We start from the raw sequence: 56,174 nt of genomic DNA, 5'->3' as shown, positions 1-56,174 counted from the left end.
GCGAGCGGTGACGATCGAGCCCGGGCCTGAGGCCTGGGTCGCGGGCGAGCGTCCCCTGCCGGTCGCGCACGCGGACGGCGAGCGGCTCGGGGCGCTGCCGCTGCGCGTCGAGGTGCGGGCCCGCGCCCTGCAGGTGCTGGTCGAACCACGCTGAGGGGGCGCGCCACGAATCGCCCCGGGGTGCCGCACGGACCCCGGGTCGACGACGCCTAGGCTGATGACATGACCCCTCGTTCCCGTCCCGGCTCCGGCTCGCGCGCCGGCACGCCCGACGGCACCGGCACCCTCACCCCCGCGGAGCGGTACGCCGCGTCGCGGGAGCGCAGCGCGCGCGACAAGGCCGACGCCGAGGGCGAGCTGCGGCTGTTCCGCCAGGAGGTCGGGTTCGAGCTCGACCCGTTCCAGGTGGACGCGTGCGTCGCGCTCGAGGAGGGCCGCGGGGTGCTGGTCGCCGCACCCACCGGCGCCGGCAAGACGGTGGTCGGGGAGTTCGCCGTCCACCTCGCCCTCGCGCGCGGCGGCAAGGCGTTCTACACGACGCCGATCAAGGCGCTGAGCAACCAGAAGTACACCGACCTCGTCGCCCGGCACGGCGCCGCGAACGTGGGACTGCTCACCGGGGACACGTCCATCAACGCGGGCGCGCCCGTGGTCGTCATGACCACCGAGGTGCTGCGCAACATGCTCTACGCGGGGTCGTCCGCCCTCGACGGGCTGGCGTACGTCGTCATGGACGAGGTGCACTACCTCGCCGACCGGTTCCGCGGCCCGGTGTGGGAGGAGGTCATCATCCACCTGCCCGACCACGTGCAGCTCGTGTCCCTGTCCGCGACGGTGTCGAACGCGGAGGAGTTCGGCGACTGGCTCGCCACCGTGCGCGGCGACACGGCCGTGGTCGTCAGCGAGCGCCGGCCCGTGCCGCTGTGGCAGCACGTGGTCGTCTCGGCGCCGGAGCCGCGCGGCGTGCCGCGCCTCATGGACCTGTACGCGGGGCACGTGGACCCGACCGATCCCGGCACGAACCCGCCGATCAACCCGGACCTGCAGGCGATGTTCCGCGTGTCGGCGCGGGCGGAGTCGGGCCACGGCCGGCACGGGCACCGGGGGCGCGGCGACCGCGGGTACCGGGGCCGGGGCGGAAACCGGCCGGGCGCCGGCGGGCCCGTGGCGCACCGTCGCACGCCGCCGCGGTTCGCCGTCGTGGACTCCCTCGACGCGGACGCGCTGCTGCCCGCCATCTACTTCATCTTCTCCCGCGCGGGCTGCGACGGGGCGGTGCAGCAGTGCCTGCGCGCGGGCCTGCGGCTGACGAACGCGGAGGAGGAGGCGCGGATCCGGCGGGTGGTGGAGGAGCGCACCGCCACGATCCCGACCGAGGACCTCGACGTGCTCGGGTACTGGTCGTGGGCCGAGTCCCTGTCGCGCGGCATCGCCGCGCACCACGCGGGCATGCTGCCGGTGTTCAAGGAGACCGTGGAGGAGCTGTTCTCCCGCGGCCTGGTGAAGGTCGTGTTCGCCACCGAGACGCTGGCGCTGGGCATCAACATGCCCGCCCGGTCGGTGGTGCTGGAGAAGCTGGTGAAGTGGGACGGCACCGCGCACCAGCCGGTGACGCCAGGGGAGTACACGCAGCTCACCGGCCGGGCGGGGCGGCGCGGGATCGACGTCGAGGGGCACGCCGTCGTCGTCGACCACACGGGCCTCGACCCGGTGGCGCTGGCGGGGCTCGCGTCCAAGCGGCTGTACCCGCTGCGGTCCAGCTTCCGGCCCACGTACAACATGGCGGTCAACCTGGTGGGCCAGGTGGGCCGTGAGCGGGCGCGCGACGTGCTGGAGACGAGCTTCGCGCAGTTCCAGGCCGACCGGGGCGTGGTCGGCCTGGCGAAGCAGGCGCAGGCGCACGCGGAGGCCATGGAGGGGTACGCCGAGGCGATGGCGTGCGACCGGGGCGACTTCGCGGAGTACATGGGGCTGCGGCGCGCCATCAAAGACCGCGAGAAGGAGCTGTCGCGCGCCGCGTCGGGGGCCCGGCGCGCCGACGCGGTCGCGTCGTTCGAGAAGCTGCGTCGGGGCGACGTGGTCGAGGTGCCGTCCGGGCGGCGGCGCGGGTACGTCGTCATCCTGGACGCGGGCCGCGACGACCGGGGCTTCGACGGACCGCGGCCCACCGTGCTCACCCAGGAGAAGCAGGTCAAGAAGCTCACCCTCGCGGACGCGCCGGGCGGCGTGGAGGTGGTCGGCGTGGTGCGCATCCCGAAGGGGTTCAACCCGCGCCGCCCCGACCAGCGACGCGACCTGGCCTCGAGCATGCGCAACGCGCTCGGCGCGTTCTCGGGCGACGGCGGCTCCGGCCGGCACCCCGGGCGACGCGACGGTGGGCAGGCCGGACGGCGCGGTGACGCGGCGTCCGACGCCGAGCTGCAGCGCCTGCGCGCGGCGCTGCGCGCCCACCCGTGCCACGGCTGCCCGGACCGCGACGACCACGCCCGCTGGGCGGAGCGGTGGGAGCGGCTGCGCGCCGAGCACGAGCAGCTGGTGCGCCGCGTCGAGGGTCGCACCGGGTCGATCGCCCGCACGTTCGACCGCACCTGCGACGTGCTGACGCGGCTGGGCTACCTGGCCCGCACCGGCGAGGACGCCTCCTCGCCGGACCGCGACGGCGGAGAGCCGGGGACGCTGGCGGTCACGGACGACGGGCGGTGGCTGGGCCGCCTGTACGCGGAGGACGACCTGCTCCTCGCGGAGTGCCTGCGCCGCGGCATCTGGGACGAGCTGGACGCGCCCGGGCTGGCGGCCGCGGTGTCGACGGTCGTGTACTCGGGGCGCCGCGAGGAGGCGTCCGAGCCGTTCGTGCCGGGCGGGCCGCACGGGCGGCTCGCCCTCGCGCTGGACGCCACCACCCGGGCCTGGTCCGAGGTGACCGACCTCGAGGCGGCGCACCGCCTGGAGGCGACGGGCCCCCTGGACCTGGGCCTGGTCGCCCCGGTGCACCGGTGGGCGTCCGGGAAGAACCTCGACGCGGTGCTGCGCGGCACGGACGTGGCGGCGGGGGACTTCGTGCGCTGGTGCAAGCAGGTGCTCGACGTGCTGGACCAGCTGGCGAAGGCCGCCCCGCGTCCCGCGCTGCGGGCCACGGCGCGCAAGGCGCAGACCGCCGTGCTGCGCGGCGTCGTCGCCTACTCCAGCGTGTGACGGCAGCGGGCCGGCGGCGGCGACCCGCTGCCGGCTTGTGCGGATGTGAGGAATCCGTGCGGCCGGTGTGGGGGTGCGGTGGGCGCCCGCCCGGGGCGGTGCCATAGAGTGCAGGCCGTGACGTCCACCCTGTACCGCAACGGAGTCGTCCACTCGCCCGCCGACCCGTTCGCCGAGGCCCTGCTCGTCGACGACGGCGTCGTGACCTGGCTCGGCGCCGAGGACACCGCCGCCGGCCTCGCGGCCCGCGCGGACCGCGTGATCGACCTGGACGGCGCGCTCGTGGCCCCCGGGTTCGTCGACGCGCACGTCCACCTGCTGGAGACCGGCCTGGCGGCCGGGTCCGTCGACCTCACCGCCGCCGGCGGGGTGACGTCGCTCGCCGCGGCGCTCGACGCCCTCGCCCGGGGCGCGCGCGAGCTGGACGCCGCCGACCCGGGCGGCGAGGAGGTGCTCCTCGCGTTCGGGTGGGACGAGCAGACCTGGCCCGAGCGGCGCGCCCCCACGGCCGACGAGGTCGACGCCGCCTGCGGCGGGCGGCGCGTGTACGCGGCACGGGTCGACGGCCACTCTGCCGTCGTGTCCGGGTCGTTCGCCCGCGCGGCGGGCCTCGACCGGACCCTCGGCTGGGAGGCGTCCGGGATGGTCACCTCCGACGCCCACCACGCCGCGGCCGCCGCCGTGCGGCAGGTCTCGCCCGCGCGCCGCACCCGCGCGTACCGGCGCGCCCTCGCGGACGCCGCCGCCCGCGGCATCGTCGGCGTGCACGAGATGAGCGAGCCCACCATGGACACCCGCGAGGGGCTCGCGGAGCTCGTGGCGCTCACCGCGGACCCGGCGGGCGGGCTGCCGCACGTCGTCGCGTACCGGGGCGAGCTGTGCGCGACGGCCGACGACGCGCGCCAGATGCTCGCCGAGCTGCCGTTCCTCACCGGCATCGCCGGTGACCTGTGCGCGGACGGGTCGATCGGCTCGCGCACCGCGGCGCTGCGCCACCCGTACAGCGACCTGCTCGCCGCGCCGGGCGCCGCCGAGCCCACGGGCCGCCTCTTCCTCACGGGCGAGGACATCGCCGCGCACCTGGCCGCCTGCTCGACCGCGGGCACGCAGGGCGGGTTCCACGTCATCGGCGACCGTGCCATGGACGAGGTGGTGCGCGGGCTGGAGCTCGCCGCGACCGAGCACGGCGCGAGCCTGCTGCGCTCCGGCCACCACCGCCTCGAGCACGCCCTGTTCGTGGACGCGTCCGCCCTCGCCGCGCTGCTGCTGTACGGGGTGGCGCTGTCCGTGCAGCCCGCGTTCGACGCCGCCTGGGGCGGCAGCCTCGGCATGTACGCGACGCGGCTCGGTCCGGGGCGCGCGTCGACCCTGTCCCCGTTCGCGGACCTCGCCGGGGCGGGCGTGCCGCTCGCGTTCGGCTCCGACACCCCCGTCACTCCGCTCGACCCGTGGCAGGCGGTGCGCGCCACCCTCACCCACGAGGACACTATGCAGCGCATCTCCGCGCGGGCCGCGTTCCGCGCCCACACCCGCGGCGGGTGGCGGCTCGCCGGGCTGGACCACACCGGCGCGGGCGAGCTGCGCGTCGGCGCGCCCGCACACCTGGCGGTCTGGCGCGCGGACACCCTGTCCGTCCAGGCGCCCGGCGACCGCCTGTCGGCGTGGAACCCGGAGGCGCGCGCCGGTCAGCCGCTCCTGCCCGACCTGTCCGAGGGTGAGCCCGACCCCGTGTGCCTGCAGACCGTGCGCGACGGCGTCGTCCTGCACGACACCTTCGACTGACCCGGACCGGGAGATGCCTTCGAGCACGCGATCCGTCGCGACAACCGGCCGGTTCCCGAAACCGATCGCATGCTCGAAGGGCGCCGGGCGGCCTGACGACGGCCCGCGGTCACGTACCCTGCGGGGGTGTCGCACGTGAGCCCCAGCCCGGTCGAAGAGCCCTCCGACGGGGGAGCCGCCCCCGGCGTCGAGGACGGCCGTGACGAGAGCCGTGACGAGGGCGCCGTGCCACGCGCGACGACGCCGGCCGACCGGTGGGCGAGCCGCCCCGCGACCCTGCTGCTCGCGGTGGCGTCCGGAGCCGCGCTGTGGGCGTCGTTCCCGGACGTCGGGGCGTGGGCGCTCGCGTTCGTCGGCGTCGCGCTGCTGTTCGCCGCGCTGCGCCGTGAGGGCCGCCGGGCGGCCGGCTGGAACTTCCTCGTCGGCCTCGTCACCGGACTGACCTTCTGGCTCCCGCACATCTGGTGGGCGAACTTCGCCACGGACACGGTGCCCTGGGTGGCGCTGTCCGTGCTGGAGACCCTGTTCCTCGCCGCGTTCGGGGCGCTGTGGACGTGGGCGCGCCGGTGGCGCTGGGTGCGCCGGCACGCCGTCGCGCAGGCCGCCGTGTTCGCGGTCGTCTTCGTCGCGGTGGAGCAGTGGCGCTCCGAGATCCCGTTCGGCGGCTTCCCGTGGGGCCGCCTCGCGTGGGCGATGGCCGGCGCGCCGACGGGGCGCGCCGCCTGGCTGGGCGGCACCACCCTCGTGTCCCTGCTCGTCGCGGTGGCGGGCGTGCTGCTCGCGCTCGCGGTCGGGCGCCTGCTGCGCACGCCGTGGCGGGACGCCCGACGGCGGGCACGGTCGGCCGCGAGCGCCGGCGCGTTCGTCGTCGCCGCGGCCGCCCTCGTCGTCGTGCCGCTGCTGCTGCCGCTGGCGCACGACCCGGGCACGCGCGAGGTGACGGACGCCGACGACCCGGGCCGCGCGGGCACGGTCGTCGACGCGGGCACGGGCACGGCCGAGGCGGGCGTGCTGCGCGCCGGGGCGGTGCAGGGCAACGTGTCCGAGCCGGGGGAGGGGTCGTTCGCGAACCGCGCGGAGGTGCTGAACAACCACCTGGACGGCACGTACGCGATCGCGGACGAGCAGGCGGCGGGCGCGTTCGGCGACGAGCCGGGCGACGCCGTCGACGTGGTGCTGTGGCCGGAGAACGGCTCGGACCTGGACCCGCAGACGACGCCGGAGGTGGGCGCGGCGATCGACGACGCGGCGACGGCGGTGGGCGCGCCGATCCTCGTGGGCGCGCAGGAGTGGCCGGACACCGGCGGGCGGTACAACGTGGCGCTGCTGTGGGAGCCGGGCGAGGGGGTCACCCAGCGGTACGCGAAGCAGCACCCGGCGCCGTTCGGGGAGTACATCCCGATCCGCGGGTTCGTGCGCCTGTTCAGCTCGCAGGTGGACCGCGTGACGACGGACATGATCCCCGGCACGGAGCCTGCGGTGGTCGACCTGCCGGTCGACGGCGCGGCGATCGGGCACGGCACGGGGGAGTCGACGGTGCCGATGGCGACCGTGATCTGCTTCGAGGTGGCGTACGACGAGATCGTGCGGGACGCGGTGCAGCGGGGCGCGCAGGTGCTGGTGGTGCCGACGAACAACGCGTCGTTCGGCTACACGGCGGAGTCCACGCAGCAGCTCGCGATGACGCGGCTGCAGGCGATCACGACGGGCCGGGCGGCGGTGCAGGTCTCCACGGTGGGGGTGAGCGGCGTCGTCGCGCCGGACGGGACGCTCGTGGCGCGCACGCAGCTGTTCACGCCCGACCACTGGGTGGCGGACCTGCCGCTGCGCACGGAGCTGACGCCGGCGGTGCGGGCGGGATATTGGCCCGGCTGGGCCGTGGGTGCGGCGGCGGTCGTCCTCGTCGTCGGGGGGATCGTGTCCGCGGCCCGGGCGCGGCGCGGCTGACGGCGCGGCTGACGGCGGGGGACGACGAAGGGCGGGCACCCGGTGGGGTGCCCGCCCTTCGTGATCGTCCGCGTCAGGCGCTGCGGCGCAGCTTGCCGGCGCGCAGCAGCTCGAGGCGCTCGTCGAGGAGCTCCTCCAGCTCGGCGACGGTGCGGCGCTCGAGCAGCATGTCCCAGTGGGTGCGCTGCGGCTTGCCGGGCTTCACCTCGGGGCGCTCGGCGTCGCGCAGGAGCGCCTCCTCGCCGCACCGGCACTCCCACACCGGCGGCACCTCGGCCTCGGTGGAGAAGGGGAGGATGATGGTGTGACCGTTGGGGCAGTCGTAGTGGGCCTGGAACCGCGGGGCGAAGTCCACGCCCTCGTCGGACTCCATGCTCTTGCTGCCGATGCTCATGCCGCGCAGGGACCGGTCGGGCATGTCGTCCTCCTGGAGGTCGGTGGGAAGGGGCCTGAGGTTCCAACGCGGCCCTGCCGGGGGATGTTCCGGCGGGCCGTGAAGGTCCCGTGAAGCACGGTCCACACCCGGTGCCGCGGACCGGGAGAACGGTCGGACAGGATGGCGGTGGACGTGACGGTTGCACCCAGGCTGGCCAGTCGGCGCGCCGTGCGCAACTCGAGACCGCCCTGCGGGCACCCTTTGTGCGCGACGTCACGCGCCCCCCGGGGTCAGGGCCGGGAACAACCGGGCCAGGGCCGCGGTTCACCGGCATGTACATGCAAATGCATGGACCTGGACCTCGGTCCAGGCTCCACCGCAGAGTCCACGAGCAGGGAGCGCAGCCGTGCAGTTCGGAATCTTCTCCGTCAGCGACGTCACCACCGACCCCACGACGGGCCACACCCCGGACGACACCGAGCGGGTGCGCGACATGCTCACCATCGCGCGGCACGCCGACGAGGCGGGCCTGGACGTCTTCGCCACCGGCGAGCACCACAACCCGCCGTTCGTGGCGTCGTCGCCCACGACGATGCTCGGCTACCTGGCCGGCTTCACGAAGCACATCACCCTGTCGACGGCGACCACGCTGATCACGACGAACGACCCGGTGCGTCTCGCCGAGGAGTACGCGATGCTCCAGGTCATCTCCGACGGGCGCATGGACCTCATGATGGGCCGCGGCAACACCGGCCCCGTGTACCCGTGGTTCGGGCAGGACATCCGCCAGGGCATCCCGCTCGCGATCGAGAACTACGCGCTGCTGCGCCGCCTGTGGACCGAGGACGTCGTGGACTGGGAGGGCAAGTTCCGCACCCCGCTGCAGGGCTTCACCTCCACCCCGCGGCCGCTGGACGGCGTGCCGCCGTTCGTGTGGCACGGCTCGATCCGCAGCCCCGAGATCGCCGAGCAGGCCGCGTTCTACGGCGACGGGTTCCTGCACAACAACATCTTCTGGCCGATGCACCACACCCGGCAGATGGTGCGCTTCTACCGGCAGCGGTTCGAGCACTACGGGCACGGGCGTGCCGACCAGGCGATCGTCGGGCTCGGCGGGCAGGTGTTCATGCGCAAGCGGTCGCAGGACGCGTGGAACGAGTTCCGGCCCTACTTCGACGAGGCCCCCGTGTACGGGCACGGCCCGTCGATGGAGGACTTCACGCGCGAGACGCCGCTGACGGTCGGCTCGCCGCAGCAGGTCATCGACCGGTACGCGTCGTTCGTCGACGAGGTGGGCTACTACCAGCGCCAGCTGTTCCTCGTGGACCACGCGGGCCTGCCGCTGAAGACCGTGCTCGAGCAGATCGACCTGCTCGGCGAGGAGGTCGTGCCCGAGCTGCGCAAGATCGTCGAGGCCAAGCGCCCCGCCGACGACGTCCCGCTGAACCCGCCGACGCACGCCGAGCGCGTGGCCGCCGCCCGCGCGGCGGGCGAGGCCGGCGCCACCCACGTCGGCGACACCTCGGACCCGTACACCGGTACCGTTGCCGAGGGCACCCAGCCCGCCGGATCGCAGGAGGCACGCGCATGACCACCCCGTTCACCCCCGCCGGGTCGCTGCCCGGCACGGCCGGCGAGCGCACGCTCGCCGTCGTCTCGGCGGGCCTGTCCCAGCCGTCGTCGACGCGCCTGCTGGCCGACCGGCTCGCGGACGCCACCGTGCGGGAGCTGGAGGACGCCGGTCACACGGTCCGGGTGGAGACGATCGAGCTGCGCGACCTCGCGCACGCCGTCGTCGACGCGATGCTCACCCGGTTCCCGACCGGCGACCTGGCCCGGGCGCTGGAGACCGTGACCGGCGCGGACGGGCTCATCGCCGTCTCGCCCGTGTTCACCACGAGCTACTCGGGGCTGTTCAAGTCCTTCTGGGACGTCGTCGACCCCGACTCGGTGACCGGCATGCCGGTCCTGCTCGGCGCCACGGGCGGCACCGCCCGCCACTCCCTGGCGTTGGAGTACACGATGCGGCCGCTGTTCACCTACCTGCGCGCGGACGTCGTGCCGACCAGCGTGTTCGCCGCCACCGACGACTGGGCCGCGAGCGCCGACGACCCGGGCGCCGGCCTGCCGAAGCGGATCGCCCGCGCCGGGCGCGACCTGGCGCAGCGGGTGGCGCGCCGCGAGAACGACGGCCCGGTCGACCCGTTCGCCGCGACGCCGAGCTTCACGGAGCTGCTCGGCGGCAGCTGACCCGACCAGGCCGATCGGGAGCGCGCACGGGCCCGGCCCGGGGTGCGGACGCCCGTCCGACGACGGGGCCCGACGCCCTAGGCTGGGCCCATGCGCGTTCTCGTCTCCGGCGGCGCCGGGTACATCGGCTCCCACACCGTCCTGTCCCTCGTGGCCTCCGGGCACGACGTCGTCGTGGTGGACGACTTCTCCAACAGCAAGCCCACGGTGATGGGCCGCCTGGAGTCGCTGTCCGGGGCGCACGTGCCGGTGCACGCGATCGACCTCACGGACGCGGAGAAGACCGAGCTCCTGTTCGCGCACGAGAAGTTCGACGCCGTCGTGCACTTCGCCGGCTTCAAGGCGGTGGGCGAGTCCGTGGCCAAGCCGCTGGAGTACTACCGCAACAACCTCGACTCCACGCTCTCGCTGCTGGAGGCGATGCGCCGCCACGACGTCCCGCGCCTGGTGTTCTCCTCCTCGGCGACCGTGTACGGGGAGAAGGCGCCCGTGCCCTACCGCGAGGACTACGAGTACCTGTCGTCGTCGTCCCCGTACGGGCAGACGAAGGTGATGATCGAGCGCATCATGGCCGACGCCGCGGTCGCCGTCGGCGGGCTCAAGGTCGCGCTGCTGCGGTACTTCAACCCGGTGGGCGCGCACCCGTCGGGGCAGATCGGGGAGGACCCGCAGGGCATCCCGAACAACCTCATGCCGTTCCTCGCGCAGGTCGCCGTCGGCAAGCGCGACAAGCTCGTCGTGTTCGGCGACGACTACCCGACGGCCGACGGCACGTGCGAGCGCGACTACCTGCACGTCGAGGACCTCGCCGCGGGGCACGTGGCCGCGCTGGACCACCTGGACGCGATGGCCGAGCCCGTGCGTGCCTTCAACCTCGGCACCGGGACCGGCACGTCCGTGCTGCAGATGCTGCACGCGTTCGAGCGGGCCGTGGGCCGCGAGCTGCCCTACGAGGTCGGGCCGCGCCGTGCGGGCGACCTCGCCGCCTTCTGGGCCGACCCGACGCGGGCGCAGACCGAGCTCGGGTGGCGCGCGGTCAAGACGATCGACGACATGTGCGCCGACACCTGGCGCTGGCAGTCCGAGAACCCCCGCGGCTTCCCCGGCGCCTGACCCGGCCCAGCTCGCCCGTCGGCACCACCCCGGCGCACTCTTGCGGGTCCCCCGGGGGCGGGCGAGGATGACCCCATGCCCGACCACGCGAGCGAGCGGACCGACCTGCGGTGGGACCCGGGTGCCCGCTACCGGCCCTCCGTGCTCGCGGGCCTGCCGTCGCTGAAGCCCGCGCCCGCCGCGCCGGCGCCGAGCACCCCGTCGGCGCACCGGCTCGCGGGGCGGCTGCGCCGCGGCCCGGTGACTCGCACGGCGGTGTTCGACCGCGACCTGTGGCGGCCCGTGCAGCACGTGACCACGGGCCTGGTGCGCGTGGTCGGGCGCGCCCTGGGCCGCTGAGCGCCGGCGCGTCCCGACGTGTCACGACGTGAGCTGGTCGTGCTCGGCACGGCGAGCATGGTGCCCACCCGCACGCGCAACCACAACGGGTACGTCCTGTTCTTCGACGAGGCGGCGGTCCTGTTCGACCCGGGCGAGGGCACGCAGCGGCAGATGACGTTCGCGGGCGTGTCCGCCACCGACCTCACCCGCATCGCGATCACCCACCTGCACGGCGACCACTCCCTCGGCCTGGCCGGCGTCACGCAGCGCCTGTCGGGGGACCAGGTGCGCCACACCGTGCCGATCTCCTTCCCCGCCTCCGGCGAGCCGTGGGTGCGCCACCTGCTCGACGCGAGCGCCTACGACCACCACGAACGGGTCGCCCTGCAGCCCGTGGCCTTCCCCGCCACCTCCGGCGCCCGCCGGGGCGAGGACCAGGTCGTGACCCTGCCCCGCGTGGACGGCGAACGCGGCGCCGGTCCCGACGCCCCGACGCTCACCGCCCGCCCGCTGGACCACCGCGTCGACACCGTCGGCTACCGCCTGGACGAGCCGGACGGCGTCTCCCTGGACCCGGCGGCGCTCGCGGCCGCGGGCGTCCCGCCGGGCCCGGCGGTGGGGCGGCTGCTGCGCGACGGCGTCCTGGTCCTCGACGACGGCCGCACCGTGCGCCGCCAGGCGGTGTCCGCGCCGCGGCGCGGGCAGTCGGTCGCGTTCGTCATGGACACCCGGCTGTGCGACGCGGTGGGGGAGCTCGCCGACGGCGTGGACCTGCTGGTCGTCGAGTCGACGTTCCTGCACCGGGACGCCGACCTGGCCGCCCGCTGGGCGCACCTCACCTGCCGGCAGGCCGCGATCGTCGCCGCCCGAGCCGGCGTACGCCACCTCGTGCTCACGCACTTCTCCCAGCGCTACCGCGTGCCCGACGAGCTGCCCGCCGCGTTCGAGCGCGAGGCGCGCGAGGTGTTCGACGGCGGCCTCACCGTCGCGGCCGACCTCGACCGCGTCCCGCTCCCGCCGCGCCACCGCCCCTGACCTCGCCCTGACCCCGGCCTCGACCCCGGCCTCGCCCTGACGCTGCGCCCACCACGATCGGACCGGCGCGGGAGGCTCAGAGGACGGCGGCGACGTCCACGTGGTCGAGGGAGTGCGCCTCCGCGACCCCCGCGTTGGTGACGGCGCCGGCGTGCACGTTGAGGCCGTGCGCGAGCACCGGGTCGCGGCGCAGGGCCTCGCGCCAGCCGTGGTCCGCGAGCGCCACGGCGTACGGCAGCGTCACGTTCGTCAGCGCGTACGTGGAGGTGCGCGGCACGGCGCCGGGCATGTTCGCCACGCAGTAGAAGACCGTGTCGTGCACCCGGAACGTGGGGTCGGCGTGCGTCGTGGGGCGGGAGTCCTCGAAGCAGCCGCCCTGGTCGATCGCGATGTCCACGAGGACGGCGCCCGGCCGCATGCGTGCCACGACGTCGTTCGCCACCAGCACGGGCGCCTTCGCGCCGGGGACCAGGACGGCCCCGACCACCAAGTCCGCCTCGAGCACGGCCTCGGTGAGGGTGAGCTTGTTCGAGGCGAGGGTCTGCACGCGTCCGCCGAGCTCCCGGTCGGCGGCCTTGAGCGCGTCCGCGCTGGTGTCCAGGAGGGTGACGCGCGCGCCGAGCCCGACCGCGATCCGGGCGGCGTTCATGCCCGAGACGCCCGCGCCGATGACCACCACGTGCCCGGCGGGCACGCCGGGCACCCCGCCGAGCAGGACGCCGCGCCCGCCCGCGGCCCGCAGCAGGGTCGCGGCCCCGACCTGCGGGGCGAGCCGCCCCGCGACCTCCGACATGGGGGCCAGCAGCGGCAGCCGCCCGTCGGGGGTCTGCACCGTCTCGTACGCGACGGCCGTCACGTCGCGGGCCAGCAGCTCCTCGGTGAGCGCCTTGTCGGCCGCGAGGTGCAGGTAGGTGAACAGCACCAGCCCCGGCCGCAGCCGGTGGTACTCCTGCGCGACCGGTTCCTTGACCTTGAGCACCGTGTCGGCGCCGGCCCACACCTCGTCGGCGTCCGCGACGACGCCCGCACCGGCGGTGCGGTACTCGTCGTCGGTGATCGCGGACCCCGCCCCGGCGCCCGCCTCCACGACGACGTCGTGCCCGCGGGCGACGAGCTCGTGCACTCCGGCCGGCGTGATGGCCACCCGGTACTCGTGGTTCTTGACTTCCTTCGGGACGCCGATGCGCATGGGTGGGCCCGCCTTCGTGGCTCGGCACCGTTCCCCGGCTCGTGGCCGGGGGAACGGTGGGTGCGTGGCGCGGGACGTGTGACCCCGCTCACGTCCCAGTCTGACGGGACGATTCGGTCCCGCGCCACGAATCCGTACATCCTTCGGTAGATTGCCAGTATGCCGACACGACGCCCGGCTCGGCCCGGCGCACAGCAGCCTCGAGCGAAGGATGTTCGATCCGCGGACCGGCGCGGCCAGGACGGCCGCACGCAGGAGGTCCGGCCAGACCCGTCGTGGGGCCTGGAGCGGCGTGGCCCCGCGCCCGCGCGGCTGGACGACGTCGACCAGCGGCTCCTCGCGGCGCTCGCGGACGACGCGCGCCTGCCGAACAACGCGCTCGCGGCGCGGGCCGGGATCGCCCCCTCCACCTGCCTGACGCGGGTGCGGCAGCTGCGCGAGCGCGGCGTGATCCGCGGCTTCCACGCGGACGTCGACCCGGCGCGCACGGGGCACCCCCTGCAGGCGATGATCGCGGTGCAGATGCGCGGCGCGGCCCGCACCCGCCTCAGCGGCTACCTGCAGCGCCTCGCCGAGCTGCCCGGCGTGCTGAACGTCTTCCTGCTGGGCGGCGCGCACGACTTCTTCGTGCACGTCGCCGCGGCGGACTCCGACGCCCTGAACGAGTTCGTCATCGAGCACCTGTCCACCGACCCGGACGTCGCGCTCACCGAGACCAACCTCATCTTCCAGCACGCGCGGGCGAGCTGGTACTGACGGTCAGCCTGGTACGCACGGTCAGCGGTTCGCGGACAACCAGCGTTGCAGCTCGACGGCCAGCGCGACGGGAGCGTCGAGCTGCACCAGGTGCCCGGCGCCCGGGAGCAGCCGCGCGTCGGCGCCGGGGATCGCGTCCGCCAGCCGCCGCGCCCGGTCCGGCGGGATCCACGTGTCCTCCTCGCCCCACAGCACGCGCACCGGGACGTCGAGGCCGCCCAGCCGCGGCTCGAGCTCGGCGGTGTACCGCTCGTCGGCCTGGGCGATCTGCCGGTAGAACGCGGCCTGCCCGGCCTGGCCCGTCCACGGGCCGACGAGCGCGGCCAGGTGCTCCTCGCGCAGCGGCCGGTGCGCGGCCGTGCGCACGTACGCCTCCAGCGCGCCGCGGTGCACGGCGGCGGGGACGGCCGCGAAGACGTCGGCGTGCTCGCGCACCAGGGAGAAGTACGGCGAGCCCCACGGGCGCAGCGCCACCACGTCCACGAGGCACAGCGACGCGTACCGGGCGCCGTGCAGCAGCGCGGCACGCAGGCTCACCGCGCCGCCGTAGTCGTGCGCGACGACGTGCGGCAGCGGCACGCCCCCGCCGGCAGCGCTGGACCCGTCGGCACCGTCGGCACCGTCGGACCAGGCGGGCCGCCAGTGCTCCAGCAGGTCGGCGAACAGCTCGCCCTGCGTCCCGAGGTCGACGTCGTGCGCGGGGTCCTTGGACGACGCCCCGTAGCCCGGCATGTCCCACAGGTGCACGGTGAACTCGGCGGCCAGGGCGCGGGCGTACGGCTCCCACAGCCACGACGACCACGGCGTGCCGTGGCAGAGCACCAGCGGTGGGCCGGAGCCGAACGCCGTCCACGCGACCTCACGGCCCCGCCACGCGAACCGCCGGTCCAGCGGGGGTTCCGTGCCCGTCGCGTCGCGGGTCGGGGTGTCGGCCATCCCGCGAGGCTACGCGGCGGGGCCCACCCGCGCGTCCGTGACCTGGTCCGTGACCTGGTCCGTGAGCTGGTCCGTGAGCTGGTCCGTGCGCCCGCCGGTGAGGTCCAGGGTGCGGAACACGCTGCACGGGTCGGGGGAGTAGCCGCCGAACGGCCCGCAGGGCACGAAACCGTGCCGCGCGTACAGGCGCCGGGCGGGCGCGAAGTACTCCTGCGGCCCGGTCTCCAGGCTCACCGCCGCGTACCCGCGCTCGCGGGCGAGGGCCACCAGCCGGTCCAGGACGGCGCCCGCCACGCCACGCCCCCGCGCGGGACGGGCCGTGCGCATCGACTTCACCTCGCCCCGGCCGCCGGACGCCGCGGTGGTCGGCTCGAGCTCGCTCAACGCACCGCACCCCAGCAGCGTCCCGTCGTCCTCGCGCGCCGTCAGGAACGTCACCGACGGGGCGAGCAGCCCGCTCAGGTCGAGGGCGTGCACCGACTCGGCAGGGGAGGTGGCGTACATGTCGGCGAGGTGCTCCTCCAGCAGCGCGCGCACGTCGGCGGCGGCGGGGGACTCCGGGGCGATGATCACCCCCGCATCCTCGCGCCGGCGTGTGACGCGGACGTTTCACACCAGGCCAGGGCGTCAGCCCACGTGGCCGGCCAGCAGCGCGTCCCCCAACCGGGTGCGGGTGTGCAGCACCCGGTTGCCCTGCCGCTCCGAGAACACCAGGCCCGCCTCCCGCAGCACGGTCGCGTGCCGGCTCGCCGTCGCCGGCGTGAGGTCCAGCACCCGCGCCAGCTCCGTCGTCGTGCGGCTCGTGTCCAGCACCTCCAGGACCCGCGCCCGCGTGGGGCCGATGAGGTGCGCGATCTGCACCCCCTCGTCCGCCGCGTCGCCCCCGCGGGCCACCCACCCCGGCGCCGGGTCCACCGGGTACACCAGCACCGGGTCCAGCGTGTCGTCCTCGAGCACCACCGGCGCCAGCACGCAGAACACCGACGGCACCATCGTGAGCGGACGCCCCCGCAGCGGCAGCGTCCGCGTCACGGGGTACCAGGCGGTCCATCGGCCGCCCTCGCGGCGCAGCAGCGGGTCGAAGCTGCCCATCAGCCCCTGCATCCCGCCCCGCCGCAACGCCGCGTCCCGCGCCTCCTGGTCGGCCGCGAGCGCCGCGCGGGTCACCGGCGCGTACGGGGCGACGGCCAGCGCGTGATAGCGGCACAGCGCGCCCGCGAGCCAGCGCATCGCCTCCGCCTCGCCGGCCGCGATGCGCCGCACCCAGGGCGCCGCCCCCGAGCGGAACGTCATCGCCAGCTCGCGCGCGAGCCGGGGCCGCGGGGTGCTCGCCACCCGGTCCGCGGCCGCCTCGATGCCCGCGTCCCCGCGGCCGCCGTCGGGACGCGGCCCGTCCACCGGGGTCGGGGTGAGGAAGTCCGGGAAGTACGACGCGAACGGCGCCAGGCGCGCGAGCGCCGCGACCGTCGTCGTCAGGCCCGCCTCCACGATCCGGGCGCGCACCTGCCGCCGCCACGGGTCGAACGCCAGCGCCGCCTGCCGGTTCTGCAGCAGGTGCAGGCTCAGCACCGTGTCCCACAGCGGGTCCGGGCGCCCGGGAGCGCGCAGGCGCGTGAGGTCCTCCGCCGACAGGTCGATCGTGAGCACGGGCCACCACCTCGGGGGTCGACTCGGGGTCGTCCACCGCCCACGCTAGTCGCCCCCGGCACCCGCCACCCGGGTTCACCCCCTGTTTGCGTCCAGGCGCAATGTCCGCGCGCGCCGTCTCGCCGCCCCCGTCGCGCCCCTCTGCCTGCCCTGTACGGCGGCGCGACCCCCGGCATCGCCGGGACGCCCGAGCCGCCCCCACCCGAGGAGCAGCCATGGGCCTGCACGTCGACCCCACCGCCGCCTGCCTGCTGATCGCCGTCGCGTTCGCCGCGGGCTGGCTCGACGCCGTCGTCGGCGGTGGGGGACTGGTGCAGGTGCCCGCCCTCATGCTCGCGCTGCCGTCGCTGCCCGTCGCCACCGTGCTCGGCACGAACAAGCTCGTCGCGATCACCGGCACGTCGGGCGCCGCCGTCACCTACGTCCGCCGTGTCGGCCTCGACCGTCGCCGGGCGCTCGCGGCCGCCGCCCTCGGGCTGCCCACCGCGATGGTCGGCGCCGCCACCGCCTCCCACCTGCCGCGCGCGGCCATCACCCTCGTCGTGGCGGCCACCCTCGTCGGCGTGGGCGGGTGGGCCGCCGTCGCGCGCCCCGGCCGTTCCCCCGACGCCCCCGACGCCGCCGCCCCGGCCGGCCGCGGGCCGGTCTCGCGGCCCACGCTCGTGCTCGCCGTGGGGGCGAGCGGCGTCGGGTTCTACAGCGGCGTGGTCGGCTCCGGCACGGGCGTGCTGCTCGTGGCCCTGTGCGTCACCGCGCTCGGCACCGACTTCCTGCGCGGCTCCGCGATGGCCAAGGTGGTCAGCATCGGCAGCGACCTCGGCGCCCTCGCCCTGTTCGGCGCGCTCGGGCACGTGCTGTGGCTGCTCGGCGCCGGCATGGCCGTCGCCAACGTCGCGGGCGGCATCGTCGGGGCACGTACGGCCCTGTCCCGCGGCGCGGGGTTCGTGCGCGCCGTCCTGCTGCTCGTCGTCGTCGCCCTCGTCGCCAAGATCACCCACGACCAGTGGCTCGCCGCCTGACCCGCGACGCCCGGGCCGTCGACCGCAGGTCAGGGAGCGTGCACCGTGGGGTCGTCGCGCAGCACGTCGAGCAGCAGCGCCAGGATCGCGTCGGGCCGCTCCAGCACCGGCAGGTGCCCCGCCCACTCCAGCAGGGACAGCTCGGCCCCCGGCACCGACGCCGCCACGTGCTGCGCGCACGCTCGCAGCGCGTCCATGTCGTGCGCCCCCTCGACGACGAACGTGGGCACCCGGATCCCCGCGAGGTCCACGTCCACGCCGTCCGGGCCGGGCTCGGGCAGGCCGGCGGCGCTCGCGGCCGCGTCGGCGGCGAGCTGCACCTCGAACGCACGCCGCTGCATGACGGCGAGGGTCTCGGCGGCGGCGTCGTCGGCGTCCGGGCCGAGCCACGTCGTGACGTTCAGCCGCACCGCGCCCTCGACGTCCCCCGCGGTCAGGAGCCTGGCCTCCTCGGCGTCGAACGCGTCGGACGTGTCGGTGTCGGGCACGCCGGGGGCGGCGGGGCACAGCAGCACGAGCTCGCGCACCCGGCCGGGGTGCGCCGTCGTGAGCTCGAGCGCGACCTTCCCGCCGAAGGACGACCCGACGACGGCGGCGTCGGGGACGCCGAGCCGGTCCAGCAGGGCGGCGACGTCGCCCGCGTTCGTGTACGGGGCGCCGCCGGTGGGCAGCGGGGAGTCGCCGAAGCCCCGCAGGTCCGGTCGCACCACGCGGAACGTGTGCGCCAGGGCGGGCACGACGGCGTCCCACATGCGCCGGTCGGCCACCCCGGCGTGCAGGAGGACGACGGCGGGAGCTCCGGGGTCGCCGGCGACGTCGTGGGCCAGGGGCGGCAGCGGGCGCGGGGAGTCCCCGGCGGTGGCGTTCACCGGGACAGTCTCGCAGGCGGTCGCCCATGCACCTGCGCGTGGCGACCCGCGCGTCGCTACATTGAGGGGCGGGACGGGGTCGGCCCCGTCGAAGGAGCGGCATGCCGGTCGAGAGCGTCCACCGCGGTTCGGACTCGCGCTACGTCGCGCGCGTCTGGCGCGGCCGCGCGTCGGGCGACGGGACCATGACCTCGGTCGCGACGTCGCACTGGGAGCTGGTGTTCTGGCGCGACGGTCGCCGGACGCACGCCGCGGTCCGCGGCCCCGAGACCGTGGCCACGGCGGCCCGGATCGCGGGCGACTCGGACTCGTTCGGCATCACGTTCGCGCACGGCGCGACGATGCCGCACCTGCCGGCGTCGGCCCTCGTCGACGGCGAGCTGGAGAGCCCGCACGTCACGGCCGACGGCTTCGTCCTGCGCGGCGAGGAGTGGCCGATCCCGCGGCCGGACGACGCCGAGGCGTTCGTCGACCGGCTGGTGCGGGCCGGCGTGCTCGTGCGGGACCCGCTCGTCGACGACGTCGTGCGGGGCGGGGCCGCCCGCGTGGGCACGAGGTCCGTGCAGCGCCGCGTCGCCGCGACCACCGGGCTCACGCAGGGCGCCATCCGGCAGATCGACCGGGCCCGCACGGCCGCCGTGCTGCTCCGGGACGGCGCGGCGCCGCTCGACGTCGTGCACGCGCTCGGCTACTTCGACCAGCCCCACCTCGCCCGGTCGCTGCGGCGATTCATCGGCCGCACGGCGACGCAGCTGCGGGCGGCGCGCGCCGAGTCGCCGGCCGACACCATGTCGCTCCTGTACAAGCCGGAGCAGCCCGCGTCCTCCTAGCGTGGCCGTGTCGCGGATCCCGCCGCGAGCGACCGCCAGGGAGGCACCGCAGTGTCCACCGACAGGACCAGCAGGACGGCCACCAGCACGACCACGACCACCGTCAGGTCCGCCGACGGCACGCCGATCGCCTGCTCGACGTGGGGCTCCGGCGACCCGATCGTCATCATCGACGGCGCGACCGCCCATCGCGCCACCACCCCGGAGAACGCCGCGACGGCCGAGCTGCTGGCCGACGAGTACCTCGTGGTCAACTACGACCGCCGGGGCCGCGGGCAGAGCGGGGACACCGCGCCCTACGCCCCCGAGCGGGAGCTCGAGGACCTCGCGGCGGTGATCGACCAGGTCGCCGGTGGCAGCCCGGCGACCACCGTCTTCGCCTGGTCCTCCGGCGGCAACCTCGCGCTGAACGCCGCCCAGGCGGGCGTGCGGGTGGCGCGTCTCGCGCTGTTCGAGCCCAACGCGGTGGTCGACGACGACCGGCCGCCGCTGCCCGCGGACTACGTCGCGCGGCTGGACGACGCCGTCGCCGCCGGGCGGCCCGGGGACGCCGTCGCGCTGTTTCTCACCGCCGCCGTGGGCCTGCCGCCGGACATGGTGGCCGAGGTGCGGCAGGACCCGGAGACGTGGTCCGCGCTGGAGGCGGTCGCGCCCACCATCGCCTACGACGGCCGGCAGGTCGGCGACGCGATGTCGGGCCGGCCGCTGCGCCCGGACCTGTGGGACCGGGTCGACGTCCCCGTGCTGGTCATGCACGGCACCGGCACCTGGCCGTTCCTCGCGTCCGCGGCCCGCGCGATCAGCGCGCACCTGCCGACCGCCACCCTGCGGCCCGTGCCGGGGGAGGACCACACGACCACGCCCGAGGTGCTCGCCGCCGAGCTGCGCGCGTTCGCCGGCCAGCCCTCGCACCCGCAGACCCCGCACACGCAGCCCCGGCACGAGGAGCGCTGACATGGGATCGATCGTGGTCACCGAGTTCATCTCGCTGGACGGCGTCGTCGAGGCGCCCGGCGGCGAGGACTTCCGCTACCCGGACTGGAGCTTCGAGGTCGACCGCGGGCCCGAGGGCGAACGCTTCAAGGAGACCGAGGCGCTGGGGGCGTCCGCCCTCCTGCTGGGGCGCCGCACCTACGAGGGGTTCGCCGACGCGTGGCCGCAGTACGAGGGCGAGCTCGCCGACAAGTACAACGGCATGCCGAAGTACGTCGTCTCGGGCACGCTGACCGACCCTCGGTGGTCCGGGACCACCGTCCTGCCGGGCGACCTGGTCGACTCGGTCGCCCGGCTCCGGCGGGACGTCGACGGCGAGATCTCGGTGCCCGGCAGCATCAGCCTGGTGCAGGGCCTGCTCGCGCACGACCTCGTCGACGAGATCCACCTGATGACGTTCCCCCTCGTCCTCGGGCACGGTCGCACCCTGTGGCCCCCGACCCCGGACAAGACCGCGTGGCGCCTCGTGGAGGCCACGACCTACGGGGACGGCGTGCTCGTCACGGTCCACCGGCGGCCGCGCTGAGGACCGGACCGTGAGCACCCACGAGGGGACCGTGCCGGCGGTGCGCACGATCGAGCTGACCACCGCGACGATCGACTACACGGACACCGGGGGCAGCGGACCGGCCCTGCTGCTCCTGCACGGCCCGCTCCTCGACCACGCCGTGTGGGACGCCGTCGTCGCGCGCCTGCCGGGGCTGCGGTGCGTCGCGCCGACGCTGCCGCTGGGCGCCCACCGGCACCCGGCGCCGCGCGACGAGCTCACCAACGCCTCCCTCGCGCGGATGGTCGCCGAGCTGATGGCCGCCCTCGACCTGCGCGACGTCACGCTCGTCCTCAACGACTGGGGCGGCGCGCAGGTGCTCGTCGAGCTGGGGCTCGACTCCCGCGTCGCGCGGCTGGCGCTCGTGGCCTGCGAGGCGTTCGACAACGTCCCCGCCGGGCGGCCCGGACGGCTGCTCGCCCGGGCCGCCCGCGTCCCCGGGGCGCTCGCCCTCCAGGCGCAGCTGACGCGGCTGCCCGCGGTGCGTCGCCGCCTCGCCTCCGCGATGGCCGCCCGCCCCGTGCCCGACGCGCTCCTGCGGCGCTGGTTCGAGCCCTTCCGGGACCCGCTCGTGCGCGCCGACCTGCGCCGGTTCAGCGCGCGGTTCCCCGTCCCTGCCGACCGGGACTGGTCCGCCGGGCTCGGCGCCTTCACCGGGCCCGCGCTCGTCGCCTGGGCGGACGACGACCGGATGATGCCGGCCGAGCACGGCCCCCGCCTCGCCCGCCTGCTGCCCGACGCCGAGCTGGTCCACGTCCCGCACGCGGCGACCCTCGTGCCCCTCGACCGGCCCGACGTCCTCGCCGGGCACCTGCGCGCCCTCGTGCGGCGCGCGCCGACCGACCGCGGAGGAATGCCATGAACGCCGCCATGACCGCCGCCAGCACCGACGACACGACCGCCGTCCGTCCCGGATCCTGGCGGCGGGCCGTCGCCACACTCGTCGCCACACTCGTCGCGGTACTCGCCCTGCTCGCCGCCGCGGCACCCGGGGCCGGTGCCAGGCCCGCGACCGAACCCGCACCCGATCCGGCCGCAGCGGCGGCACGGTCTGACGGCGGCGCCGTCGTGCGCGTCGACTCCGGGTGGCTGCGCGGGCACGCCGACACCGGCCACGTCACCTACTCCGGCGTCCCGTACGCGGCCCCGCCCGTCGGCGAGCGCCGCTGGCGACCACCGGCACCCCCGCGCGACTGGGCCGGCATCCGGGACGCGACCGCACCGAGCCCGCTGTGCCCGCAGGGAGAGCCGGAGAACGTCCTCGGGCAGGAGGACTGCCTGACGCTCGACGTCGTCGCGCCCGCCCACGCCCGCCGCGGCGACCGCCTGCCCGTGCTCGTGTGGCTGCACGGCGGCGGCCTCGACTCCGGCGGTGCGGCCCGCTTCGACGGCGCCCGCCTCGCGACCCGGGGCGGCCTGGTCGTGGTCACCGCGAACTACCGCCTCGGTGCGCTCGGCTTCCTGTCGACGCCGGCGCTCGGCCCCCACCGCGGCAATTACGGGCTCATGGACCAGGCCGCCGCGCTGCGATGGGTGCAGCACAACGCCGCGAGCTTCGGCGGCGACCCCCGCAACGTCACCCTCGCGGGACAGTCGGGCGGGGCGCGGTCCGTCTGCGCGCAGCTCGCCGCACCCACGTCGAGGATGCTGTTCGACCGGGCGATCGTGCAGAGCGGCGCCTGCGCCAACCCCGTCCCCGACCGCGCCCAGGGGCAGGCGTTCGGCGACCGCGCCGTCGAGCACCTCGGGTGCGCCGACGCGGGCGACGGCCCGGCGGGCGTCGCCACCTGCCTGCGCCGCGCCGGGCTGCCCGACCTCGTCGGCACGCACTCGGGCGTCGGGTTCGGCCTCACGGAGCGCTCCGGCGACCGTCCGTGGAACCCCGTCGCCGGCACGCCGTTCCTCCCGCGACAGCCGATCGACGCCCTGCGCCGGGGCAGCGCCGCACGGGTACCGCTGCTGGTGGGCGGCACGCGCGACGAGATGCGCAGCTTCGTCCGCTGGCAGGCTCCCGGCGTCACCGCCGAGGGCTACCGCACGACGCTGACGGAGGCCTTCGGCTCCGACGCCGGGACCGTCCTGGACGCCTACCCGCTCAGCGACCACGACAGCCCGGCCCTGGCGCTCGCGGCCGTCCTCGGCGACTGGGGCGCCCAGATCGGTGCGTGCCCCGTGCTGCGCACCGCGCAAGCCGCCGCACCGCACCAGCCCGTGCACGTGTACGAGTTCGCCGAGGACGCCGGGCCCGACCCCGACGACGGGTTCCCCCAAGGCGCCTACCACGGCCTCGAGCTCGGATACCTGTGGACCCTCGTCGGGGGCCACCAGCCCCCGCCGCTCGACCCGGCCCAGGAGCGGCTGTCCGCGACGATGATCGACTACTGGGCGGCGTTCGCGCGCACCGGCGACGTCAACGGCCCCGGGCGCCCGCACTGGCCCCGGTTCGGCCCCGGGCAGACGGTCGTCGAGCTCTCCACCCGCGGGATCGGCGCGACTCCCTTCGCGGCCGACCACCGGTGCGACCTGTGGGCCGACGTCGGCGCCGCGACGGGCGGGCCCGCGACCCGTGGGCTTGACTGAGGGCGTGAAGCACCTCGGATTCCTGTCCTTCGGCCACTGGACGCCGCACCCGCAGTCCGCCACCCGCTCGGCCTCCGACGCGCTGCTGCAGTCGATCGACCTCGCCGTCGCGGCGGAGGAGCTCGGCGCCGACGGGGCGTACTTCCGCGTGCACCACTTCGCGCGCCAGCTCGCGTCCCCGTTCCCGCTGCTCGCCGCCGTCGGCGCCCGCACGAGCCGCATCGAGATCGGCACCGCCGTCATCGACATGCGCTACGAGAACCCCCTGTACCTGGCGGAGGACGCCGGCGCGGCCGACCTCATCGCCGGCGGGCGGCTGCAGCTCGGCATCAGCCGCGGATCGCCCGAGCAGGTGATCGACGGGTTCCGCCACTTCGGGCACGAGCCCCAGGCGGGGGAGTCCGACGCCGACATGGCCCGCCGCCACACCGCCCGGTTCCTCGAGGTGCTCGACGGCGAGGGCTTCGCCGAGCCGAACCCGCGCCCCATGTTCCCCAACCCGCCCGGCCTGCTGCGCGTCGAGCCCTACTCCGAGGGCCTGCGCCGGCGGATCTGGTGGGGAGCCGGCACCCGCGCCACCGCCGAGTGGACCGCCGCCCAGGGGATGAACCTCATGAGCTCCACCCTGCTGTCCGAGGACACGGGCGTCCCGTTCCACCGCCTGCAGGCCGAGCAGATCCAACGCTTCCGCGACGCGTGGGCCGCCGCCGGCCACGGGTGGGAGCCCCGCGTGTCCGTGTCGCGCAGCATCTTCCCGATCACCGACGACCGCGACCGCGCCTACTTCGGCCTCGAGACGGCCAGCACCGACCAGGTCGGCGTCCTCGAGGGCGTCCGCGCCCGCTTCGGCAAGACCTACGCCGGAGAGGTCGACGACGTCGTCGCGGACCTCGCCGAGGACGAGGCCGTCGCTGCCGCCGACACCCTCCTGCTCACCGTGCCCAACCAGCTCGGTGTCGAGTACAACGCCCACGTCATCGAGAACGTCGTCCAGCACGTGGCACCCGCCCTCGGCTGGCGTTGAGGCTCAGCCCGCCCCGCCCACCAGGTCCTCCACCACCGGGGGAGAGGAGCGGTAGTCGCCCCAGCGCGCCCACCGCACCACGACCCGCACCACCACGATCCCCGGGTCGTCCAACGACGCCGCGAACTGTGGGAACGCCGCCCGGTACGCGTCCGCGCACCGGGCGGCGTCGTCCCCCGACGGGACGTCCGCCACGCCCTGCACCTGCAGCGTCGTCCCGCCAGGGCCGCCCACCACCACCGCCACCCGCGGGTCCCGCCGCAGGTTCGCCACCTTGCGCGAGCCCACCCGCGCGTCGAAGACCAGCTCGCCCGACGCCGTCACCGCCAACGTCAGGTACGCCGCCTGCGGAGCACCGTCCGGGCCCACCGTCGACACCACCCCGTCGCCCACCGCACGCACGTGCCCGACCAGCCGCTCCAGCGCACCACCTGACAGACCCGACGACGTCACGAGCGCGACCCTAGCGGGCACCACGCACCCGGACCGGCACCGCCGCGTCCACCACCCCCACCAGCAGCCCCACGACCTGCCGCCGGCCCACCACGTGCACCTGCGACCAGCCACCCGCCGCACCGCCCGACGTCGCGACCAGCCCCGCACGCTGCGCCGCCCACCGCCGCCAGTGCCGCGCGAACGCCCGCGCCCGCACCCTCCGACCCCGCACCTCCTGCCCCGACAACGCCTCGCCGCGCTCCACGTCGACCATCACCAGCACCGGACTCCACCCCGCCCGCCGCGCCAGGCACGCCCACCACCACCGCCGCACCCGCGACGTCGCCGGGTCGTGCACCACGAGCAGCTCCGTGCCGTCCCGCGGGCCACCCAGCACCGCCCGCACCACCCCCGCCAGGTGCCGCACGTGCACCACCGGCCGGTACACCGCGTACGGGACCCCGCGCGGCACCCGCCCCCGCAGGTCACGACGCGCCGTCTCGCTGTCCAGCACCCGCACCCCGGGTCGCAACCCCGCCACCCGCGCGAGCGCCGTGCTCTTGCCCGCACCCGGCACACCACCCACCAGCACGAACGTCCCAGTCCCGGCGCCCCGCACCGTCGCACGCTCCCGCACCGCCACCGTCATCCCGCGCACCCACCCCTCTCCGCACCGATCCCCGTACCGAGCTCCACACCGATGTCCGCACCGATGTCCGCACCGATGTCCGCACCGCCGACCGGCGGGGCGCCCAGCGTGCCAGGCCCGCATGAGCGCCAGATGAGACCGTCCTGCAGACCCCGCGCACGGTCCAGCCCGGTGGCACGATGCGAGACATGGCCCGCACCACCCTCCTCGGCACCGACCTGCCCCTCGTCGCCGCGCCCATGGCCGGAGGCGCCACCACGCTCGACCTCGTCGCCGCCACGACCGGCGCCGGCGCGTTCGCCTTCCTCGCCGGCGGCTACCAGGCCCCCGACACCCTCGCCGACCAGATCCACCGCGCCCACCAGCAGGCGCACCCCTTCGGCGTCAACCTCTTCGTCCCCGCCACCGCGCCCGGCCCCGACCCCGCGGCGCTCGCGGCCTACGCGCGGCGGATCGCGCCGGACGCCGCGGCGCACGACGTCGACCTCGACGCCGTGCTCACGGCGGTCCCTGCGACCGACGACGACCACTGGGCGGCGAAGGTCGACCTGCTGCGCCGCGACCCCGTGCCCGTCGTGTCATTCACGTTCGGGCCCCCGCCCGCGGCGGACGTCGCGGCCCTGCGCGCGGCGGGCTCCGTCGTCCTCGTCACCGTCACGACCCCGCAGGAGGCTCTCGCCGCCGAGGAGCTCGGTGCCGACGGCCTCGTCGTGCAGGGTCCGCGCGCGGGCGGGCACAGCGGAACGTGGGACCCGCGCCGGCCGGTCGCCGACGCAGAGACGGCCGACGCGGTCGCCGCCGTCGTCGCACGGACGCGGCTCCCGGTGGTCGCCGCCGGGGGAGTGGACGGCGCGACCGCCGTCGCCCGGCTGCTGCGGGCCGGGGCGCAGGCCGTCGCCGTCGGCACGCTGCTGCTGCGCACCGACGAGGCCGGCACCTCCCGCACCCACCGCGACGCCCTCACCGACCCCCGGTACCCGACGACGGCGGTCACCCGCGCCTTCACGGGCCGCCCCGCCCGCACGCTCGTCAACGGCTTCCTGACCCGGCACGACCCGTACGCCCCGGTCGCCTACCCGCAGGTGCACCACCTCACCCGTGAGCTGCGCCGGCGCGCGGCTGCCGCCGGGGACGCCGAGCGGCTGCACCTGTGGGCCGGGACCGGACACCGCAGCGCCGCCACCGGGCCCGCGGCCGACGTCGTCCGCGCCCTCGCCGCCGACCTGTGACGCCCGCGCGCGGCACCGCCGCGACCGCTCGCCGGTTCGCTACGTTGCCGTCATGAGCGCCGCCTGGGACCCGCCGACCGTGCTGCGCGCCGCCACCGAGTGGTCGTGGGTGCCGCCCGACGCGGAGTGCGTCGTCACCGACGTCACCCTCACCCGGTGGCCCGCGTGGGCGCACGGGCGCGTCGTGCTCACGGGGCTCGCGTCGGCCCGCGCGCCCCAGGACGTCCTGCGGGACGCCGTCGAGCAGGCGCGGGCCTGGGGCAGCGACACCCTCGGCGTCTGGGTCTCGGCCAGCAGCACCCCCGACCTCACCGACCTGCTGCTCGGCCGCGGCGCCCGGCTCGAGGACACCGTGGACGTCCTCGCCCGCGGCCTCGGGCCAGGCCTCCCGCAGACGCCGGAGCGCGACGGGCGCCTCGTCGTGCGGCGGGTGACCGACGTGGACGGGCTGCGCGACGCCGACCGCGTCGACACCGAGGTGTGGGACCAGCAGCCCTTGGACGACGACCGGCTCGCCGACGCCGCGCGCACGCTGCTCGCGGACGACAGCCGCGAGATCCGTGTCGTGGCGTACCAGGACGGCGAGCCCGTGGCGTCCGCCGGCGTCACGCTCGCGGCGGCACCACGACCCGAGCTGGGCACCGTCGCCCGGCTGTGGGGCGCCGGCACCGTGCCCGACCGCCGCGGTCGCGGCGCCTACCGCGCGGTGCTGGAGGAACGCCTGCGCCTGTCGGTCGCCGCGGGCGCGTCGCTCGCCCTCGTCAAGGGCCGGGTCAGCACCTCCGCCCGCCTCCTGCGCCGGGCGGGGTTCGAGCGGTACGGCGAGGAGCGCTACTACCGGCTCACGCTCTGACACGTGCACCGACGCGTGCTGACGGCAGCATCGACGATCAACGCTCGACGAGGAGGACGGACGTGACAGGACCTTCGACAGGACGCTTCGACGGCCGCGTGGCGCTGGTCACGGGCGGCGCGCACGGGATCGGTGCGGCCGCGGTGCGACGCCTGCACGCGGAGGGCGCCACCGTCGTGGTCGCCGACCTCGACGAGGACGCGGCGCGGCGCACCGTCGACGACCTGCCCGACGGCGCGGCGTCCGCCTCGGCCGTCGCGTGCGACATCACGGACACGGCGTCGGTGGACGCCGCCGTGGCGGCGAGCCTGGAGCGGCACGGCCGGCTCGACGTGCTCGTCGGCGTGGCGGGCGGCACCGGCGTGCACCCGGGACTCCTGGACGGCATGGACGACGCCACCTGGGCGGCCGGTGTCGACCTCAACCTGGCCGGGCCGGCCCGCTGCGTCCGGGCCGCGGCCCCGCACCTGGAGCGCGGGGGATCGATCGTGCTGGTCGGCTCCGTGAACGGCCTGCAGGCCTTCGGGGACGAGGACTACTCGGCCGCGAAGGCCGGGCTCGTGTCGCTCGCGCAGAACCTCGCGGTGCGCCTCGGCAGCAGGGGAGTGCGGATCAACGTCGTCGCGCCCGGCACCGTCCGCACCCGCTCGTGGGACCAGAGGTCCGACCCCGACCGGCTCGCGGCCCTGTACCCGCTCGGCCGCATCGGGGAGCCCGAGGACGTCGCCGCCGCGATCGCGTTCCTCGCCTCCGACGACGCCGCCTGGATCACCGGTGTCACGCTGCCCGTCGACGGCGGCATCCTGGTCGGCCCGCTCGCGCGGTTCGAGAGCCTCGGGGGCGGGGGAGACCGCCACCCTGATGTCACCGATCGGTGACATCACCCGAGATGTTGCTCAGCGTTCACATCGCGCCGGATGTCGGCGTCCGTCGACATCTCGTCACTGACGGCGCGCCGGCGGGGGAGGGGAGCCCGTGATCCTCGCCAGCCGTCCCGTCGCTGGGCACTGGCGGGCGCGCCCGGGGCAACAGAGCCAGGAAATCCGCTGCAGGCAGGCGGGGTCATCCGAGACAATCCACCATGCTCACCCTGGAAGAGATCTTTCCGCCGTTCGCCCTGCGGATCGCCTGCGGGCCGGTGGAGCTTCGCGTCCTACGCGACGACGACCTGCCCGAGCTCGTCGAGCTGGTCCGCGGTGGCATCGAGGACCCCGACCTGCCCATGCCGTTCCTCCTGGACTGGCACGCACAGCCGTTCTCCCTCGGCGCGCCGCACGGGTTCCCGACCACGTCGCTGGCGTGGTGGTGGACCCAACGAGCGACGTTCGCGCCCGGCGAGTGGCGCCTCGCCCTGGCGGTCCGTCGCGACGGAGCGCTCGTCGGCATGCAGGACCTGCACGCCAGGGGACTCGCGGAGACCGGGGTCGTCGCCACCGGCTCGTGGCTGGGGCGAGCGCACCAGGGGATCGGCACCGGCACGCTGATGCGCCAGCTCGCCGTCGGGTTCGCGTTCGACGAGCTCGGGGCGAGCAGGTGCGAGTCGGGGTACGTCGTGGGGAATCACGCCTCGGCGGCCGTCAGTCGCAAGGTCGGGTACTCGGACAACGGCCTGCACCGGATCGTGCAGCGCACCCGGCAGGGTGTCGCCGGGGTCGACGAGCATCGCGTCGTCGTGACGCCGGCGACGTTCGTCCGTCCGAGCGACGACATCGCGGTCGAGGGCGCCGACGCGCTGCGCCGTTTCCTGGGCATCGATCGGGGTCTCGAGGGCGTCTCACCCATCAACCGATAATGCACATTATGTCATTACGCGATCAGAGAGCGCCTGGGAGCCCCTCCCTCGACGCGGTACCGCAAGGTCTCGAGACGGGCGTCGTCGCGCGGTCGCGCACTGTCGCCTGGCGCCCCCGCGCTGCATTCCTGCAGGGACGCGCGTCGTCAGCCGTGCTGGCTCGACGATGCCGTCGCACAGGTCGACATCCGACAGGACGCCGCCGCACGAATGTCGCCTCACGAATCTGGTGACGACGACCGTCCGTGCCGCCTGACGCCGATGTCGCAGCGACGTGTCGCGCGACGTGTCACCACGTGGCCGCCGTCGGCGTGCGCAGAAACCCGCGCACGCCTGATCTCGCCGCGCCCGGGCCCCGTCTGAGCCTCGTACGACCCGGGTCGGCCCCGCGGCCTTCGCCCGGTCCCCCGTGGGCAGTCGCCCACCGAGGTCGCGAGGCCGCCCGTCCGGCACGACTCGACGGACCGGACGGCGGGCGGCGAGCTCCGGACGACGCCTCGCCATCCGCGCCGGCTCGCGATAGGCTGATTCGGACATACGTGACAAACCATTGTGTATGACACAACACAGTGGTCTCGGACGAACGGCCGCGAGCTCGCTCGCTCCTGGCGTCATGACCTCGGTTACCGGGTCTTCGCGCACGAGTCCGCGCCCCCGGGGCGCTGTCGGACCGCGTGACTACCGTGGACGACATGGCCACTCCCCCCGGCGGGCTCGCCTTCTGCGTCTTCCCCACCACGATCGGGCACTGCGCCCTCGTGTGGCGGGAGCCGGGCGTCGTCGTGGGCTCCGCACTCCCCCACGGCTCGCCGCAGCGCACCCGCGACGCCGTCACGACGTGGTACCCGGCCGCGCGCGAGGCCGCCCCGGGCGCCGCCGTCGCCGCCGCCGTGGCGGGCGTGGCCGCCCTCCTCGAGACCGGCGCCGGCGACCTGTCCGGGATCGATCTCGACCTCGCCGCCGTCCCGGAGTTCGACCGTCGCGTGTACGAGGTCGTGCGCACCGTCCCGGCCGGCGACACCCTCACCTACGGCGAGGTGGCGGCACGGCTCGGAGCACCCGGCGCGGCGCAGGCGGTGGGCCAGGCCCTCGGTCGCAACCCGTTCCCGCCGATCGTGCCGTGCCACCGGGTGCTCGCCGCGGGCCGTCAGGTCGGCGGGTTCTCCGCGCGCGGCGGACGGCGGACCAAGCTGCGCATGCTGGAGGTCGAGGGCGTGCACCTCGAGCACCCGACCCTCTTCGAGCTCTGAGCCCTTCCCTCCCCCGCGACGGTCAGGAGAGCCTCCCCATCCGGCTGGTGGGGACGCCGGGCTCCACGTCCTCCCCGAACGCCTCGTCGCAGAACGCGGCCAGCTCGCGGAGCTTGGCGGTGGGCCGCCCGCCCTTGGGCGTCACGAGCACCAGCGCGTTCGCGGGCAGGTCGTCGGCGATCGGCCGGTAGACCACGGGCATCCCCTCGTACGTCAGGTCCCCGTACGGCCGCCCCATGATGATCGTGTAGCCGAGGCCGCGCGCGACCAGCGAGCGGATCGTCTCGACGTTGGTGCTGCGCCAGCGGACGCGCGGCGTCATGCCTGCGACGCGCAGGATCTCCTCGACGTGGTCGCTCGCCGGGCGCATCGCCAGGAGCACCGCGTCCTCGTCGCGGAGGGCCGCGAGCGGCACGGCGTCGTACGCCGCGAGCGGGTGCGCGGCCGCGAGCGCCAGCTGCAGCCGTACGGCGGCGAGGCGGCGCGTCTCCAGGGGTGTGCTCACGTGGTTCTCGTACAGGAGGGCGGCGTCGAGCCGTCCTTCTGCGAGCTGGTCCTGGAGCTCGGCCGAGCCGCCCTCGACGAGCTGGAGGTCGACGTCGGGGAAGGACCGGTCGAAGTGCTCGGCGAGGGGCGGGAAGAGCCAGGGGGACAGCGTGGTGAACAGGCCGAGGCGCAGCGCTCCGGTGAGGCCGCCCCGCGTGGCGGCCGCGACCTTCCGGATCTCCTGCAGGCTCTCGGCGATCTCCCGCGCGTGCTCGTACACGTCCCTGCCCGCGGCGGTGACCTGGACCCCTCGCCCTCGGGTGCGGATCGCCACCTGGACGCCGAGCGAGGCCTCGAGCTGGCTGATGGCGAGCGAGACGGCGCCGGGCGACACGATGAGTGCCCTGGCGGCCTCGGTGATCGAGCCGTGGTCCACCACGGCGCTGAACATCTCGAGCTGACGGACGGACATCTCGACACCCATGTGAGCAAGGCTAAACAACAACGTCAATTACTTGTCATTGCTTTGACAGCGGGCCGGAGGGCAGGCTCGTCCGCGTCCGCCACCGCCGGCGGGCACGGATCGCGAGGACCGCGCTCCGACAGTCCGCCCAGGGAGTTCAAGGATGAGCGCCACCACCTCTCGACAGCCCACCGGGACCGGCCCGAGCGAATCGCTCCGGACCCCGCAGATGCGGCGCATCCTCGCGTCGAGCTTCCTCGGGAGCGCGATCGAGTTCTACGATTTCATGCTGTACGCGAGCGCCTCGGCGATCGTCTTCGGCCAGGTGTTCTTCGCCGGCCTGGACCCGGCGCTGGCGACCGTCGCGTCGTTCGGGACGCTCGCCGCGGGGTATGTCGCCCGGCCTCTCGGCGGGATCGTCTTCGGCCACTTCGGCGACCGTCTCGGCCGCAAGGGCGTGCTGGTCACGACGATGCTCCTGATGGGCACCGCGACCGCTCTCATCGGGGTGCTCCCCGGGTACGCGCAGATCGGCGTCGCCGCACCGTTCCTGCTCGTGGCGCTGCGCCTGGTCCAGGGTTTCGCGGTGGGCGGCGAGTGGGGCGGGGCGATGCTCATCGCCCTCGAGCACGCGCCCGGCGGCAAGCGGGGCTTCGCGGCCTCGTTCGCGAACCTCGGCGCGCCCGCGGGGTCGGTCCTCTCGGCGGGGATGCTCGGCCTGTTCACCCTCCTGCCGGAGGACCAGTTCCTCGCCTGGGGCTGGCGGGTGCCCTTCCTGCTGAGCGTCGTCCTCGTGCTCATCGGCCTGTTCGTGCGCCTCAAGGTGGTGGAGAGCCCGCTGTTCCTCCGCTTCGACCAGGAGGCGGAGGACCGCCGGGTGCCGCTGGTGCAGGTGCTGACGAGGTCGCCGTGGGTGCTGGTGCTGGGCCTGCTGGTCGCCATGTCGCAGCTGACGATCTCCGGGATGGCCAGCGTCTGGGGTCTGAGCTACGCGACGGCGCACGGCGCGGACCCGACGTTCGCGCTCAACGCCAAGGTGCTCTCGGCGGTGGCGCTCTTCGTCTGCACGATCCTGTCGGCGCGGCTCAGCGACCGGTTCGGCCGGCGCCCGGTGATCGCGGTCGGCATCGTCGCCGCGGCCCTGTTCGCCTACCCGCTCGTGATGCTCGTGGCGACGGGGGACAACGTCAGCTTCGCGGTCGCCGTGGTGGGCGGCCAGGCGATCCAGGGCGTCATCCTCGGCCCGCTGGCGGCGTTCCTGGCCGAGCTGTTCCCGACGTCGGTGCGCTTCACCGGCTCGTCGCTCGCGTTCCAGGGCGCGTCGGCGATCGGCGCCGGCTTCACCCCGATCATCGCGGGGGCGCTCGCCTCGTCCGCCGGCGGGCTCCCCCTGCTGGCCGGCGTCTGGATCGCCGTGCTGGCCGTGTGCGCGGGCGCCCTGCTGCTCGCCCCTGAAGGAAGCAAGCGCGACCTGTCGGCCATCGACGCGGCCGCCGGAAAGTGAGGACGAGAATGACCCGCTCCCCCGAGCTCCCCGAGCCCTACGACGTGGACGTCGTCATCGTCGGCGGCGGGCCCGTCGGCCTGCTGGTGGCGGCCGACCTGGACTCCCGCGGCGTCTCGACGGTCGTCGTCGAGGACCGCCCCTTCCTGGAGCCGCCGAACGTCAAGTGCAACCACGTCTCCGCCCGCACGATGGAGGCGTTCCGCCGCCTGGGGCTCGCCGACGCCGTCCGCTCCGCGGGCCTGCCCGCCGACCACCCGCAGGACGTGGCGTTCCGCACCAGCGCGACCGGGATCGAGTTCGGGCGGATCGAGATCCCGTCGGCGGCCGCCCGGCGCCGGGGCGACGGAGCCGGCCCCGACACGACGTGGGAGACGGCCGAGCCCCCGCACCGGGTCAACCAGCGCTACCTGGAACCGATCCTCGAGCGTCACGTCGCCGCGCTCCCCCACGTGGACCTGCGCAACGACACGCGCTGCACGGGCGTGGCCCAGGACGACGACGGCGTGACGGCGACGCTCCGGGGCCCGAACGGCGGGACGGAGGTCACCGTGCGCGCGCGCTACCTCGTCGGGGCCGACGGCGGCCGCTCCCTCGTGCGCAAGTCCATCGGGGCGCGCCTGCACGGCGACCCGGTGCTCCAGCACGTCCAGTCGACGTGCGTCCGCGTCCCCGGGCTGGCGGACCAGGTCGACGCCGACCCGGCGTGGGGGGTGTACGTCTTCAACCCTCGCCGGCAGGGGCACGTCTACGCGATCGACGGTCGGGACGTCTTCCTCGTGCACACCTACCTGACCCCCGAGGAGGCAGCAGACGACTCCGTCGACCGCGACCGCGCCGTCCGCGACATCCTCGGGCTGGGCGACGACGTCGCGTACGAGGTCCTCTCGAAGGAGGACTGGGTCGCCCGCCGCCTCGTCGCGGACACCTTCCGCGACCGTCGCGTCTTCCTCGCCGGGGACGCCGCACACCTGTGGGTGCCGTACGGCGGGTACGGCATGAACGCCGGGATCGCCGACGGCCTCAACCTGGCGTGGCTCCTCGGCGCCGTCGTGACCGGGTGGGCCGACGACGCGGTCCTCGACGCCTACGCCGCCGAGCGGCAGCCGATCACCGACCAGGTGTCGCGCCTCGCCATGGGGCACCTGCGCAAGATCGGCGCCACCGACCTCCCGGCCCACCTCGAGTCCGACGACGCCGCGGGCGAGGCCGCGCGCCGCGAGCTCGGCGAGCTGGCGTACCGCCTGAACGTCCAGCAGTTCGCCGCCGCAGGGCTCAACTTCGGGTACTCCTACACCGGGTCCCCGATCATCGTCCCCGACGGTGACGCGCCCGACTACACGATGGGCAGCTACACCCCCTCGACCGTCCCCGGCTGCCGCCTGCCGCACGTCTGGCTGGGCGACGGCGTCTCCCTCTACGACCGGCTCGGCCCCTGGTACACGCTCGTCGTGGCAGGGCGCACCGGCGCGCCCGACGCCGGGTGGGACCACTGGGTGGCCGCCGCCCGGTCCGCCGGCCTGCCGATCGAGCTGGCGGTCGTGCCCGACGACCTCGTGCCCGCGTCGTACGTCACGCGCTACGCCATCGCACGCCAGGACCAGCACGTCGCCTGGCGCGGCGACGTGCTGCCCGACGACCCCTCGGCGCTCGCGGCCCTGCTCGGCGCCGTGCGGGCACGCGCGGCGGTCGCCGCCTGACGGTCGTGTCGGTGCGCCCGCCTAGCCTGTCCCCGTGGTCACCCCTCCCCGCCTGAACCGCCTCACCGTGGCCGCGGCCGCCGACCGCTACCTCGCATCGGTGCAGGTGGAGAGCGTGCGCGGAGTCCTGTCCCCTGCCACGGCGCGCAGCTACGAGCGGGACGTCCGGGAGTTCGCGGCCCTGGTCGGCGACGACCGCGTGCTCGACGACGTGACCGGCGAGGACGTCGACGACGCGCTCGTGCGCTACCAGGCGAGCCCCGACGGGCGGTACAGCGACCCGGGTCGCAAGGGTGCACCCGGGCGGTCGGTCGCCACGGTCAACCGGTTCCGGCAGTCGGTGAGCCGGTTCTTCGCGCATGCGGCCCGGCAGTGCTGGGTCCAGGCGGACCCGATGCAGTGGGCGGCGCCCCCCGCCCGTTCGCGGGACCGCCTGCGGGTGGAGCGCACGGCGTTGTCGGCGTCGGCGGCGGGCGCGCTGCTGCAGGCGTCCGCGGTGGCCCACGCCCCCGCGGCCACCGCGGGGGCCGGGACACGCGCCGCACGGTCGGACCAGGCGCTGGCACTGCGCGACCGCCTGGTCGTCGCGCTGCTCCTGGTCCTCGGTCCGCGCGTCTCGGAGCTGGCCCGCGCCGACGTCGCGGACTTCACGCGCGAGCCCGAGGAGACGCGGTGGCGGATCGTCGGCAAGGGCGGGTCGATCCGCACGGTCGCGCTCTCCGCACCCCTGGCGGCGGCGCTCGAGGAGTACCTGACCGAGCTGCGGCCCCGGCTCGCCGCCCGGCGGCCCGACGACCCGGACGCGCAGCGTGCCCTGCTGCTCACCTGGCGCGGCCGCCGCGTCGACACGCAGGCGGTGCGCGCCCTGCTCGCGCGTGCCGTCGAGCGGATGCCCGCCCCCTACCGTCGGCCGGCGACCCCCCACGCGCTCCGGCACACCACCGCCACGCTCCTGGTGGCCGAGGGCTGGGACGTCAAGGTCGTCGCGGAGCTGCTCGGGCACCGGTCCATCGCCACCACCGGCGTGTACCTCGACCGGATCGAGGGCGAGCTCGCGGCGGCCATCCGGTCGCACCCGTTGTCCGCGGGCCTCGCCGGGCCCGCGACGACCGCGGCCGAGGCGCCGGCCGCCCCGGCGGGTGACATCACCGACGTACCCGACAGTTCGGCGCGCGGTGGTGACGGGGCGTGGCTACCGTGAGCCTCGTGCCGCCTCGCTTCCCCCGTCTCCGCAAGCCCGTCCGTGTCCAGATCGACTGGCCCGCCCTGCGCCGGTACACGACCCGGGGCGCGGTGCTCGCCGCGGCGGTCCCGGTGGCTGCTGCCGCCACGGTGATGGGGCTCGAGCGCTTCCGTCGGCACCAGTACCCGCTCGACGAGCCGTTCCCCACGGCCCCGCCGTCGTCCACCGAGATCGAGGACACGACCGCGACGCTCTACACGTACGGCGCGGACCTCTACGACGCGATGCTCGAGGCGATCCGCGGTGCGCAGCGGGAGATCTTCCTGGAGACGTACATCTGGAAGGACGACGAGGTCGGCCGCCGGTTCAAGCAGGCCCTCGTGGAGGCGGCCGCCCGCGGCGTCGCGGTCTACGTCGTCTACGACGGCTTCGCGAACCTGGTGATCTCCCGGCGCTTCTACGACCTGCCGGGCGTGCACGTGCTGCGCTTCCCCGCGATGCGTCCGGGGCTGCTGATGCTCGACGTCCGACGCTCGGGCCGCGACCACCGCAAGATCCTCGTCGTCGACGACGAGACGGCGTTCGTCGGCGGCTACAACATCGGTTCCCTCTACGCGACGCAGTGGCGGGACACGCACCTGCGCCTCACGGGCCCGTCCGCGTGGGAGCTGCGGAACGCGTTCGTCGACTTCTGGAACCGGTGGCGCGACCCCCGTCTGCCCGTCCTGCAGGACGTCGGCTCCCCCCTGTGGCTGCCCGAGCTGCGCGCGGCGCGGAACGCGCCCTCGGAGCTGGTCTTCCCCATCCGGGGCATCTACCTCGACGCGATCGACCGCGCCTGCTCGCACGTGTACATCACCCAGGCGTACTTCATCCCCGACGAGGACATCCAGGCAGGGCTCCTCGCGGCCGCGGCGCGCGGCGTCGACGTGCGGGTCCTCGTGCCGGAGCGGTCGAACCACGTGGTGGCCGACTGGCTCGCCCGTGGCCACTACTCGACGCTGCTGCGCGGCGGCGTGCGGATCTTCCTCTACCAGGGGGCGATGATCCACGCCAAGACCGCGACCATCGACGGGCGCTGGACCACGGTCGGCACCGCGAACATCGACCGGCTGAGCCTCACGGGCAACTACGAGATCAACCTCGAGGTCGTGGACGTCGGCCTCGCGGGGCAGCTCGAGGACGCGTTCCGCATGGACCAGTCGAACTCGCGTGAGCTGACCCGCGACGAGTGGCAGCGCCGGCACCCGCTGTCGAAGGTCGCCGAGCGGCTGATGTCGCCGCTGCGCCCCTTCCTCTGAGGGGGGTCAGCCGGCGGTACGGGCGCGACGTCGGGCGGCGAGCTCGTCGCCCTCGTGCGTGGCCGGCTCCTCGTCCTCGAGGGACTCGGTCGGCATCTCGGACAGGGTGCCCTCGATGTCGCGCCACACGCGGCCGACGGCGATGCCGAACACTCCCTGGCCGCCCTGGACGAGGTCCACGACCTCGTCGGGGGACGTGCACTCGTACACCGACGCGCCGTCGCTCATGAGCGTGATCTGCGCCAGGTCCTCGACGCCGCGCTCCCGCAGGTGGGTGACGGCGCTGCGGATCTGGTGCAGCGACACCCCGGTGTCGAGGAGCCGCTTGACCACCTTGAGCACGAGGATGTCGCGGAAGCTGTACAGGCGGTGGGTCCCGGAGCCGGTCGCGGGCCGGATGGACGGCTCCACGAGGCCCGTGCGGGCCCAGTAGTCGAGCTGGCGGTAGGTGATCCCCGCGACCCGGCACGCCGTGGTGCCGCGGTACCCGGTGGCGGCGTCCTGCTCCGTGAGGTCCTCACCGAAGAGGAGCCCTTGGGCGCCGTGCGGCACCGAAGCACCCGTGGGGACGCTTGCCTCACCGCTGCTGTTCACTGTGCCTCCTGGTGTTGGACTCCACGCTAGGACGCCCCCGGGGGGTCGTCAACGACGTCGGCGCCGAGCGGGACCGCGTGTCGCGCCGCCCTGCCCCCACGAACCTGTCCCCACGAAGGGGCCTCACGCCCGTCCCTCAACCGTCGACCACGACTTGAGGGTTCGGCTCCTACGGTAACCGAGTCTGACCCTCGACCGGAGGTCGAGGGTCCGTCCGGGCGTGGCGGGCGTCGCTCGCCGGCCCCGGTCCTGGCCCGCGACGTCAGGGAGGCGCGTCGTCCGGCCGTTCGCCGCCGTTCGGGGGCGTGCCCGGTTCGTGCGGCCCCCCGGGGGCCGTGAAGTCGGCGGCGTTCACGTGGTCGAGGAAGTCGCGGAACTTCTCCACCTCGCGCTGCTGCTCGACGTCCACTACCTCGACGCCGGCGACGGCCACCACCTCCGCCGAGCAGAGCACCGGGCTCCCGGTCCGCACCGAGAGGGCGATCGCGTCCGAGGCGCGCGAGTCGAGCCGGGTGCCGTTCGACAGGACCAGCTCGGCGAAGAACACCCCGCCGTCGAGCGCGACGATCTCGACCCGCTCGAGCTCCACGCCCACCGCGCCGAGAAGGTCCCGCAGCAGGTCGTGCGTCATCGGACGCGGCGTCACGAGACCCGCCTGCGCCATCGCGATGGCCGACGCCTCGCGCGCCCCGATGACGATGGGGACGGCGAGGTTCGCGGCGGCGTCCAGGAGCAGCACGACGATCTCCTGGTCGTGCTGCTGCTGCCGCACCCCGAGGACCTCCACCGGGACCATCGGTGCGTCGCTCGCGTCGTCGGGTTCCACCGATCCACGGTACGTCCGCAAGGTGCCGCACGTCGCCCGGGGGGCCCGCCGGATCGGGACCGCACGCGAAGGGATCGCGAAGGGCCGGTCAGACGAGGTCGCCCGTCCCCTGCCGCACCCACGTCGAGTGCAGGCGAGCGAGCAGCTCGCCCACCTCCGCCGCGAGCTCCGCACCCTGGGCGCGCGCCGACGGGGTCTGCTGGCTGCGGTAGGGCGCCACGAGCTGGTCCACCAGGCCCACGTGCCGGTCCGCCGACGCCCGCAACGACCGCAGGTGGCGCGGCTCGATGCCGTGCTCCGCGAGCCGGGCCGCGATCCGCACCACGTCGGGGGCGCCGTCGTCCAACCGGCTCCCCGCCCGGGACTGCAGCACGCCCGCGGACACCAGCTCCTGCACGAAGCGGACCGTCGTGCCGGTCGCCTCCGCGACGGTCTCCACGGTCCAGCGCCGTCGCGACACCTCGGCCGCGGCACCCGCGTCGGCGAGCCGTGGCGCCGGTCCGGGCGCGGGCTCCCCCGCGTCCATCTCGGCGAGACGCTCCTTGATGACCTTCAGCGGCAGGTACGAGTCCCGCTGCTCCGTCAGCACGAACCGCAGGCGCTCGACGTCGGCGGGACTGTACTGCCGGTAGCCCGACGGGGTGCGCACCGGGTCGATCAGGCCCTGGTCCTCGAGGAACCGCAGCTTGGAGTGGGAGACCGACGGAAACTCCGGACCCAGCTGGGCGAGCACGTCGGAGATCCGCATCGTCGCCTGGCGCGAGATGCCCCGCGGCCAGGGTTCCGGCGCGCCGGCGGGCTCCTCGCCCTGCGCGGCCTGCGCCGCCGTCACGACGCGGGCGCCTGCGGGTCCCGCGGCGCCTGCGGGCTGGCGTGGAACGACATGCGGAACTTGCCGATCTGCACCTCGTCACCCGTCACCAGCGGCGCCGCGTCGATGCGCTCCCGGTTGACGTACGTGCCGTTGAGGGAGCCGATGTCCCGGACCACAAACCGGTCGCCCTCGCGGGCGAACTCCGCATGCTTGCGCGACACGGTCACGTCGTCCAGGAAGATGTCCGCCTGCTCGCTGCGGCCGGCGACCGCGCGGTCGGAGTCCAGCAGGAAACGCTCCCCCACGGCGCCGGAGCCGTACTGCACCACGAGGAGCGCCGAGTGCCGGGGCAGGGCCGCGACGGCGGCGGCCTCCTCCGCGGTGAGCGGGATCCGGAACGCCTGCTCCTCCGCGGGCGCGCCCACGCGCCCCAGGTGCGCGGTGGTGTCCGCGGCCGCCTGGTGCGGCGGGAGAGGGCGGGGGTCCGTCATCAGTCCTCCTGTGAGGTCGGGCCGGTGGGTCGGGCGACGCTGCCGACCGGGCCCGGGAAGCCGGTGGCCCCGGATGGCCGACTGTGCGTCCGACGTGCGCCGTCGTCCGACAAACCTACCCCGACCGGGGCACGGGCGGGAAGCCCGCTCACCGGCGGCCGGCCCGTCGGACCAGTCCCGACGCGCCTCGCGAGGCTGTCGGTCGCGCTGTCAGTCGCGCGCGCGCTCCGGCTGCGCGTACTCGGGCTCGCCCGGTGGCGTGACCGCCGTGATCTTCACCTCGTCCTCGCGCGCCGTCGACGCCTCCGCCCCCGCCGTACGCACCGTCGCGAGCGCGCCGCCGGGGATCTCCAGCGCGCGGTCCATCGTCTCCGGGTCGCCGATGACGGTCCACTCGTACGGGGAGGAGAGGGAGGTCCCGTCGACCACGATCGCGCCACCCTCGTCCTCGAACCAGGTGGACGTGACCAGGCGCACCCCGTTGAGCTCGACCACCTCCGCGCCCGCGTTGCGCAGCTCCTCCAGCACGTTGAACATCTGCGACGCCTTCAGCGCGCCGGCCGGGTCCTGGATCGTCACGCGCACCCCCGGGCCCTGCGCCGGCAGCCGCCCCGACAGGATGCCCTCCGACTCCGCACGCTGCTCCGCGAGCTCGAGCGCCGACCGCGCCTGCCCGGAGCCGGACTCCAGCTCGTCGCGCGTCGCCTCCAGCCCCGAGACCTCGTCCCCGAGCTGCTGCGCCCGGTCGGTGACCTCGTCGAGCAGGCGCACCAGGTCCTCCTGGCGCGCGGACGAGAGCTGGTCCGACGCCGACTGCTGCACCTGCACCACCAGCGCGAACCCCAGCGCCGCGCACAGCACGCCCGCCAGCACCTGGGATCGGCTCGCCCGGGGACGCAGCGCCGCGCCGAGCCGGCGCCACCCGCTCGGCGCGGCGGACGCCGCCCCGGCGCTCGCGGTCGCGTGCTCGGTCGTGTCGTCGACACCGTTCTCAGCGCCGGCCGGCTCGCCACTGCCAGGCTCGGGGGCGTCCGACTCCGGGGGGTCGTCCGTGCCTGCGGAGTCCACGGAGTCCTCGGAGTCACCGGGGGCGTCGTCCGGCGGTCCGGGCGCAGGCGCAGGCGCGGGCGCAGGCTCGACGGCGAGCGGCTCCCCCGGCGGCTCGAGCTCGTCGTCCGAGTCGCCCGCACGGGTCGCCTCCGTGGTGGCGGCCGGCTCGGCGTGGCCCACCGCCTCGCCCTCGTCCACCTCAGGTTCCAAGGACGTGGCCGCCTCGCCCTGCGGGGAGTCCTCGCCCGTGAGGTCCCGATCAATGGAGTCACCGTCGGCCGGGACGCCATGGGAGGGCGCCTCCGGGGGCACAGGCTCCTCCTGCGAGGCCTGGTCCTCCTGCGGGGCTGGGGCCTGCGGGGGCCCGGCGCTCGCGGCAGCCACCGCGGCGTCGTCCTCGACGGCCGACGACGCAGCCCCGGCGGTCATGTCCTCGTCGCCCTCGCCGGACACCACGTCGGGCGTCTCAGGCGTCTCAGCGGACTCGGGGGTGTCGGGGCGGTCGCCCTTCGGGTCGCTCATCCGCCGCTCACGCCTTGAACAGGTGGCGGCGGATCGCCGCCGCGTTCGAGAAGATCCGGATGCCCAGCACCACCACGACCGCGGTCGACAGCTGCGCACCCACGCCCAGCTGGTCGCCGAGGAACACGATGAACGCCGCCACGACCACGTTCGACAAGAACGACACCAGGAACACCTTGTCGTCGAACAGCCCGTCGAGCTTGGCGCGCAGGCCCCCGAACAAGGCGTCCAGGGCGGCCACCACCGCGATCGGCAGATAGGGCTGCAACGCCACCGGCACGGTCGGCTGCAGCACCAGACCGGCGATCACGCCGATCACGAGCCCGATCGCGGCGATCATGAGCGTTCCTCCTCGGTGTCGGACGACGACGTCCCCTGCGACGTCCCCGGCGATGTGCTCTCTCGTGTGCTCTGCGGTGCCCCCTGGGCGTCGTCGCCCGGCTGCGAGGACTCCCCCGCACCCGACGTCGACGCGTACCGCAGGGTCTGGTTCCCCACGCCCGGCAGCGACAGGTCGCTCTGCGGGGTCACGCTCGACTGGATCCCGTAGCGCGACCCCAACAGCTGCAGGTACGCCGGGGCGCCGGAGCGAGCGTACGCGGTCTGCAGGTCGTCGGGGTCGCCGATCGCGCGGATCGCGTAGGTCGGCCCCGGCAGCGGCACGAGATCCACCAGGATGGCGTCCCCCGCGTTACGGATCGCCGACAGCGACGTCAGCCGCTGGTCGTCCACCGAGATCGCCTCCGCGCCCGCCGCCCACAGGGCGTTCACCACGGTCTGCACGTCCGCGTCCCGCACCCGGGCGCTCGCGTCCGGATCCGACGCCGACTGCGCGGCGTCGCCGTCCGACAGGGAGACCACCAGACCGGGGCCGCTGACGGCCGCCGACCCGCTCACCACGCCGTCGCGCTGCAGCGTCTGCAACAGTCCCGGGTCCTCGCTGGCGAGCGCGGTGTGCTGCAGCGCCTCGATCTCGTCGCTCAGCGCCACCGACCGGGCCTGGAGCGCGTCCACCTCCCCGCGCCGGTCCACGATCTGGTTCTCCAGCACCTCGCGCGCCGCCGCCACCTCGGCCTGGGGCGCTCGCAGCTGCCGTGCCGCCGACACGGTCAGCAACCCCAGCAGGGCCGCGAGCACCAGCAGGAGCACGACGGAAAGCCCCCGGCGCCCCGCCGGGCGCCCGGCCCGCGCCGCCTCGGCGCGCCGCTCGGCCTCCTCCGCGTACCCCGGGTCCAGAGGCTTCTCCATCACCTCGACCAGCAGGGTCATCGACTCGTCCGGGCGGCGGCGCGCCGGCGTGCGCACCGGCGCCGTCACGCCTCGCCCTCCGTACCCCGGGCGTCCGGCCCGGCGCTCGCGGCCCCCAGCAGGACGCGCGCCTGCCGCACGTACTGGACACCCGCCACCCAGTACAGGCCGACGCCCCACCAGGTGAACGCCCAGCCCACGACGTGCGCCGCCGCGCCGACCACGCCCGGCATCGTCGCCAGGAGGAGCAGGGGGAACGCGTACAGCAGGGCGAACGTCCCGGCCTTGCCCACGAAGCTCACCGGCAGCGGGCCGTACCCGTGCCGCGCCAGCACCGGGAGGAGGCACATCAGCAGCACGTCACGCGCCACGATCAGCACCAGCAACCACAGCGGGACCACGTCCCGCCAGGCGAGGCCCGCCAGCGTGACGAAGATGAAGAGACGGTCCGCCGCCGGGTCCAGCATCTGGCCCAGCCGCGTCACCTGGTGCAGGCGCCGCGCCAGCACGCCGTCCAGCCAGTCCGTGAACCCGGAGAAGGCCAGGACGGCGAGGGCCCACACGTCCTCGCCCACCACGATCAGCACCGCGAACACCGGCACCAGCGCCAGGCGCAGCAAGCTCACCAGGTTCGGGATCGTGAAGACCCGGCTGCTGATCTCCTGGCCCTCCTGCACGGGGCACATCCTACGCACGCGCCCTGCGCCCAGTGGCCGAACTCACCGGCACCCGCCGGACCTCATCCGGCACCGGCCGGTAGACTGGGGGCACCTTCGGAGTTCGTCGTGCCTCCCGCGTGTTCGTTGTGCCCCGCTCAGAGCGGGGCTGGTGTGTGTCCGGGACCGAGCGACCGCCCCGCCGCCCCTGGCGGTGCAGGACTCCTCCCCCACCACCCACAGAACGGTGACCGCTCTTGAGCACCCCTGACTCCACCCTGCCCACCGAGCAGAACACCGGGCAGGACCCGACGTTCGCCGACCTCGGCCTCCCCGCACCGCTGCAGGCCGCCGTCGACGACCTCGGGTTCACGACGCCCTCGCCCATCCAGGCGCGCGCCATCCCCGAGCTCCTCGCCGGTCGCGACATCACCGGCGTCGCCCAGACCGGCACCGGCAAGACCGCCGCCTTCGGCATCCCGCTGCTCGCCGCCCTCGACCCGCAGGCCGACGTCGCCGGCGGGCACGTGCAGGCGCTCGTCCTCGCCCCCACGCGCGAGCTCGCGCTCCAGGTCGCCGAGGCCGTCGAGTCCTTCGCCACCCACCTGCCCGGGGTGCGCGTCACCTCCGTGTACGGCGGCTCCCCCTACCAGCCCCAGCAGCGCGCCCTGCGCGACGGCGTGCACGTCGTCGTCGGCACCCCCGGCCGCGTCATGGACCACATGGAGCGCGGCACCCTCTCCCTCGACGGCGTCAAGTTCCTCGTCCTCGACGAGGCCGACGAGATGCTCCGCATGGGCTTCGCCGAGGACGTCGAGACGATCTTCGGCCAGGCCCCGACCAAGCGACAGGTCGCGCTGTTCTCCGCGACCATGCCGCCCGCCATCCGCGCCGTCGCCGAGACCCACCTCACCGACCCCGTCGCGATCGCGGTCTCCCGGCAGTCGTCCACCGTGTCGACCGTCGAGCAGACCTACGCCGTCGTGCCCTTCCGGCACAAGATCGGCTCCCTCGTCCGGGTGCTCGCCACCTCCGACGCCGACGCCACCATCGTCTTCACCCGCACCCGCAAGGACGCCGAGGAGGTCGGCGCCGCCCTGGTCGAGCGCGGCACCTCCGCCGCCACCATCTCCGGCGACGTCGCCCAGAAGGAGCGCGAGAAGATCGTCGAGCGCCTCAAGTCCGGCGCCCTCGACGTGCTCGTCGCCACCGACGTCGCCGCCCGCGGCCTCGACGTCGACCGCATCGGCCTCGTCGTCAACTTCGACATCCCCCGCGAGCCCGAGGCCTACGTGCACCGCATCGGCCGCACCGGCCGCGCGGGGCGCACCGGCCGCGCCCTGTCGTTCGTCACGCCCCACGAGCGCGGCAAGCTCAAGCACATCGAGCGGACCATCCGGACCACGCTCGCCGAGGTCGAGATCCCCTCGCCGCGCGACGTCTCCCAGCACCGCGCCCGCCGCCTCCTCGACGCCGTCGGCACCCGCATCGAGGCCGGCCGCCTCGACCTGTACACCCGGATGCTCCAGGAGCGCGCCGCCACCGCGGCGGCTTCCGCCGAGGACACCGACGGCACGACGGCCCCCGTCGAGGCCGACGACGACGCCCTGCAGGTCGCGGCCGCCCTCCTGGCGCTCGCGGTCGGGGACGACGGCCCCCAGCAGCGCGCCGCCCAGGAGGAGCACGAGCGCGAGCGGGCCGAGGCCAAGGGCGGGCGCACCCGCGAGACCCACCGCGCCGAGCGGACCGAGCGGGACGGCGACCGCACGGGCCGCCACCCCCGCTCCGACCGCGATCGCGACGACCGTGGCCGTGGCATCCGTCGTCCCGCCGCCGGCACGCGCTACCGCATCTCCGTCGGGCACACGCACGGCGCGCAGCCGCGCGGCATCGTCGGGGCGCTCACCCACGAGGGCGGCCTGTCGGGCAGCGACATCGGCAAGATCGACATCTTCGGCAACTTCTCGCTGGTCGACATCTCGCGACCGCTCGACGACGCCGACATGAACCGCATCGGGCGTGCCCACGTCGCGGGCAAGGCCCTCCGGATCTCCGTCGACAAGGGCGCCCCGGAGCGGCGCGCCCCGCGCACGGAGCGGCCCCGCACCGACCGTCGTCCGGCCCGCACGGTCTGACGACGTCGGGCACCGGCCCGAGACACCGCGACGCCCCGCGAGCCGTACGGCTCGCGGGGCGTCGTCGTCCCCGGCAGGGGCGGGCGCGGTCAGGTGCGGTCCGGTGCCTCGCCGAGGCTCACGACCAGGGACCGCAGGCGCCGCGCCTCCGCCATCCCGCGCTCCCCGTCCGCCCGCTGGATGCCCATCACGGCGATCGTGCCGCCGTCGGCGAGGTCGAGGCGCACCCACGGGTCGTTCGGGCCCAGCCGTACCTCGACGATCTCCGGCCACGCGAGCGTCCGGGACCGTACGAGGTTGCGCACCCGCAGCCCTTGTTCCGAGGGCACCGCGTGCACGCCGCCGAGCCGCCACAGCAGCCAGGTGACGCCCAGCGCGAAGACCACGAACGAGATCTTGTTCACCGCGGCCGCGCCCATCGGCCCGTTCGAGCCGAGCCCGACCACCACGCTGCCGACCGCGGCGACCACCCACACGAACCAGGCCGAGACCTGGCCCCACAGCGGCCGGAAGGTGCGGAAGCGTGACGCGCTCATGCCCACCACGCTGCCACCGCCTGCACGTGCTCGACAGGTCGGCGGGCGCCGACCCGCAGGGTCACAGCCGGCTGGCGTGGATGGAGGTCACGATGATGCCGCGCGCCCCCACCTCGTACAGCGCGTCCATCACGCGGTTGGTCTCCGAGCGCTTCACCATCGACCGCACCGCCGCCGACTCGCCGTTGTGCAGCGGCGACACGGTGGGCGACTCGAAGCCGGGCGTCACCGCCACCGCGGCGTCGACGAGCTCCATCGGCACGTCGTAGTCCATGAGCACGTACTCGTGCGCGGTGATCACGCCCTGGAGGCGGCGGGTGAGCACGTCGAGCCCGGCCGGCTCCCCCACGTCGCTGCGTCGGATGAGCAGCGCCTCGGAACGCAGGATCGGCTCGCCGAACACCTCGAGCCCCGCCGCGCGCAGCGTCGTGCCCGTCTCGACGACGTCCGCGATGACGTCCGCGACGCCCAGGCGCACGGAGCTCTCCACCGCGCCGTCGAGGTGCACGACGGCCGACGGCTCGATCCCTCGCTCGCGCAGGTACGAGCGGACCAGGGTGTCGTACGACGACGCCACCCGGCGGCCGGCGATCTGGTCGACGTCGGTGATCGTGCCCGCCGGCGCCGCGAAGCGGAACGTCGACGCGGCGAAGCCCAGCGGCAGGTGCTCGACGGCGTCGGCGCCAGAGTCGAGCAGCAGGTCGCGGCCGGTGATACCGACGTCGACGGTGCCGGAGCCGACGTACACCGCGACGTCGCGGGGGCGCAGGAAGAAGAACTCGGCCCCGTTGTCGGGGTCGGCGAGCACGAGCTCGCGGGTGTCTCGACGCTGGCGGTAGCCGGCCTCGCGCAGCATGTCGGAGGCCGGGACGGAGAGGGAGCCCTTGTTGGGGACGGCGATACGGAGCACTGCGGTTACCTCGTTCTGATCAGGACGGGACGTGTCGGGCGGCAGGGCGCGCGCGACGGACGACGGGGCCGCACCGTGACGGTGCGGCCCCGGTCCGGGCGCTCACAGATGCGCGTACACGTCCTCGAGCGTCAGTCCCTTGGCCAGCATGAGCACCTGCAGGTGGTACAGCAGCTGCGAGATCTCCTCCGCGGCGGCCTCGTCGGTCTCGTGCTCGGCGGCCATCCAGACCTCGGCCGCCTCCTCCACGATCTTCTTGCCGATCGCATGCACGCCGGCGTCCAGCTCGGCCACGGTCCCCGACCCGGCGGGGCGGGTCGTGGCCTTCTCGGTCAGCTCGGCGAACAGGGAGTCGAACGTCTTCACCCGCTCAGCCTAGACGCCGGGACCCCGGGCTCCGGGCAGGGTTCCGGTCCTCGGGACGGTGAGCTTCGGGTGTTCAGGACGCTTGGCACACTATTTTTCCGAGAGTCGAGGGAGGTGCCGTTGCGTGCCGAGCCGCGAGAGGTGCTCAGTGGGCGTGGCCCGACGCCAGCCCGCGCAGGGCCTCGATCTCCGCCGGGACGTCGGCGGCCCCGTACACCGCGGAGCCCGCCACGAAGACGTTCGCCCCCGCGTCCGCAGCCCGCTCGATGGTGTCGCGCGACACTCCCCCGTCGACCTGGATCCACACGTCCAGCCCCGACTCCCCCACCGCCTGCCGGGCCCGCCGGATCTTCGGCAGCGTCCCGTCGATGAACGACTGCCCGCCGAAGCCGGGCTCCACGGTCATGACGAGGATCATGTCGATCTCCGACAGGAGGTCGAGGAACGGCTCCACCGGCGTGGCCGGCCGGAGCGCCACGCCCGCCCGTGCCCCCAGGCGCCGCAGCTCCCGCGCGAGGCGCACCGGGGCGTTGGCGGCCTCCGCGTGGAACGTCACCGAGGCCGCCCCGGCCTCCGCGTACGCCGGCGCCCAGCGGTCCGGGTCCTCGATCATCAGGTGCGCGTCGAGCGGCACAGGAGAGACCTGCACCAACCGCTCGAAGACCGGCAGGCCGAGCGTGAGGTTCGGCACGAAGTGGTTGTCCATGACGTCCACGTGGGCGTAGTCGGCGGAGGCGATGGCGCCCAGGTCCCGCTCGAGGTTCGCGAAGTCGGCCGACAGGATGCTCGGGTTGATCAGCGCAGGCATGCGCCCAGCGTAGGCGGAGCAGCCACTACGCTCGCCCCGTGCCACCGCTCCCCTCCCCCGCCGAGCCTTCGCCGTCGACCGCGTCGACGGTCGCCGCACCGCCCGTCGTGCGTGCCGCCGTCGTCGGCGACCTGCCCGCCGTCGCGGCGATCCTCGAGCCGTACGTCACCGGCACGGCCGTGACCTTCGACGAGCAGGCCCCCGACGTCGCCGCCTGGCGCCAGCGCCTCGTGGACCTGGACGCCCGCGGCCTGCCCTTCCTCGTGGCCGAGGTCGACGGGACTGTCGTCGGCTACGCGTACGCGGCCCCCTGGCGGCCCAAGGCCGCCTACCGCTACACGGTGGAGGACACGATCTACCTCGCCCCCGCGGCCCAGGGCCGGGGTGTCGGCTCGCTGCTCATGACCGCGCTGCTGGAGGCCTGCACGCGCGCCGGCGTGCGGCAGGTCGTGGCGGTCGTGGCCGACGACCCCGCGGCGGCCGGCTCGCTCCCCCTGCACCGCCGGTTCGGCTTCGAGGTCGCCGGTGTGCTGCGTGACGTCGGCGTCAAGCACGGCCGCTCCGTGAGCACCACGCTGCTCCAGCGCACCCTCGCCTGACGAGCGCACCCTCGCCTGACGAGCGCGCCGCGCGCCTCAGCAGGACAGCGCCTCAGGAGAAGCACCTCAGGAGGGCAGCCCGGCGCGGAGCGCGTCGGTGCGGGCCTCCACGGTCCGCCACGCGTCCGGACCCACGCCCGGGTGGGCGTCGCGGTCGATCTCCCCGAGGCCGGTGCGCAACCCGTCGAGCGTGGCCGCCACGGCACGCAGCGCGCGGCGGCGCGGCAGCCCCCACGACTCCCCCTCCGCGACGAGGTGCTCGGCCGTGATGCGGTCCATGTCGCGCTCCCCGGACACGTCCATCGCGAAGACCCGCGACGCGTGCACGTGGTGCAGGTGCATGGACACGTCGTAGGCCGGGGCGAGCGCCACGGTGCCGTCCTCGCGCCGCAGCAGCGACACGTTCTTCGCGTGGGCGTCGGTGTTCCCGACCGCCAGGTTCAGGGTGGTGAGCGCGAGCAGCGGGTCGGGCCGGGCACCGTCCTCGCGCAGCACGCGGGCGATCCTGGCGAGCGACGGCAGCGTCCGGCCGTGCTGGAACTTGCGCTCCGGGTCGCGGGTGTTGATGCCCAGGGCCTGGGCCGCGTCCTCCTGGTGCACGCGCCGCTGGCCGCCCGGCGAGGCCGCGTCGGGCACTCGGTCGTAGCGGGAGACGACGATCGCCCGGACGTCCTCGAACGTGACCACCTCGGCGTCGATCGACGTGAGGCCCACGCGGCGGGCCAGGTCGAGCGCGGCGGCCTCGGTGTCGACGAGGTCGGCCGTGGGCGAGCCCGCCTCGCGCGCCACCTTGAGGATGTGCGTCGTGGGCTGGGTGGGTGACGCCCGGAGCCACCCCTGCTCGTCGCGCACGAGGCCGATCTTGGGCTCCATGCCCGGCAGGGAGCTGGTGAGGTGCTGCGCCCGCCCCTGCCCGCCGGCGCGGGCCACGCTCTCGCGCAGGAGGGCGGCGACGCCCGCCTCGTCGAGACGCCGGGTGGGGCGCGACTCCGGCTCGGGCACGACGCCCGCCTCGACGAACGTCAGCGCGCCCACCGTGTCGCCGCCGTAGGCGCGGAAGAACGCGACCGGGTCGTCGGGGTCCACGCCCGCGTCCATGGCCATGTGGGCACGGACGCGCCCCTCCGGCATGAGGCCGTCGAGCCAGGCGGCCACGCGCGCCGGCGCGGGCCGCTCGTCCGGCTCGATCGGGAGCAGGTGCGACAGGATCCGCGCGCCGTCGCCCCAGCGCCGCGCCGCGTCGTCGTCCCACCCGAGCTCGACCCGCGGCGTCCCCCGCCCGAGGTCACGCGCGACGAAGCGCGCGATCCGTGCCCCGTAGAGCCAGGCGTCGATCTCGGTCACGCGTCTCGCCCCCGCTCCGCGAGGCGCACGTCGATGCCGAGCTCGTCGAAGATCTCGAACAGGCGCGTGATGTACAGGTTGTCCACGCCCGCCTCGACCTCGGAGACGTACTGCCGCGTCAGCCCCAGCTCCTCCGCGAGCGCCGTCTGGCTGATGCCGCGTCGGCGGCGGACGGTGCGGGCGAAGCGGCCGAGGTCGCGTGCGCTGCGTGCCGGCGTCCAGGGGCTGGGATGCGTCATGTCAGGCTCCTGTTGTCGGATTATTCTTCCCGAACTCTCAGGAAGGATATTCCGGCATCCCAAAGTTTGCAAGGATCTCCTGACAGCGACCGGCGGTTCAGCGGACCCTTCGCAGCAGCATGAGGTGCATCGCGTCGGTGCCGTGCACGTGCGGCCACAGCTGGGCGTCGAGCCCCTGCGCGCCCCCGTCGTCGGCGCCCAGGTCGAGCTGCGCCCCCGGGACGAGCACGCCGCGCAGCGCCGCACGGGAGTCGATGCGCTCGGCGTCGTCGCGGCGGCGGAGCACGTCGTCGACCACGAGCCGCGTCTCCGCCAGGTGCGGGGAGCAGGTGACGTACGCGACGACGCCGCCGGGACGCACCGCGTCCAGGGCGGAACCGAGCAGCTCGCGCTGCAGCACGGTCAGCGTGCCGAGGTCCGCCGGCGTGCGGCGCCACCGGGACTCGGGGCGACGGCGCAGGGCGCCGAGCCCGGTGCAGGGGGCGTCGACGAGCACCCGGTCGTAGGCGGCGGGCTCCTCGGTGCCGACCTCCCGCCCGTCGCCCGTGCGCACGCGCTCCACGACGCCGCCGGGCACGGCGCGCAGGGCTCGCTCGACGAGGCGCGCTCGGTGCGGCTGCACCTCGTTGGCGACGAGGGTGGCGCCCCGCTCCCCCGCGAGCGCCGCGAGGAGCGCGGCCTTGCCGCCCGGACCGGCGCACAGGTCGAGCCAGCGGGCGTCAGGTCCCTCGAGCGGGGCGTCCGCGAGGGCGAGGGTGACGAGCTGGGAGCCCTCGTCCTGCACCCCCGCGCGCGCGTCGGCGACGGCGGGCAGCGCGGCGGGGTCGCTGCCGCCGGCGAGGACGAGCGCGGTGGGCGCCCAGCGGCCCGCGTCGAGGCGGACGTCGGCGTCGGCGGCCTGCTCCTGGAGGACGTCCGGGCCGGCGAGGCCGGGGCGGGCGACGAGGGTGACGCGCGGGGCGGTGTTGTCGGCGTCGAGGAGGTCGGCGACCTCGTCCGGGCTGCGGCCGTGGCCCGCGAGCGCCTCGCGCAGGGCGCGGGCGATCCACACGGGGTGGGAGCCGACCGTCGCGAGGCCGGTGACGGCGTCGGGTGCCTCGTCGGCGAGGCGGGTGAGCCAGTCGTCGAGGGACGTGCGCCCGACGGCGCGCAGGACGGCGTTGACCATCTGGGCGGGCCCGGCGCCCACGCGGTCACGGGCGAGGGCGACCGTCTCGGAGACGGCGGCGTGGGACGGCACCCGCATCCCCAGGAGCTGGTGCGCGCCGAGACGGAGCACGTCGAGCACCTCGGGGTCGAGCTGGTCCAGGGGGCGGGTCACGCAGCGGGCGAGGATCGCGTCGTAGCGACCGCGCAGGCGCAGGGTGCCGTACGCGAGCTCGGTGGCGAAGGCGGCGTCGCGGCCCGCGACGCGGCGCTCGCGCAGCAGGGGCGGGAGCACGAGGTTGGCGTAGGCGTCGGAGCCGTCCACCTGGCGCAGGACGTCGTAGGCGGCGGTGCGGGCGGGGTCGGTGCGACGCCGCCGCTCGCCGGGCGCCTGGGCGCTGCGGTGCGTCTCGCCGCGCGAGCGGGCGGCGCCGCGCTGGCGGCCCTTGCTGTTGCGGGCGGAGTCGCGACGCTCGTCCCGGCGGTCCGCGCTCATCGGGCGTCCTGCCCGAGCCGCAGGGAGGCGTCCCCGGTGGCACCGGTGAAGAGGCCGCGCGCACCGCGGGCCCAGTCGGCGGCGGGCATCGGCTTCTTGCCCACGGGCTGCACGTGCCCGAGGGCGACGGCGTGCGTGGCGGTCCCGACGAGGACCTCCTTCTTGCCGGCGCGCACCTCGCCGGGGGCGAGGTCGGTGACGTCGGGTCGCGGGGTGACGGGACCGAGGCCGAGGCGGGCGCCGGGGGCGGCGTCGAGCCCCGAGGTGGGGGGCAAGGTGGTCCAGGCCCCCGGGGCGGGCGTGACGGCGCGGACACGGCGGTCGACGGCGAGGGCCGGGTCGTCCCAGCGGACGCGGGCGTCGTCGGTCGTGACCTTCGGTGCGAGGGAGACGCCGTCGGGCGGTTGCGCCTGGGGGGCGAGGGTGCCGTCCTCGAGCGCGTCGAGGGTGGCGACGAGCAGCTCCGCGCCGCTGGTCGCGAGGCGGCCGAGCAGGTCGCCGGAGGTGTCGCGGGGGCGGATCGTCTCGGTGGCGGTGCCGAGCACCGGGCCGGTGTCCATGCCCTCGTCGAGGAGGAACGTCGTGGCACCGGTGACCTCGTCGCCGGCGAGCACGGCGTGCTGCACGGGGGCGGCCCCGCGCCACGCGGGCAGCACGGAGAAGTGCAGGTTCACCCAGCCGAGCCGCGGGACGGCGAGCACGTCGGGGCGCAGCAGGTGCCCGTACGCGACGACGGGGGCGGCGTCGACGTCGAGCTCGCGCAGCACGCTGAGGAACTCCTCCCCGCGGGGGCGGTCGGTGAGGACCGGGATCCCGGCCTCCTCGGCCGCGAGCCGCACCGGGCTGGGCACGAGGCGGCGGCCCCGTCCGGCGGGGGCATCCGCCCGGGTCAGGACGCCCACGACCTCGTGGCGCGACGCCAGGAGGGCACGCAGGGACGGGACGGCGGGGTCGGGGGTTCCGGCGAAGAGCAGGCGCACCACCCGATCGTAGTCGGGCGGCGACGCGCCGTGGCTCGGGCGGGACGCGCCCGCCTACCGCCGCACGGGCAGCCCGAGGGAGCGCAGCGCGGCGCGCAGCGCCGGAGTGTCGGTGAAGCGGACGGCGTGGAAGCCGAGCTGCCGGGCGGTGGCGACGTTGGCGGGGCCGTCGTCCACGAAGACGGCGCGGGCGGGATCGACGTCGTGCGTCGCGGCCAGGTGACGGAAGATCGCCGGGTCGGGCTTCGCGAGCCCCACACGCCCGGAGACGACGACGTGCTCCAGGCGGGTCGTGGCGGGGGCGGCGCCGGCGGCGTGCCGGAACAGCTCGGCGGACCAGTTGGTGAGCCCGAGGAGGCGCACGCCCGCGGCACCGAGCTCCTCGACGAGCTCCGCCGAGCCGGGGACGGGGCCGGTCAGCGTCCCGGGGAAGCCCGCCACGTACTCGTCCAGGAGGGGCTGCAGGTGGGGACGGTCGTCGAGGGTCGCGCGAGCGTCGGCCCAGCTGCGGCCGGCGTCCTGGGCGAGGTTAAACGCCGGGAAGTCGATCTCCGCCATCCAGCCGGCCACTTCGGCGCGCGGCCGGCCGGGGAACGCCCCGTAGGGGTCCCACCCGACGAGCACGTTGCCGAAGTCGAGCACCACGGTGTCGACGGGGGCCCCGGCGGGGGCGAGGGCCATCAGAGCATCTCCTTCGGGTCGACCTGCACGCGGACCACGCCACCCTCGCGCCGAGCGGACCGGACGGCGAGGGAGGCGCGCAGCTGGGCGGCGAGCTCGCCCCCCTGGGCGAGGGGGACGCGCAGCACGGTGCGCACCTGGGGCTCGAGGGTGGCTCCGCGCCGCGGGTCGGCGTCAGGCTGCTCGACGGGGCCGAGGACGGTGTCGGGCCCCGCGAGCGCGACGCGGCCGACGACCGCGTCCACCGCCCCCCGGTCGCCGGAGACGGCCGCGACGCGGACCGCGGGCGGCAACGCGAGCTCGCGGCGCTCGGCGAGCTCCCGGTCGGCCAGGCCCCCGGGGTCGTAGCGCACGAGCGCCCCGGTCGGGGCGGGAGCGGCGTCCCCGACGAGGAGCACCTGCCCGCCGGCGCGGGCGGGGTGCACGAGGGCCGCGGCGGCGAGCCAGCGGTGCAGCGCCTCCGTGGCAGTGGCGAGCCCGGTGCCCGCGGTCGCGACGGCGGCGTCGAGCAGGAGCGCGACGGCGTACCCGCCGTCGGCGACGGGCTCCGCGCCGGGCGTCGCGACGACGAGCGCCGGCTCCCCACCGACCCGGTCGAGCACCCCGGCGGGCGCGGAGGACGCGGACACCCGCACGGGCGTGCCCGCGAACGCCCGGCCGAGCTCCTCCGCCGTCCGGTCCGACCCGACGCGGACGGCGCGCAGCCGGGTGTCGCCGCACTCCTCGCAGCGCCAGCCGCCGGCGAGGCGGCCGCACCAGGAGCACTGCGGTGCGCTGCCGGTGCGGGTCATGCCGAGGGGCCCGTGGCACGCGGCGCACCGGGCGGCGGTCCGGCACCGCGCGCAGGCCACGACGGGCAGGTAGCCGGTGCGCGGCACCTGCACGAGGACGGGTCCACGGGTCAGCCCGTCGCGGGCGGCCCGCCAGGCGGCGGTCGGCAGCCGCGCGGCCGCGCCCGGCCCCTCGGCGGCGAGCTCGACCGACGTGAGCGCGCGCACGCGGGGTGCGCGGGCGCGCAGCACGTCGCGGGGCGCGGCGATCTCGCGCGCCCACCCGGACGCCAGCAGCGCCTGCGCCTGCACGGTCCGGCCCGGCGACGCCAGCAGGTACGCCGCGGACTCCAGGTCGCTGCGCAGGGCGAGCACGTCGCGGGCGTGCGGGTAGGGGGCGTGCGGCTCCGCGAGCGTGTCCTCCCCGTCGCCCCAGAGCACGACGAGCCCGAGGTCCGGCACCGGGGCGAACATGGCGGCGCGCGTCCCGACGACGACGTCCGCCAGGCCGTGCCGGGCGCGCAGGAACGCGCGGTAGCGGGGTGCGGGGCCGTCGTCGGCGAGGAGACGCACGACGTCGTCGAGCCCGGCCTCGCCCAGGGCGTCGACGACGCGCTCGACGTCCCGGGCGTCGGGGGCGACGACGAGGGCGCGCCGCCCTCCGGCCACGGTGGCGCGGGCCGCCTGCGCGACGCCGGCCGCCCAGTGCGGCACGTGGGCCGGCCCGTCGTCGGTCGGCGGCGCCAGACCGGGCAGCGGCGTCCAGACGGCCCGCGGCGCCTGCCCGGCCAGCAGGTGGCGGCAGAACGCCTCCCCGCCGAGGTACGACTCCCACGCCGCCACGGAGCCCGCCGCCACGGGACGAACGGGCCGCGGCACCGCCAGGTCTCCGGCGGGCGCCCCGGAGTCGCTCTGAACGCCGTCAGAGGCCTCCTGGGGGCGGTCCCGGGCGTCACCCGCGTCGTCCGTGCCGTCCGTGCCGTCCTGTCCCGCCTCCTCGACGGGCTCCGCCAGGGAGGCCAGCACCTCCTTCTCGACCCGCGCGTGCCGGGGCGGCACCGCGAGGCGCAGCACGTCGGCGAGGGTGCCCGCGTACCGGTCCGCGACGGCGCGGGCCAGCCGCAGCACCGGCTCCGACAGCACCGGGTCGGCCGAGACCAGTCGCTTGAGCGGCACGAGCCGCCCTTCGTGGTCGGACGTCTCCCGACGCTCCACGACGTAGCCCGCCACCTCCTGCGGCCCGAACCGGGCCCGCACCCGCACCCCCGGCCGGGCGTCGTCGGCCATGGGGGCGGGCACCAGGTAGTCGTACGGGCGGTCCAGGTGCGCGGGCTGCAGGTCGAGCACCACCCGCGCGACGGGCAGCTCGTCGGCCACCGGCGTCGCGCCCAGGGCCGCCTTGCCAGCCTTGCCGCCCGTCCCGGGCTTGCGGCGCCCCTTCGTCGCGGCGTCACGCGGGGCCGCGACGTCGTCGAGCCCGAGCAGCGCGGGCTGCTCGGGCTCGGAGGTCTCAGTCACGAGGCCATCCCATCACGCCCCGCCCACGCCACCAGCACAGCCCCCTACGGTTCCCGTGACGACGTGAGACGAGGCCGCGGCGATGCGACACCGCCTGACGAAGATCGAGCGTGGCGGGATGCTTCCTTCGCGCGGACGTATCCCTCCCGAAGTGGAGGGCGCCCTGGCGCCCGTGAACGCGTCCGCGCGAAGGA

Annotated in this window: 55 protein-coding genes (1 of these 55 running past the window's edge); 28 read left to right on the top strand and 27 right to left on the bottom strand. The window is 75.5% G+C overall.

Going from position 1 to position 56,174, the window contains the following annotated elements; genetic code table 11:
• From ACFQ8Y_RS11150 to lnt, 4 genes are all read left to right on the top strand, one after another.
• On the top strand, window positions 1-154 hold the 3' portion of the coding sequence (locus ACFQ8Y_RS11150; RefSeq protein ID WP_430551921.1) for a diacylglycerol/lipid kinase family protein. Its footprint begins 830 nt before the window's first position; the window shows 154 of its 984 coding nt (coding positions 831-984); its start codon lies off the left edge, out of view; its stop codon occupies window positions 152-154.
• Between the two features lie 68 nt (window positions 155-222).
• Window positions 223-3,192 carry a DEAD/DEAH box helicase gene (locus ACFQ8Y_RS11145; RefSeq protein WP_430585486.1) on the top strand — a complete coding sequence of 990 codons (2,970 nt, stop codon included), beginning with the start codon at window positions 223-225 and terminating at the stop codon, window positions 3,190-3,192.
• A gap of 117 nt (window positions 3,193-3,309) precedes the next feature.
• Window positions 3,310-4,974, top strand: a complete 1,665-nt coding sequence (locus ACFQ8Y_RS11140; protein WP_430585485.1) for an amidohydrolase — start codon at window positions 3,310-3,312, stop codon at window positions 4,972-4,974.
• Between the two features lie 126 nt (window positions 4,975-5,100).
• Window positions 5,101-6,921 carry an apolipoprotein N-acyltransferase gene (gene lnt / locus ACFQ8Y_RS11135; RefSeq protein WP_430585484.1) on the top strand — a complete coding sequence of 607 codons (1,821 nt, stop codon included), beginning with the start codon at window positions 5,101-5,103 and terminating at the stop codon, window positions 6,919-6,921.
• Window positions 6,922-6,994: 73 nt separating this feature from the next.
• Here lnt and ACFQ8Y_RS11130 read toward each other — a convergent pair whose 3' ends face one another.
• The gene (locus tag ACFQ8Y_RS11130) at window positions 6,995-7,339 is read right to left on the bottom strand and encodes an RNA polymerase-binding protein RbpA (protein WP_079575180.1); all 345 of its coding nucleotides are present in this window, start codon (window positions 7,337-7,339) and stop codon (window positions 6,995-6,997) included.
• Between the two features lie 364 nt (window positions 7,340-7,703).
• Between ACFQ8Y_RS11130 and ACFQ8Y_RS11125 the strand changes: the two genes are divergently transcribed.
• From ACFQ8Y_RS11125 to ACFQ8Y_RS11105, 5 genes are all read left to right on the top strand, one after another.
• Entirely contained in the window at window positions 7,704-8,888 is a 1,185-nt protein-coding gene (locus tag ACFQ8Y_RS11125; protein WP_430585483.1) for an LLM class flavin-dependent oxidoreductase, read from the top strand.
• A complete protein-coding gene (locus ACFQ8Y_RS11120; protein ID WP_430585482.1) occupies window positions 8,885-9,547 on the top strand; it encodes an FMN reductase in 663 nt (220 codons plus the stop codon). The genes ACFQ8Y_RS11125 and ACFQ8Y_RS11120 overlap by 4 nt, the downstream gene beginning before the upstream one ends.
• A 90-nt stretch (window positions 9,548-9,637) precedes the next feature.
• Window positions 9,638-10,660: a UDP-glucose 4-epimerase GalE gene (gene galE / locus ACFQ8Y_RS11115; RefSeq protein WP_430585481.1), complete on the top strand. Its 1,023-nt coding sequence runs from the start codon at window positions 9,638-9,640 to the stop codon at window positions 10,658-10,660.
• Window positions 10,661-10,735: 75 nt separating this feature from the next.
• A complete protein-coding gene (locus ACFQ8Y_RS11110) occupies window positions 10,736-10,999 on the top strand; it encodes a hypothetical protein (RefSeq protein WP_430585480.1) in 264 nt (87 codons plus the stop codon).
• Between the two features lie 18 nt (window positions 11,000-11,017).
• Window positions 11,018-12,016, top strand: coding sequence for a ribonuclease Z (locus ACFQ8Y_RS11105; RefSeq protein WP_430551913.1), 999 nt, complete (start codon window positions 11,018-11,020; stop codon window positions 12,014-12,016).
• A 76-nt stretch (window positions 12,017-12,092) separates the two neighbouring features.
• On the opposite strand, the gene ald is transcribed toward ACFQ8Y_RS11105, so the two are convergent.
• The gene (ald, locus tag ACFQ8Y_RS11100) at window positions 12,093-13,205 is read right to left on the bottom strand and encodes an alanine dehydrogenase (RefSeq protein WP_430562495.1); all 1,113 of its coding nucleotides are present in this window, start codon (window positions 13,203-13,205) and stop codon (window positions 12,093-12,095) included.
• 159 nt (window positions 13,206-13,364) lie between these two features.
• On the opposite strand from ald, the gene ACFQ8Y_RS11095 reads away from it, so the two are divergent.
• On the top strand, window positions 13,365-13,961 hold the full coding sequence (locus ACFQ8Y_RS11095) for an Lrp/AsnC family transcriptional regulator (RefSeq protein WP_430585479.1): 597 nt from the start codon (window positions 13,365-13,367) through the stop codon (window positions 13,959-13,961).
• A 21-nt stretch (window positions 13,962-13,982) separates the two neighbouring features.
• Here the strand turns inward: ACFQ8Y_RS11095 and ACFQ8Y_RS11090 are convergent, their stop codons facing one another.
• The 3 genes from ACFQ8Y_RS11090 to ACFQ8Y_RS11080 are packed head-to-tail and all read right to left on the bottom strand — an operon-like array spanning window position 13,983 to window position 16,544.
• Window positions 13,983-14,897 (bottom strand): alpha/beta fold hydrolase, encoded by a 915-nt coding sequence (locus ACFQ8Y_RS11090; RefSeq protein WP_430585478.1) that lies wholly within the window; start codon window positions 14,895-14,897, stop codon window positions 13,983-13,985.
• A gap of 9 nt (window positions 14,898-14,906) precedes the next feature.
• A complete protein-coding gene (locus tag ACFQ8Y_RS11085; protein ID WP_430585477.1) occupies window positions 14,907-15,470 on the bottom strand; it encodes a GNAT family N-acetyltransferase in 564 nt (187 codons plus the stop codon).
• 54 nt (window positions 15,471-15,524) lie between these two features.
• Window positions 15,525-16,544, bottom strand: coding sequence for an ArsR/SmtB family transcription factor (locus tag ACFQ8Y_RS11080; RefSeq protein ID WP_430585476.1), 1,020 nt, complete (start codon window positions 16,542-16,544; stop codon window positions 15,525-15,527).
• Window positions 16,545-16,759: 215 nt separating this feature from the next.
• Here ACFQ8Y_RS11080 and ACFQ8Y_RS11075 point away from each other — a divergent pair, with 215 nt between their 5' ends.
• The gene (locus ACFQ8Y_RS11075; protein ID WP_430585475.1) at window positions 16,760-17,563 is read left to right on the top strand and encodes a sulfite exporter TauE/SafE family protein; all 804 of its coding nucleotides are present in this window, start codon (window positions 16,760-16,762) and stop codon (window positions 17,561-17,563) included.
• Between the two features lie 29 nt (window positions 17,564-17,592).
• Here the strand turns inward: ACFQ8Y_RS11075 and ACFQ8Y_RS11070 are convergent, their stop codons facing one another.
• Entirely contained in the window at window positions 17,593-18,432 is an 840-nt protein-coding gene (locus ACFQ8Y_RS11070) for an alpha/beta fold hydrolase (protein WP_430585474.1), read from the bottom strand.
• Between the two features lie 101 nt (window positions 18,433-18,533).
• Between ACFQ8Y_RS11070 and ACFQ8Y_RS11065 the strand changes: the two genes are divergently transcribed.
• From ACFQ8Y_RS11065 to ACFQ8Y_RS11040, 6 genes are read left to right on the top strand one after another with little or no spacing between them, the layout of a single operon-like run.
• Window positions 18,534-19,262, top strand: coding sequence for a helix-turn-helix domain-containing protein (locus ACFQ8Y_RS11065; protein ID WP_430551905.1), 729 nt, complete (start codon window positions 18,534-18,536; stop codon window positions 19,260-19,262).
• Window positions 19,263-19,313: 51 nt separating this feature from the next.
• A complete protein-coding gene (locus ACFQ8Y_RS11060) occupies window positions 19,314-20,216 on the top strand; it encodes an alpha/beta fold hydrolase (RefSeq protein ID WP_430585473.1) in 903 nt (300 codons plus the stop codon).
• A gap of 1 nt (window position 20,217) precedes the next feature.
• The gene (locus ACFQ8Y_RS11055) at window positions 20,218-20,781 is read left to right on the top strand and encodes a dihydrofolate reductase family protein (protein WP_430585472.1); all 564 of its coding nucleotides are present in this window, start codon (window positions 20,218-20,220) and stop codon (window positions 20,779-20,781) included.
• 10 nt (window positions 20,782-20,791) lie between these two features.
• Window positions 20,792-21,664, top strand: a complete 873-nt coding sequence (locus ACFQ8Y_RS11050; RefSeq protein ID WP_430585471.1) for an alpha/beta fold hydrolase — start codon at window positions 20,792-20,794, stop codon at window positions 21,662-21,664.
• A complete protein-coding gene (locus tag ACFQ8Y_RS11045) occupies window positions 21,661-23,382 on the top strand; it encodes a carboxylesterase/lipase family protein (RefSeq protein ID WP_430585470.1) in 1,722 nt (573 codons plus the stop codon). Before ACFQ8Y_RS11050 ends, ACFQ8Y_RS11045 begins: the two co-directional genes overlap by 4 nt.
• Window positions 23,383-23,386: 4 nt before the next feature.
• Entirely contained in the window at window positions 23,387-24,406 is a 1,020-nt protein-coding gene (locus tag ACFQ8Y_RS11040) for an LLM class flavin-dependent oxidoreductase (protein ID WP_430551900.1), read from the top strand.
• Between the two features lie 3 nt (window positions 24,407-24,409).
• On the opposite strand, the gene ACFQ8Y_RS11035 is transcribed toward ACFQ8Y_RS11040, so the two are convergent.
• Window positions 24,410-24,859 carry a pyridoxamine 5'-phosphate oxidase family protein gene (locus ACFQ8Y_RS11035; protein WP_430585469.1) on the bottom strand — a complete coding sequence of 150 codons (450 nt, stop codon included), beginning with the start codon at window positions 24,857-24,859 and terminating at the stop codon, window positions 24,410-24,412.
• A gap of 10 nt (window positions 24,860-24,869) precedes the next feature.
• The gene (locus ACFQ8Y_RS11030) at window positions 24,870-25,490 is read right to left on the bottom strand and encodes an AAA family ATPase (RefSeq protein ID WP_430585548.1); all 621 of its coding nucleotides are present in this window, start codon (window positions 25,488-25,490) and stop codon (window positions 24,870-24,872) included.
• Window positions 25,491-25,678: 188 nt separating this feature from the next.
• Here ACFQ8Y_RS11030 and ACFQ8Y_RS11025 point away from each other — a divergent pair, with 188 nt between their 5' ends.
• From ACFQ8Y_RS11025 to ACFQ8Y_RS11005, 5 genes are all read left to right on the top strand, one after another.
• On the top strand, window positions 25,679-26,719 hold the full coding sequence (locus ACFQ8Y_RS11025) for a nitronate monooxygenase (RefSeq protein WP_430585468.1): 1,041 nt from the start codon (window positions 25,679-25,681) through the stop codon (window positions 26,717-26,719).
• Window positions 26,720-26,771: 52 nt separating this feature from the next.
• Entirely contained in the window at window positions 26,772-27,572 is an 801-nt protein-coding gene (locus ACFQ8Y_RS11020) for a hypothetical protein (RefSeq protein WP_430585467.1), read from the top strand.
• A 62-nt stretch (window positions 27,573-27,634) separates the two neighbouring features.
• Window positions 27,635-28,450 carry an SDR family NAD(P)-dependent oxidoreductase gene (locus tag ACFQ8Y_RS11015; RefSeq protein ID WP_430585466.1) on the top strand — a complete coding sequence of 272 codons (816 nt, stop codon included), beginning with the start codon at window positions 27,635-27,637 and terminating at the stop codon, window positions 28,448-28,450.
• Between the two features lie 203 nt (window positions 28,451-28,653).
• Window positions 28,654-29,364 (top strand): GNAT family N-acetyltransferase, encoded by a 711-nt coding sequence (locus ACFQ8Y_RS11010; protein WP_430585465.1) that lies wholly within the window; start codon window positions 28,654-28,656, stop codon window positions 29,362-29,364.
• A gap of 692 nt (window positions 29,365-30,056) precedes the next feature.
• Entirely contained in the window at window positions 30,057-30,614 is a 558-nt protein-coding gene (locus ACFQ8Y_RS11005; protein ID WP_430585464.1) for a methylated-DNA--[protein]-cysteine S-methyltransferase, read from the top strand.
• Between the two features lie 22 nt (window positions 30,615-30,636).
• Here the strand turns inward: ACFQ8Y_RS11005 and ACFQ8Y_RS11000 are convergent, their stop codons facing one another.
• Entirely contained in the window at window positions 30,637-31,584 is a 948-nt protein-coding gene (locus ACFQ8Y_RS11000; RefSeq protein WP_430585463.1) for a LysR family transcriptional regulator, read from the bottom strand.
• A 142-nt stretch (window positions 31,585-31,726) separates the two neighbouring features.
• Here ACFQ8Y_RS11000 and ACFQ8Y_RS10995 point away from each other — a divergent pair, with 142 nt between their 5' ends.
• From ACFQ8Y_RS10995 to ACFQ8Y_RS10980, 4 genes are read left to right on the top strand one after another with little or no spacing between them, the layout of a single operon-like run.
• Window positions 31,727-33,067 carry an MFS transporter gene (locus ACFQ8Y_RS10995; protein ID WP_430585462.1) on the top strand — a complete coding sequence of 447 codons (1,341 nt, stop codon included), beginning with the start codon at window positions 31,727-31,729 and terminating at the stop codon, window positions 33,065-33,067.
• A gap of 8 nt (window positions 33,068-33,075) precedes the next feature.
• The gene (locus ACFQ8Y_RS10990) at window positions 33,076-34,767 is read left to right on the top strand and encodes an FAD-dependent monooxygenase (RefSeq protein ID WP_430585461.1); all 1,692 of its coding nucleotides are present in this window, start codon (window positions 33,076-33,078) and stop codon (window positions 34,765-34,767) included.
• 34 nt (window positions 34,768-34,801) lie between these two features.
• On the top strand, window positions 34,802-35,968 hold the full coding sequence (locus tag ACFQ8Y_RS10985; protein WP_430585460.1) for a tyrosine-type recombinase/integrase: 1,167 nt from the start codon (window positions 34,802-34,804) through the stop codon (window positions 35,966-35,968).
• A 5-nt stretch (window positions 35,969-35,973) separates the two neighbouring features.
• A complete protein-coding gene (locus ACFQ8Y_RS10980) occupies window positions 35,974-37,251 on the top strand; it encodes a phosphatidylserine/phosphatidylglycerophosphate/cardiolipin synthase family protein (protein ID WP_430551889.1) in 1,278 nt (425 codons plus the stop codon).
• 6 nt (window positions 37,252-37,257) lie between these two features.
• Here ACFQ8Y_RS10980 and ACFQ8Y_RS10975 read toward each other — a convergent pair whose 3' ends face one another.
• From ACFQ8Y_RS10975 to ACFQ8Y_RS10940, 8 genes are all read right to left on the bottom strand, one after another.
• A complete protein-coding gene (locus ACFQ8Y_RS10975) occupies window positions 37,258-37,845 on the bottom strand; it encodes a MerR family transcriptional regulator (protein ID WP_430551888.1) in 588 nt (195 codons plus the stop codon).
• 262 nt (window positions 37,846-38,107) lie between these two features.
• Complete coding sequence (locus tag ACFQ8Y_RS10970; RefSeq protein ID WP_430552014.1) at window positions 38,108-38,641, bottom strand: bifunctional nuclease family protein; 534 nt, start codon at window positions 38,639-38,641, stop codon at window positions 38,108-38,110.
• A 118-nt stretch (window positions 38,642-38,759) separates the two neighbouring features.
• The gene (locus ACFQ8Y_RS10965) at window positions 38,760-39,503 is read right to left on the bottom strand and encodes a MerR family transcriptional regulator (protein WP_430551887.1); all 744 of its coding nucleotides are present in this window, start codon (window positions 39,501-39,503) and stop codon (window positions 38,760-38,762) included.
• Complete coding sequence (locus ACFQ8Y_RS10960) at window positions 39,500-39,976, bottom strand: FHA domain-containing protein (protein ID WP_430551886.1); 477 nt, start codon at window positions 39,974-39,976, stop codon at window positions 39,500-39,502. Before ACFQ8Y_RS10960 ends, ACFQ8Y_RS10965 begins: the two co-directional genes overlap by 4 nt.
• A 210-nt stretch (window positions 39,977-40,186) precedes the next feature.
• Window positions 40,187-41,548 carry a DUF881 domain-containing protein gene (locus tag ACFQ8Y_RS10955; protein ID WP_430585459.1) on the bottom strand — a complete coding sequence of 454 codons (1,362 nt, stop codon included), beginning with the start codon at window positions 41,546-41,548 and terminating at the stop codon, window positions 40,187-40,189.
• A 7-nt stretch (window positions 41,549-41,555) separates the two neighbouring features.
• Complete coding sequence (locus ACFQ8Y_RS10950; protein ID WP_079575212.1) at window positions 41,556-41,888, bottom strand: small basic family protein; 333 nt, start codon at window positions 41,886-41,888, stop codon at window positions 41,556-41,558.
• On the bottom strand, window positions 41,885-42,865 hold the full coding sequence (locus ACFQ8Y_RS10945) for a DUF881 domain-containing protein (RefSeq protein ID WP_430585458.1): 981 nt from the start codon (window positions 42,863-42,865) through the stop codon (window positions 41,885-41,887). The genes ACFQ8Y_RS10950 and ACFQ8Y_RS10945 overlap by 4 nt, the downstream gene beginning before the upstream one ends.
• Window positions 42,862-43,473 (bottom strand): CDP-alcohol phosphatidyltransferase family protein, encoded by a 612-nt coding sequence (locus ACFQ8Y_RS10940; protein ID WP_430562519.1) that lies wholly within the window; start codon window positions 43,471-43,473, stop codon window positions 42,862-42,864. Before ACFQ8Y_RS10940 ends, ACFQ8Y_RS10945 begins: the two co-directional genes overlap by 4 nt.
• A gap of 236 nt (window positions 43,474-43,709) precedes the next feature.
• On the opposite strand from ACFQ8Y_RS10940, the gene ACFQ8Y_RS10935 reads away from it, so the two are divergent.
• On the top strand, window positions 43,710-45,587 hold the full coding sequence (locus tag ACFQ8Y_RS10935) for a DEAD/DEAH box helicase (RefSeq protein ID WP_430585457.1): 1,878 nt from the start codon (window positions 43,710-43,712) through the stop codon (window positions 45,585-45,587).
• An 89-nt stretch (window positions 45,588-45,676) separates the two neighbouring features.
• Here the strand turns inward: ACFQ8Y_RS10935 and ACFQ8Y_RS10930 are convergent, their stop codons facing one another.
• From ACFQ8Y_RS10930 to rpe, 4 genes are all read right to left on the bottom strand, one after another.
• Window positions 45,677-46,123, bottom strand: coding sequence for a PH domain-containing protein (locus ACFQ8Y_RS10930; protein ID WP_430551881.1), 447 nt, complete (start codon window positions 46,121-46,123; stop codon window positions 45,677-45,679).
• Window positions 46,124-46,184: 61 nt separating this feature from the next.
• Window positions 46,185-47,033, bottom strand: coding sequence for an ATP phosphoribosyltransferase (gene hisG, locus ACFQ8Y_RS10925; RefSeq protein ID WP_430551880.1), 849 nt, complete (start codon window positions 47,031-47,033; stop codon window positions 46,185-46,187).
• 102 nt (window positions 47,034-47,135) lie between these two features.
• Window positions 47,136-47,399, bottom strand: a complete 264-nt coding sequence (locus ACFQ8Y_RS10920; protein ID WP_079575216.1) for a phosphoribosyl-ATP diphosphatase — start codon at window positions 47,397-47,399, stop codon at window positions 47,136-47,138.
• A 145-nt stretch (window positions 47,400-47,544) separates the two neighbouring features.
• Window positions 47,545-48,207, bottom strand: a complete 663-nt coding sequence (gene rpe, locus ACFQ8Y_RS10915) for a ribulose-phosphate 3-epimerase (protein ID WP_430585456.1) — start codon at window positions 48,205-48,207, stop codon at window positions 47,545-47,547.
• A 38-nt stretch (window positions 48,208-48,245) separates the two neighbouring features.
• Between rpe and ACFQ8Y_RS10910 the strand changes: the two genes are divergently transcribed.
• The gene (locus ACFQ8Y_RS10910; protein WP_430562522.1) at window positions 48,246-48,806 is read left to right on the top strand and encodes a GNAT family N-acetyltransferase; all 561 of its coding nucleotides are present in this window, start codon (window positions 48,246-48,248) and stop codon (window positions 48,804-48,806) included.
• A gap of 66 nt (window positions 48,807-48,872) precedes the next feature.
• Here the strand turns inward: ACFQ8Y_RS10910 and ACFQ8Y_RS10905 are convergent, their stop codons facing one another.
• From ACFQ8Y_RS10905 to ACFQ8Y_RS10880, 6 genes are all read right to left on the bottom strand, one after another.
• Window positions 48,873-50,150 carry a type II toxin-antitoxin system HipA family toxin gene (locus tag ACFQ8Y_RS10905; protein WP_430585455.1) on the bottom strand — a complete coding sequence of 426 codons (1,278 nt, stop codon included), beginning with the start codon at window positions 50,148-50,150 and terminating at the stop codon, window positions 48,873-48,875.
• On the bottom strand, window positions 50,147-50,389 hold the full coding sequence (locus ACFQ8Y_RS10900; protein WP_430562524.1) for a helix-turn-helix transcriptional regulator: 243 nt from the start codon (window positions 50,387-50,389) through the stop codon (window positions 50,147-50,149). The genes ACFQ8Y_RS10905 and ACFQ8Y_RS10900 overlap by 4 nt, the downstream gene beginning before the upstream one ends.
• 97 nt (window positions 50,390-50,486) lie before the next feature.
• Window positions 50,487-52,031 carry an RsmB/NOP family class I SAM-dependent RNA methyltransferase gene (locus tag ACFQ8Y_RS10895; RefSeq protein ID WP_430585454.1) on the bottom strand — a complete coding sequence of 515 codons (1,545 nt, stop codon included), beginning with the start codon at window positions 52,029-52,031 and terminating at the stop codon, window positions 50,487-50,489.
• Window positions 52,028-53,011 (bottom strand): methionyl-tRNA formyltransferase, encoded by a 984-nt coding sequence (gene fmt / locus ACFQ8Y_RS10890; RefSeq protein WP_430585453.1) that lies wholly within the window; start codon window positions 53,009-53,011, stop codon window positions 52,028-52,030. Before fmt ends, ACFQ8Y_RS10895 begins: the two co-directional genes overlap by 4 nt.
• Window positions 53,012-53,065: 54 nt before the next feature.
• Complete coding sequence (locus tag ACFQ8Y_RS10885) at window positions 53,066-53,692, bottom strand: HAD family hydrolase (protein ID WP_430551873.1); 627 nt, start codon at window positions 53,690-53,692, stop codon at window positions 53,066-53,068.
• Window positions 53,692-55,980, bottom strand: a complete 2,289-nt coding sequence (locus ACFQ8Y_RS10880; protein ID WP_430585452.1) for a primosomal protein N' — start codon at window positions 55,978-55,980, stop codon at window positions 53,692-53,694. Before ACFQ8Y_RS10880 ends, ACFQ8Y_RS10885 begins: the two co-directional genes overlap by 1 nt.
• Between the last annotated feature and the right edge of the window lie 194 nt (window positions 55,981-56,174).

It is taken from the genome of Isoptericola sp. NPDC056605, assembly GCF_042792795.1.
GTDB lineage: Bacteria > Actinomycetota > Actinomycetes > Actinomycetales > Cellulomonadaceae > Isoptericola.
The sequence above is the reverse complement of the archived record's forward strand: the minus strand, read 5'-3'. Positions and strand labels throughout refer to the sequence as shown.

Bases quoted from the DNA above. Each gene is read 5' to 3' on its own strand.
- ACFQ8Y_RS11145 (WP_430585486.1), top strand. From the start codon at position 223: ATGACCCCTCGTTCCCGTCCCGGCTCCGGCTCGCGCGCCGGCACGCCC.
- ACFQ8Y_RS11130 (WP_079575180.1), bottom strand. From the start codon at position 7,339: ATGCCCGACCGGTCCCTGCGCGGCATGAGCATCGGCAGCAAGAGCATG.
- ACFQ8Y_RS11120 (WP_430585482.1), top strand. From the start codon at position 8,885: ATGACCACCCCGTTCACCCCCGCCGGGTCGCTGCCCGGCACGGCCGGC.
- galE (WP_430585481.1), top strand. From the start codon at position 9,638: ATGCGCGTTCTCGTCTCCGGCGGCGCCGGGTACATCGGCTCCCACACC.
- ACFQ8Y_RS11110 (WP_430585480.1), top strand. From the start codon at position 10,736: ATGCCCGACCACGCGAGCGAGCGGACCGACCTGCGGTGGGACCCGGGT.
- ald (WP_430562495.1), bottom strand. From the start codon at position 13,205: ATGCGCATCGGCGTCCCGAAGGAAGTCAAGAACCACGAGTACCGGGTG.
- ACFQ8Y_RS11095 (WP_430585479.1), top strand. From the start codon at position 13,365: ATGCCGACACGACGCCCGGCTCGGCCCGGCGCACAGCAGCCTCGAGCG.
- ACFQ8Y_RS11090 (WP_430585478.1), bottom strand. From the start codon at position 14,897: ATGGCCGACACCCCGACCCGCGACGCGACGGGCACGGAACCCCCGCTG.
- ACFQ8Y_RS11075 (WP_430585475.1), top strand. From the start codon at position 16,760: ATGGGCCTGCACGTCGACCCCACCGCCGCCTGCCTGCTGATCGCCGTC.
- ACFQ8Y_RS11065 (WP_430551905.1), top strand. From the start codon at position 18,534: ATGCCGGTCGAGAGCGTCCACCGCGGTTCGGACTCGCGCTACGTCGCG.
- ACFQ8Y_RS11055 (WP_430585472.1), top strand. From the start codon at position 20,218: ATGGGATCGATCGTGGTCACCGAGTTCATCTCGCTGGACGGCGTCGTC.
- ACFQ8Y_RS11045 (WP_430585470.1), top strand. From the start codon at position 21,661: ATGAACGCCGCCATGACCGCCGCCAGCACCGACGACACGACCGCCGTC.
- ACFQ8Y_RS11030 (WP_430585548.1), bottom strand. From the start codon at position 25,490: ATGACGGTGGCGGTGCGGGAGCGTGCGACGGTGCGGGGCGCCGGGACT.
- ACFQ8Y_RS11025 (WP_430585468.1), top strand. From the start codon at position 25,679: ATGGCCCGCACCACCCTCCTCGGCACCGACCTGCCCCTCGTCGCCGCG.
- ACFQ8Y_RS11020 (WP_430585467.1), top strand. From the start codon at position 26,772: ATGAGCGCCGCCTGGGACCCGCCGACCGTGCTGCGCGCCGCCACCGAG.
- ACFQ8Y_RS11010 (WP_430585465.1), top strand. From the start codon at position 28,654: ATGCTCACCCTGGAAGAGATCTTTCCGCCGTTCGCCCTGCGGATCGCC.
- ACFQ8Y_RS11005 (WP_430585464.1), top strand. From the start codon at position 30,057: ATGGCCACTCCCCCCGGCGGGCTCGCCTTCTGCGTCTTCCCCACCACG.
- ACFQ8Y_RS11000 (WP_430585463.1), bottom strand. From the start codon at position 31,584: ATGGGTGTCGAGATGTCCGTCCGTCAGCTCGAGATGTTCAGCGCCGTG.
- ACFQ8Y_RS10995 (WP_430585462.1), top strand. From the start codon at position 31,727: ATGAGCGCCACCACCTCTCGACAGCCCACCGGGACCGGCCCGAGCGAA.
- ACFQ8Y_RS10990 (WP_430585461.1), top strand. From the start codon at position 33,076: ATGACCCGCTCCCCCGAGCTCCCCGAGCCCTACGACGTGGACGTCGTC.
- ACFQ8Y_RS10970 (WP_430552014.1), bottom strand. From the start codon at position 38,641: ATGGTCCCGGTGGAGGTCCTCGGGGTGCGGCAGCAGCAGCACGACCAG.
- ACFQ8Y_RS10960 (WP_430551886.1), bottom strand. From the start codon at position 39,976: ATGACGGACCCCCGCCCTCTCCCGCCGCACCAGGCGGCCGCGGACACC.
- ACFQ8Y_RS10955 (WP_430585459.1), bottom strand. From the start codon at position 41,548: ATGAGCGACCCGAAGGGCGACCGCCCCGACACCCCCGAGTCCGCTGAG.
- ACFQ8Y_RS10950 (WP_079575212.1), bottom strand. From the start codon at position 41,888: ATGATCGCCGCGATCGGGCTCGTGATCGGCGTGATCGCCGGTCTGGTG.
- ACFQ8Y_RS10930 (WP_430551881.1), bottom strand. From the start codon at position 46,123: ATGAGCGCGTCACGCTTCCGCACCTTCCGGCCGCTGTGGGGCCAGGTC.
- rpe (WP_430585456.1), bottom strand. From the start codon at position 48,207: ATGCCTGCGCTGATCAACCCGAGCATCCTGTCGGCCGACTTCGCGAAC.
- ACFQ8Y_RS10900 (WP_430562524.1), bottom strand. From the start codon at position 50,389: ATGACGCATCCCAGCCCCTGGACGCCGGCACGCAGCGCACGCGACCTC.
- ACFQ8Y_RS10895 (WP_430585454.1), bottom strand. From the start codon at position 52,031: ATGAGCGCGGACCGCCGGGACGAGCGTCGCGACTCCGCCCGCAACAGC.
- ACFQ8Y_RS10885 (WP_430551873.1), bottom strand. From the start codon at position 53,692: ATGGCCCTCGCCCCCGCCGGGGCCCCCGTCGACACCGTGGTGCTCGAC.